The following is a 57,353-nucleotide window of genomic DNA, read 5'->3' on the forward strand; positions in this document are numbered from 1 at the left end:
GAGCCGAGCGTGTCGCGCGAATGCGGCACACAAGCAAAGCTCAAACACCACGCAGATGCGTCTTTGACCTTCTGCTGTGGCCGGCAATCAACGGAGGTGCTGATGCCTGGGGTGCGAAAAGATAAGAGACGGGCGAAGTACTTTTACGACGGGGGCGCGAAGAACGGGGACCGGTATCCCAATACCACTTGTTCGCGATTTGTTCTCTCGAGCTTGCTCGTGGTTCAAATCCTAGCAAGCGCTGCCGTGATCTCATTTGACGTCACGACGGTGATCTGTCACGAGCCGAGCGTGTCGCGCGAATGCGGCACACAAGCAAAGCTCAAACACCACGCAGATGCGTCTTTGACCTTCTGCTGAACCCGTTCAAACAGACTTGAGTGCACCCTTGCTCGAACCCAAGTCTGGGAGAACGTCCACGCCCTACCCTTCGCCTAACAGACTTCTTTCAAAGAAACGTCTCAAGGAAGTATGGCTGAAATCTCGTGACCGCACACCTCGCGCCGGAAGGCCAGGGGTCGATCGCATCAGAGCGGAAACGTTTGCCGCAGACCTAGATGCAAATCTCACTAAGCTCGCGAAACACATCAAATCGGGAACATACAGTCCGATCTCACTACGAGCTACGTTTCTACCAAAACCAGCCTCAACCAAAGAGAGGATGATTTGCATTCCGACTGTTGTTGATAGACTCGTACAGAGGGTAATCACGCAGTACTTGGTCGAGAAGAAAAGATTACCGATTTATAACTCATCTTCCTTTGGGTTTATAAAAGGGCGAGGCACTGCCGCTGCGATAAACGAAGCGAAGCGATTGCGGTCTAACCACTATTGGTGCCTAAAAACCGACATTGAAACTTTTTTCGATAGCATACCGCGACAGAAGCTTAAGGAACGGGTGGCAAAGGCGCTTGGGCGCAGCAGCGTCGTCCCGCTGATCCTAAAGTGCATTGACTGCGACATAAAGCTTGACGAGAAAACGAGACGAAAAATCCGAGAACAAAACATCAGAATTGGCTACGGCCTCCGGCAAGGGATGCCTCTCTCACCAATTTTGGCAAATCTAATTCTTTCAGATTTCGACAAGGAAATAGAACGAGCCAAGATTCCGATGGTACGATACGCAGACGACCTGCTGTTGTTCTTTGGCAGTAAAGAGGAAGCACTTTCCGGCTATCAACGAGTGAAAGACATCCTACAAAAAGTCGATCTAAACATCCCTGAAATTGCCGATCAAAAAAAGACAAAAATCTTTGGCCCGAAAGAAACTGTAGATTTTCTTGGACAAGAGCTTGTCTATCTGAGCTCTACCAATGCCTACGTTGCATGCGTCGGCGGGAAACAAATTTCGAAGATAAGAACTAAGCTTCGGGCGGAATATGCCTACGCTGAACAATCCAAGCAAGGCAATGTGCTGCAAAACAGTTTAGTTGATTTGTGGAGGTCAGTATCTTCTTATCGAGCAATCTATAGTCACGTGCATGACTTTAACAGATTGGATCAAAGCCTTCGTGAAACTGCTCGCTCTATCATTTCAAAAATGTTTGAAGATATTTTTGGTCATAGCGCACTAACCTCCTTAGACAATTATAAAAAGAATTTCTTAGGAATAGGACATCTCAATATCGTCGAAACTGCGAATGAATTGGACCCAAGCTAAGATCTCAAATCCTACGCTTTCTTCCGTCCCTACACCACCGCATTGGTCGGCGTCGGTCTGTCCGTCGTCTGCTGGCCAAACAAACTTCCGACAAGCTCCACCACCGTGCGCGCGGTGAGGCCCTTGTTATCCAGAAACGGATTGAGCTCGACCAGATCGAGCGAGCGCACCAGCCCTGAATCCTGAAGCATCTCCATCACCAGATGCGCCTCGCGATAGGTCGCGCCGCCCGGCACCGTGGTGCCGACGCCGGGCGCCGTCACCGGATCGAGAAAATCCACGTCGAGCGAGACATGCAGCACACCATCCTGCGCCCTCACCCGCTCGATCACCTCGCGCATCAGCACCGCGACGCCGAACTCGTCGATCCTGCGCATGTCCGCGATCCAGACGTCGCGGCGCGCGAGCAGTTCGCGCTCCAGCTTGTCCACCGAGCGCAGGCCGAACAGGTTCAACTGCCCTGACGGGATCGGCGCGCGCGGATCGCCCGCGAGCAATTCGTCGAGGCCGCGCTCGCCGCACAGGAACGCGCCCGACATGCCGTGCATGTTGCCGGTGATCGTCGTCGCCGGCGTGTTGTAATCGGCGTGGGCGTCGAGCCACAGCACGAACAGCTCGCGCCCCTGCTCGCGCCAGTGGCGCGACACGCCGTTGACCGAGCCCATCGACAGCGAATGATCGCCGCCGAGAAAAACAGGGATCGCACCGGACTTCGCCATCGCATAGGCGCGTTCGCTGGTCGCGCGAATCCAGCCCTGGATTTCGCGGTAGTGCTTGGTGTTCGCGGGCTCCGCGCCGTCGATGAAACTGAGTTCGCGGCGCAGCAGGTCGCCGTGGTCCTCCACCGTGAAGCCGAGACTCTCCAGCAGCGGTGCAAGTCCCGCGGTGCGCAGCGCCGCCGGGCCCATCAGCGCGCCCTTCTGCGACGCGCCGACCTCGATCGGCACGCCGAGCAGCGCGATTGTCGTCGGGTAGGCGTTTGAATCAGCGGTCACGAGCAGCCTCGTATCAGCGAAAAGACCGGAGCCTGCGGCCATCTTATCGGGATTCGCGCGCCGCGATACGCAGACGCCGGTCGCGGCACCGGGAACATAACAGCTTCGTGACCGTTGCCTTTTCTTTAGGAGGAGGATTCGATGGCTGACGGTGGAAGTGGTGGAATTGGTTTGCTGGGCGTGATCGTGGGGGCTGCGATCGTTGTCGGCATTGGTTTCTTTTTTCTGCAGGGCGGCATGAAGGGCGGCGGAGCTTCCAAGCCCAGCGTGACCATTACGGCGCCCGCAGCGCCCAGCAAGTAACAAAAAAGCCCCGGATCGCTCCGGGGCTTTTATTTAGATTATCGTTCCGGGCGCGAGCATCGCGAGCGACCCGTGTAGCGCTCAATAGCGGTAGTGATCGCTCTTGAACGGGCCTTCCTGCTTCACGCCGATGTAGTCGGCCTGGTCCTTGCGCAACTCGGTGAGCTTGACGCCGATCTTGGCAAGATGAAGCCGCGCGACCTTCTCGTCCAGCGACTTCGGCAGCACGTAGACTTCCTTCTTGTACTTGCCGTCCTTGTTGTTGGCCCAGAGTTCGATCTGCGCCAGCGTCTGGTTGGTGAACGACGCCGACATCACGAACGACGGATGGCCCATCGCGTTGCCGAGGTTCACGAGGCGGCCTTCCGACAGCATGATGATGCGGTGGCCATCCGGGAACGTGATTTCATCCACCTGCGGCTTGATGTTGTCCCACTTCAGGTTCTTCAGCGAAGCAATCTGGATCTCGTTGTCGAAGTGGCCGATGTTGCAGACGATGGCGCGATCCTTCATCGCGCGCATGTGCTCGATCGTGATGATGTCCTTGTTGCCGGTCGCGGTGACGAAGATGTCGGCCTGCGGGGCCGCGTCTTCCATGGTCACGACTTGGTAGCCTTCCATCGCCGCCTGCAATGCGCAGATCGGATCGATTTCGGACACCATCACGCGGCAGCCGGCCTGGCGCAGCGAGGCCGCCGAACCCTTGCCGACGTCGCCGAAGCCCGCGACCATCGCGACCTTGCCCGACATCATGACGTCGGTGCCGCGGCGAATGCCGTCGACCAGCGACTCTCTACAACCATAAAGGTTGTCGAACTTCGACTTGGTCACCGAGTCGTTGACGTTGATCGCCGGCCACAACAGCTTGCCGGCCTTCTGCATGTCATAGAGACGATGCACGCCCGTGGTGGTTTCTTCCGAAACGCCCTTGATGCTGTCGGCAATCGCCTTGAAGTAGCCCTTGGGCTTTTCCTTGAGCTGCTTCTTGAGCAGCGCGAAGAACACTTCTTCTTCCTCGGAGCCCGGCTTGTCGAGAAACGCGGTGTCGCCCTGCTCGGCGCGCAGGCCGTGATGGACGTACATGGTGGCGTCGCCGCCGTCATCGAGGATCATGTTCGGATGGCCGCCGCCGTGCCAGTCGAACAGCTTGGCGGTGTAGTCCCAGTAATCCTTCAGCGTCTCACCCTTGATGGCGAACACCGGAATGCCGGCGGCCGCGATGGCGGCAGCGGCGTGATCCTGCGTCGAATAGATGTTGCACGACACCCAGCGGATGTCGGCGCCGAGTGCCTTGAGGGTTTCGATCAGCACGCCGGTCTGAATCGTCATGTGCAGGGAGCCTGCGATGCGCGCGCCCTTCAAAGGCTGCTTCGGGCCGTATTCCTCGCGCGTCGCCATCAGGCCGGGCATTTCGGTCTCGGCCAGCGAGAGTTCCTTGCGGCCGAAATCGGCGAGGCCGATGTCTGCGACGATGTAGTCGTTGAAGCCTGCGGGGGCTTTCGCGGTGGCGGTGCTCATGTGGTTTTTCCTGCTCTTCGCCCTCGCCCCGCTCATGCGGGGAGAGGGTTGGGGTGAGGGGCGGACAGTACGTCGGCCTCGATGATCATGTTTAACTGCGAGGGTCGCCCCTCACCCGCCGCAAAAATGCGACGACCTCTCCCCGCTTGCGGGGAGAGGTAAAGGACTTACACCGCGCGCTTGAGTGCGTCGGCGAGGTCGGTCTTTTCCCACGAGAAGCCGCCGTCGGCGTCCGGCGCGCGGCCGAAGTGACCGTAGGCGGACGTGCGGGCATAGATCGGCTTGTTGAGGTCGAGATGCTTGCGGATGCCGCGCGGCGTCAGGTCCATCGATTCCGCGACGGCCTTCTCGATCTTGTCGTCCGAGACTTTGCCGGTGCCGTGGGTGTCGATGTAGATCGACAGCGGGCGCGCGACGCCGATGGCGTAAGCGAGCTGCAGCGTGCAGCGGTCGGCGAGACCGGCCGCGACGACGTTCTTGGCGACATAGCGTGCGGCATAAGCCGCCGAGCGGTCGACCTTGGTGGAGTCCTTGCCGGAGAACGCGCCGCCGCCGTGCGGAGCAGCCCCGCCGTAGGTGTCGACGATGATCTTGCGGCCGGTGAGGCCTGCGTCGCCGTCCGGACCGCCGATGAAGAACTTGCCGGTGGGATTGATGTGCCAGATGGTCTTGCCGTTGATCCAGCCTTCCGGCAGCGCCTTGCGCACATACGGCTCGACGCGCTCGCGCACCTGGTTCGAGGTCATGTCCTCGACGAGATGCTGATGCGACACGACGATCTCGCGGACGCCGACCGGCTTGCCGTTTTCATACTGCACGGTGACCTGGCTCTTGGAGTCCGGGCCGAGTACCTTCTCGACGCCCGAGTGACGGGCTTCCGAGATCAGGCGCAGGATCTTGTGCGCGTAATGGATCGGCGCCGGCATCAACTCCGGGGTTTCGTTGGTGGCGTAACCGAACATGATGCCCTGGTCGCCCGCGCCTTCTTCCTTGTTGGTGCCGGGCTGCAGCGCATCAACGCCCTGCGCGATGTCGGCGGACTGCGGATGCAGCAGGATCTCGATGTCGCAGTTCTTCCAGTGGAAGCCGTCCTGCTCGTAACCGATGTCCTTGATCGCGGCGCGCACGGTCGCTTCGATGTGGTCGTTGGTGACGGTCGACGGACCGCGCGTCTCGCCGGCGATCACGACCTTGTTGGTCGTGGCCAGCGTTTCGCACGCGGCGCGAATGGCCCACGGATCGATTCCGGCCTTCGGGCCTTCACGGAAAAACAGATCGACGATCTCGTCCGAAATCCGGTCGCAAACCTTGTCCGGATGACCCTCAGAAACCGATTCACTCGTGAACAGATAAGACGCGCGCATCAACCAATCCCTTCCAGATGGGCCGCGGTCGGCCCGTTTGAACTTTCAGTTAAACTTTAATCTCGACGCCGTGAGATGACGTAGGATTCATCGTAGAACCAGAGGCCGTTATGCCTGCGCAGCACGTCCCTGGTGGCATCGAGATAACGTCCGCTTTGCGTGACTTCGTCCAGGCGGTCGTCTTCGACCTGAGCGACATACACCGCCGCGTTCCATGCTGCAAAGGCCGTCGAGGTGCCGATCGGCCCCGTGACCTCATTTGGCAGGGCTTCCATATCGTATCGGAAGATCGAGCGGTTATCGGCATAGGCATTAAAGTTAAGATCGCGCCCGGACGATCCCAGCTCGTATTTCACGGCGCGCAGTAGCTCATGGCGGCTGACCGCGAAAGGATTTTCTCCGGGCCAGACCGACTGCACAATCTCCATGCCGGGATCGTGACCGTAGGAGTGAATCCCGATCAGCCGGCCGCCGGCGCGCAGCGCCCGCGCCAGGGGCGCCACGATCTTCTTGGCGCGGAAATTCAGCGACGAACGCGCCCGGTAAGGCTGCGAGGCGATCACCAGATCGAAATTGGCCTCGACCCGCCCGGCCCGCGGAATCATGGCGTCGAGCAGGAACCGGTGGTCCTCGCGGTAAATCACCAGCGCGATGGGACGCTCATAGACCGGCATCCCGGAGCGCGCGCTGACCGCGGCACGCCAGTTTTCTTCCAGAAACGGCTGCAAATCGGCGATTTGCGTCTCGAACTCGCCGGACGAGTTGCCGCGCAGGGCGACTTCGCGCCAGATCATGCCGGCGGCGGCGGTCGGCGACTTCGGCGCCAGCCATGGCGCCTCGGCATAGTTCATGTTGGTCAGGACAAAAACGGTCGCTGGGTGCTCGAACAGCCGGTCCGGCACCTTATTCAAAGTCAGCCTGACGTCTTCGAGACTGATTTCCTTGCCGGCGATGTAGAACGGCATGTTGGGAAACCGGCTGTGCATCGCGCGCATGACCCGCGCCAGCACCGTTCCGTCGCCCACGCCTGCGTCGAAAACACGCAATGCGGGCGGTCGCGGATGGATGCTCCCCAACTCCAGCGCCACCCGGTCGGCGATCACCCGCTTTTCCGAGCAGGTATGGACGAACAGCAGATATTTCTGCCGGTTCTCGAAAAAGCGGAAATTTCCGGTGGGATCGCGCTTCTCGATCGGGGGCTCAGGGATCGTGACGACCGGAACGCCGTCCCCAAGAAAAGCTCTAATCCGCTCCAGCGTGTCGACCGTGATGCGCTTGCCTTCCCGCAGCCGGTACACCAGCTTGCCGTCGTTCACCGCGCGGCGGCCGAACGTCGATTCCGCCATACCGGCCTGTCGGCAGTATTCGGAAATCTGGGCCAGAAGCAGATCGTTTTTCATCAGATCGTTGGGCAGGATGAGGGTGGGCCGAAACTTGTGGGCAGAACATTTTTGCGTTCGGCTTCCTACCACCATCTGCCCACGATGGAAACCGCCATTCCAAAGAATACAGCCTTTAAATTGGCCGCTTCGCGACCCACTCAGGCGAGAATGCGCGTCCACCGTGGATGCGCATTCCCATCTTTTTGAGGCAGGCATCATGCTCGTCAGGTTAGCTGCATCGGCCCTTCTCTCTCTCGCGCTGACGCTGACTGCCGGCGCGGAGCCGGTATCGCTGACGGGCAAATGGCTGGCGGAAGACATCGACGGCGGCGGCGTGATCGACCGGCTGCAAACCACGCTGGAAATCCGCGACGACGGCATCGTCACCGGTATGGGTGGCTGCAACCGCTACGCGGGATCGGCGACGATCAGCGGCAACGCGATCAAATTTCTGCCGATGGCGAGCACGCGCATGGCTTGCACGGCGGCGGTGATGCGGCAGGAATCCCGATTCCACAGCACGCTTGAAAAAGTCACGGCATGGCGCATCGATCAGGCGCAGAGAAAGCTCGTGCTGCTCGACAAGGGCGGATTCGATCTCATGGTTCTCACGTCCATGAAATAGCTGCGCGCCCCGCAGGCGCGTGCAACACTAGCCGGAGATCCGCAGCCCTGCATCGCGTGAAGGCAAGCCGCCCTCGCCGCCATCCGGCTGCGCCGGCTGGGCGAGGTCCAGGCAATACTGCGCGGCCGCGCTGAGGCTCGTCGCAAGCGCATCCGCCTGCACCGTATCCTTCGTGATCGCGATACTTTCCGCCATCCAGTGACAGACAAGGATCTTCGCCCGCGGAATCTTGCGGCGCAGCTTGCGCACGACGTGGCGCGTATAGGCCGGACTTCCATCGTCGAGTGCCGAAACGCAAACCAGCGCGACGCCTTCGCTGTCGATGCGAAAGATTCCGGAGCTTGAGACGTCTTCTTTTTTGGCGACGCGCGCGCCGAGCCCGTGCTTGGAGAGAATTTGCGCGAGAATCAGCGCTGCCGCCTCGTCGAGATCGCTGCGTTCAGCTACGCAAAGCACGGGATGCTCCGCCTGCCATTCGGGCGGCAGCCCTTCCCTGATCAGGAAAGGAAGTTCGGGCATCGGCACGAGGTTCGCATGGATCGCGGCTTCGGCTTCCGCGTCATCGGTGTCGCCGTCGCGCGCGTCGTCGTCCTGGTCTGCGAGATCGTCGATCAGCTCGACAACGCTGTCGCGAATATCGGCGAGGCGCGCGGCCGGCAGGCGGTCGCGCTTCACATCGTTATGCGCGAGCTTCAGACCCTTGAGCGCCACCTCTTCATAATACTCGGACAGCGTGCGCTCCTTCAGAAACTCCTCGGCCTTCTCGACCGCCTCGCCGGGATCGTCGGCGAGCATGCGCTGATAGAAAATCTCCGGCGGCGACAGCGCGGGACGGTCGCCCAGCAGGATGTCGAAAAACTTCAGGCGCTCCACATGGCGGCCGAGCACGACGAGACACACGGTCAGCGGTGTGGCGAGCACAAGTCCGATCGGGCCCCAGAGTGCGGTCCAGAACGTCGCTGAGACCACCACGGCGAAGGGCGAGAGGCCGCTGCTGTGACCGAACAGCATCGGCTCGATGGCATGACCGACCAGCATCTCGGTGATCAGGATAAGCGCGGCGGTCCACGCCAGCATCGACCAGCCCGGATCGACGGCAATCGCCAGCGTGAGCGGAAAGAATGCGGCAACGAACGCGCCGATATACGGCACGAAGCGCATGATGCCTGCGAGAATGCCCCACAGGATCGCGCTCGGCACGCCGATGATCCATAGCCCGAGCGCGATCACCAACCCGAAGGCGGTGTTCAATCCGAGCTGCGACAGGAACAGGCGGCTGAGGCGGCTCGCGGCATCATCGATGGCGGACGTCGTGGCCTGCAAATCGTTCGCTCCTGCAAGCTTGATCAGCCGGTTTCGCAGATCCTCTCTTTGAAACAGAATGAACACCACGAAGATGATGACCACGCCCACTGTTGCAAGCGGATGCAGTAGCGGCGCGATCAGGGAGGATATGCTTTCCAGCGCTGTCGGCGGCGGCGAGCGGACTTCAACGGGAATGGGACGCACCTGATGGTCCGATGAAGGCGGCACGGACGACTCGAGTTGGCCCTCAGGTTTGTTCAATTCGTTGCCGAGACTTTGCAGCACGCTTGCGGCGCGCTCCAGCGGCCCGACCGTCGTGGCGCTCCGAAGCGTCGAAATTTTGGTCCGCATGGTCTGCTGATAACTGGGCAGCTTTTCCGCGAGTTGCGTCACCTGTGACGCGATCAGGCTGCCGAGTGCGAAGATCGCGAGGAACGCCGTCAGGACCACGACGGCCACGGCGGCAACACGTGGAGCCCGCCAACGCTCCAGAAAATCGACCGGCGGAGCCAGAACGAAACTGAGCAGGATCGCAAGCGCGATGGGAACGAAGATTTCTCGCCCGACATACAGGCCGGTGATCACCAGCGCGGCGATGATGGCTGCGGAAACGCCCGGACCGCGTCCGGCCGCCGGTACATCCTGTCGTGCGATCTGATCGATGTTCAAAGGAAGCCTCCCCCTGCGCGCATCGGCGCGCCCCTGACCAGAACGAAGGTCGGGCAAAATCGTTCCGGAACGGCCTTTTCCGTGCAATTCCAGCCGGAAAACCCAGCTTCCGGAATTATTTTCCCGCCATGTCACTTTCCGCACAGGCCGCCTCGTCTTGATGGCGAAGGTGCATGAAGGGTTCGGGAAACCGACGGCTTCACGCATCCGGCATCAACCCCGCAAATCGCGGCATCACACGGAGGCAATCATGAAGATCGTTGTCATCGGAGGCAGTGGCCTTATCGGATCCAAAGTCGTCGCCCAGTTGCGCCAGCGCGGCCATGACGTGCTGGCGGCCTCGCCGTCCACCGGCGTCAATGTCGTGACCGGCGAAGGGCTGGCCGACGCCTTCGCCGGCACGCAGATCGTGATCGACGTCGCGAACTCGCCGTCGTTCGAGACCGCGGCGGCACTCGCTTTCTTTGAAGCATCGGGACGCAATGTGCTCGCGGCGGAAAAAGCCGCCGGCGTGAAGCATCACGTCGCGCTGTCGGTGGTCGGCACCGAGCGCCTGCTGGCGTTCGGATACTTCGGCGCCAAGCTCGGGCAGGAAGGCCTGATCAAGAATTCGGGACAGCCCTACACCATCGTGCGCGCCACACAGTTCTTCGAGTTCGTCGGCGGCATCGCGCAGGAAGCAACACAGGGCAACACCGTCCGTGTTTCACCCGCGCGCTTCCAGCCGATGGCGGCCGAGGATGTGGCTGCCGCGGTCGTGGATGCAGCCCTCGCGGAGCCTGTAAACGGAACGATCGAGGTTGCCGGACCGGAATCCGTCCAGATGGATCAACTGATCCGGAAATTCCTCACCGCCCGGAACGATCCGAAAGAGGTGATCACCGATCCTGCCGCGCGCTATTTCGGCATCACGCTCGACGATCGCTCGCTGACGCCGGACGCCGGCGCACGCATCGGCAAGATCACATTCGACGAATGGCTGCGCCGCCAGCCGGCTGCCGCCGCCGCGTAAGGGATGTCATAAACAGGAGATCGACATGTTGAAGACACTTCTCTGCTCCGCCGCCATCGGACTGTTTCTCGTCGGCGGCGCATCGGGCCACGACGCGGCCGGTAACGAAGCCAAGGTCACGGTGGTTTTCGATCACGCGCTTCCGAATGTGAGGGGCAAGAGCATGAAGGGCGTTCTGGTCGAGTACCAGCCCGGCGGCTCATCCGCCGCGCACACCCATCCGCAATCCGCCTTCATTTACGCGACCGTCCTGAAGGGCGCGATCCGCAGCAAGGTCAACGACGGACCGGAGAAAACCTATCGCGCGGGCGAGAACTTCGCCGAGATGCCGGGCGACCGGCACGCTGTCAGCGCCAACGCAAGCAGCACCGAGCCGGCCAGCCTGCTCGCCGTGTTCGTCGTCGATACCGCCGAGACGAACCTCGTGACGCCTACCAACAAGTGATCCGATCAGCTAATCTCGCAACAATACATAATAAGGAGACTCTCATGCAGCCAAGACTGGAAGCCCCGTTCAAGCTCGCCCCCGAAGCCTACAAGGCGATGTCGGCGCTCGAAGCTGCCATCAAGGCCAGCGGCCTCGAACACAGCCTGATCGAACTGGTGAAGATGCGCGCCTCGCAGATCAACGGCTGCGCCTTCTGCATTCACATGCACTCGACCGACGCACGCAAGGCGGGCGAAACCGAAATGCGGCTCTACATGCTGAACGCCTGGCGCGAGTCCACGTTCTATACGCCGCGCGAACGCGCCGCGCTGGCCTGGACCGAAAGCCTGACGCTGATCGCCGCCACCGGCGCGCCGGACAAGGACTACGACCTCGTGAAGGCCGAGTTCAAAGACGCCGAACAGGTCAACCTCACCATGCTGATCGGCGCAATCAATGCGTGGAACAGGCTGGCGATCGGTTTCCGTTTCGCGCATCCGAAGGAAGGCGGCCGTGCCGCAGCCTGACACCGACACACAAACATTCGAGACGCACCGGCCGCGGCTGGTGCGCCTCGCCTATCGCATGCTGGGCTCCGTGGCCGAGGCGGAGGACGTCGTGCAGGACGCGTGGCTGCGCTGGCAGCAGACCGACCAGTCCAGGGTGGAGTCTTCCATCGCGTTCCTGTCGCGGATCGTCACCCGGCTTTGTCTCGATGTCATGAAGTCCGCGCGCGTGCGCCGCGAATCCTATGTCGGATCGTGGCTGCCGGAGCCGATGATCGAGGAGCCGGACGAGATGGACCAGGACGATCTGACGCTCACGCTGATGCTTGCGCTCGAACGGCTGTCGCCGCTGGAGCGCGCGGCCTTCCTGCTGCACGACGTGTTCGGCGTGCCGCTGGACGAAGTCGCCGTCACGGTCGAACGCGATCCCGCGGCGGTCCGTCAGCTCGCCGCGCGGGCGCGCAAGCATGTCCAGGATGCCCGTCCGCGCTACACCGTCGCGCAGGACGAAGGCAGCCGCATCGCCGAGGCTTTCTTCACGGCCTCACGCAGCGGCGACACCAACGCCCTGCGATCCCTTCTGGCGCAGAACGTGGTGGTCCGGTCGGACGGCGGCGGCAAGGTGCATGCCTTCATCAATCCGATTGCCGGGCTTGAGCGCGTGATTCGCCTCTACGAAGGCCTCTCGCGAAAACTGGGCATCCGGCAGAACGGCTTTTTCCGGCCCATGCAGATCGACGGCCTGCCCGGTTACGTCAGCTATGAACGCGATGATATCTTCCAGACCACGGCCTTCGCCATCGAAGACGGCAAGATCAGCGAGATCTACATCACCCGCAATCCCGAGAAGCTGCGCCATATCGTGGCGGCGCTGAACATCACGGGATCGGAATCGACGCAGCACTAGGCGCCGTTCGCGCGACCCGCCTCAATGTCGTCCCCGCGAAAGCGGGGACCCAGAACCACCGAATGGTGTTCGTTTCGCCGCACTACAGCTTGCGCAGGAAGTATGGGTCCCCGCTTTTGCGGGGACGACATCTGTTGTGTGGCGCGGCTCCCCCGAATCAGTCATCGCACTTCAGGATGACGCTGCGAAACGAGAGTTTCCGCCAAAAGGCAAAACGGTGACGGACTCTGGCGCAAAAGGCGGGATGATGACCGCACGCGGGCGCACCGTCTCCTCGGCAATCGCGCGCGCCGCCCACCAGCAAAACGCGGCGAGCGCATTTTCTTGCGGCCCATCGCATCGGCACATTACAAATTGCATCAAAATGGGACGACAAACTCAGCTTTATCTTTTCAGATGGACAAGACCGCATCGACAGCGATGGCGACAACCTGACGCTTGCGAAGTTCCCGCCCTGTGCAAGTATGGAACTCTCGGGGGTAGCCGAGACGTCTCACTGATTTTTTGTTTAGCGCACAATTTTCTGAACCGGAGGCTGCCTTGAGCGAGTCGCTTCACCCAACCGCGCCCCATCATCTGCCGTCCTTTATCACCGCGCCCGGTGACACGGACATCCTGACGGTGGCCGTCGGCGTCATTCTGCTCGTCTCCGTTCTCTTTGTCGGCAACATCTATCTGCAGATCCATTCGCTGCCGGAGCGGATGGCGCACAAATCGCAGAAGCTGCAGTTCGAAATCGTGGCCGTGCTCTGTCTGCTCGCGCTGTTCACGCACAATCATCTGTTCTGGGTGATCGCGCTGCTGCTTGCCATGGTCGACCTGCCCGATTTCAGCACGCCGCTGCGCAGCATCGCGGGCTCGGTGCAGAAGATGGCCGGCATTCCGCCGGACCCCGATCCGTCCGAACCGATGGAGAGGACGACTCACGACGCGCCTGCGGATGCACCCGCGACAAGCGCCTCCGCCGCCAAGAGCGAGGAGCCGCGTCATGCTTGAGCTGACCCTCTGTTCGCTTCTGACGATTTTTCCGGACTATCTTTACCGGCGTTATGCGCAGGGAAAACGGTTCGGCAAGGAGATCACGCTTTTCTCCGTCTGGTATGAACTGCGCTGGGGCATCACGACCTGCGTGATGCTGACGGTCGCCCTGATCACGGTGATCTTCTATTTCCATCCATCGACCACGAGCGCGACCCTGTACTACAGGACTGTCCCTCTGGTTCCGGAAACAATCGGGCGCGTCGCGGAGGTGAATGTCGACTTCAGCGCGCCGGTGAAGAAGGGCGACGTCATCTTCACGCTCGACAGCGCGAAGCAGGCAGCGGCGCTGGAAACCGCCCGGCGCAAGATCGCGGAGGTCGATGCCACGCTGATCGCTGCGCAATCGGATGTCATCAAGGCCGAGGCCCAGATACAGGAAGCCAAAAGCTCCTATCAGCAGGCATCCGATGAACTCGACGTCAAACGCGATTTGCAGAAGCGCAATCCCGGCATCGTCCCGCAGCGTGACATCGAGAAGCTCGAAGTGGCCCTGACCGGGCGACAGGGCACGCTCGATGCCGTCACGGCCTCGAAACAATCCGCCGTGATCCGCGTGACGACACTTCTGCCCGCCGAGAAAGCCAGCGCGGAAGCCGCATTGGCGCAGGCGCAGGTGGAGTTGGACAAGACCTTCATCCGCGCCGGCGTGAATGGCCGCGTCGAGCAGTTCACGCTGCGCCCGGGCGACGTTGTCAATCCCGTCATGCGGTCCGCCGGCATCCTGATTCCGGACGGCGCGGGACAGAAAGCGCTGGCCGCCGGGTTTGGACAGATCGAAGCGCAGGTCATGAAGGTCGGGATGGTCGCCGAGGCCACATGCATCTCAAAGCCATGGACCGTGATTCCGATGGTGATTACCGGCGTGCAGAACTACATCGCGGCGGGTCAGTTCCGCGGCGGCGAGCAACTCGTCGAAGCGCAGCAGACCGTGAGGCCCGGTTCAATTCTCGTCTTCATGGAGCCGATCTACAAAGGCGGCCTTGAGGGCGTGACGCCCGGCAGCAGTTGCATCGCCAATGCCTATACCAGCAACCACGATGTGATCTCTGCCAAGGAGACCGGCACGGGCAAACGCATCTGGCTCCATGCCGTCGACGCGGTCGGGATCGTTCATGCGATGCTCTTGCGGATTCAGGCGTTGCTGCTTCCGGTCAAGGCGCTGGTGTTGAGCGGGCATTGATGGCGATTCAGCCGCGAGAGCGAGACTATTACAGCGTCGTCCCCGCGAAAGCGGGGACGACATAGAGTGCGGGGCGACTCCAGTTATGGGCCGCGCCTACTTCCCCCACACCTCGTTCGCAATCTCCACCGTGAGACGCAGCTTGGCCCATTGCTCGTCCTCGGTGAGGACATTGCCCTCTTCCGTCGAAGCAAAGCCGCACTGCGGCGACAGCGCGAGCTGATCGAGCGATACGAATTTTGCCGCCTCGCCGATGCGCCGCTTGAGGTCGTCCTTTGTCTCGAGGATTCCCGTCTTCGACGTGATGAGGCCGAGCACCACGATCTTGTTGCCTTTGGGCAGGAAGCGCAGCGGCTCGAACCCGCCCGCGCGTTCGGAATCGTATTCGAGGAAATAGCCGTCATAGTTGACACGCGACAGCAGCGCCTCGGCCACCGGCTCGTAGCCGCCGGATGAAATCCAGGTCGAGCGGAAATTGCCGCGGCAGACATGCGTCGCGATCGTCATGTCGGCGGGACGCTCGGCGATCGCGTAGTTGATAACGCGCGCATAGATGTCCTGAAGACCGTCGGCGTCGTCGCCCCGCGCGCGCAGCTTCGCCAGTTCATCCTGCGAGCAGAGATAGGCCCACACGGTGTCGTCGAATTGCAGATAGCGGCAGCCGGCGTCGTAGAACGCCTTCACCGCGCGGCGATAGGTTTTCGCAAGGTCGACGAAGAAGTCGTCGAGGTTTGGATAGACCTCCTGCGAGATCGCCTTGCGGCCGCCGCGGAAATGCAGCACCGACGGCGACGGAATCGTCATCTTCGGCAGGATTCCGGCGAGATCGCATTTGTCCTTGAGCAGCCTGAAATGTTCGAGCATTGGATGCGCGTCCGGGAAATCGAGCTTTCCGGTGACGCGGATGCTCTCGCCGCGCGTCGTGACCCCGGCGAACTGGATGCCTTCGGTCTGGTAAAGCTCGCAGCCGTCAAGATTTTTGAGAAAATCGAAATGCCACCATGAGCGGCGGAATTCGCCGTCGGTCGCAAGCCGCAGGCCGGATTGCTTCTGCTTCTGCACGATCTTGCCGATTTCGAGATTTTCGACCCGCAGCAATTCCGCCGCCGCGATCTCGCCCTTGGCGAAACGCGCACGCGCGTCCTTGATCCGCTGCGGCCGCAACAGGCTGCCGACGTGATCCGCGCGAAACGGCGGCCTCGATTTCTGCATCATCGTCTCCGGAATCGGTCTTACGGATGGGTGCGCTTACTATCGCAAACCGGACGGCGGAGCGGAACATCTTTTGAGCAGGAACGCTTTGAGAACAGGTCGCGCAGCATCCGGAACGAAGGTGGATCGAGACGGTTGGTTAACGACTGGCTGATGCCAGCGGCGCAGGAGATCGCATCAAATGACCACAAAGACCGAAATCATCCGCATTCCCCATAATACCTACGTCATCGTCGGCGACGGGCGAAAAGCGCTGTTTCTGCGCAACGAGGGCAACGCGACCGGAGTACGACTGAAAACAGAACAGGTGCTGCGCAACGACAATCCGCCGACGCGCGAACAGGGATCGGATCAGCCGGGGCGCTCGTTCGCGAGCGTCGGAAGCAGCCGCAGCTCCGTCGAGCAGACCGACTGGCACGAGATCGGCGAGCAGCGGTTTGCACGCACCATCGCCGATGCGCTCGAAGCGCTGGCGCGCGAGCGGGACATTCCCGGCTTCGTGATCGTCGCGCCGCCGCGCACGCTGGCGGAATTGCGCCGTCTCATCAATTCAACCGTGAAGGGCCGCGTCCTCGCCGAGATCGATAAGGACCTCACCGGCCATCCGGTCGAAGACATCGAGCGGCATCTGTCGGCTGCGTGACCGCACGCCACCGGCAAATAGTTTCCACATGAGGAAACTATTTGTTGCCATCCCCCGCGAGCCTCAAATAGTATAGTTTCCAACATCGGAAACTATACTGCCTGAGGCGGCCATGGCCCTGACACTCTACATCCACCCGCTGGCATCGTTCTGCCACAAGGTCCTCATCGCACTGTACGAGAACGCAACGGCGTTTCGCGCGGAGATGGTCAACTTCGGCGATCCGGCGTCGGCGGCAGCCCTGCTGGAGCGCTGGCCGGTCGGGAAAATTCCGGTCCTCCATGATGACACGGCCGGCCGCACCGTCCCGGAAACCAGCATCATCATCGAATACTTGCAGCAGAACTATCCCGGCCCCGCGCCGCTCCTGCCGCACGATCCCCAGGCGCGATTGCAGACACGGCTATGGGACCGGTTTTTCGATCTCTACGTCAGCACGCCGATGCAGAAGATCGTGACCGATCGCATCCGGCCTGAGGGCTGTAACGATCCGCACGGCGTCGCGGAGGCACATGCCGCACTCGACACCGCTTATGCCATGATCGAGCGGCAGGTGTCCGGCAATCACTGGGCCGCTGGCGAGGAGTTCACGATGGCGGATTGTTCAGCGGCGTCGGCCCTGTTCTTCGCCTCCATCGTGCATCCGTTCGCCGCTGACCAGACCAGCCTTCAGAGCTATCTGGACCGGCTTCTCGCACGGCCATCGATTAGGCGAACGATGAGCGAGGCGCGGCCATTCTTTGAGATGTTTCCCTACCGGGACGTCATGCCTGCGCATTATCTTGCGCTCTGACACAGAGGGAGGCACGCGTGCCGGCTTCGCAACAAATCGATCACATGTTTCACGCCCTCGCCGACCCGTATCGCAGGAGCATGATTGAGCGGCTGAGCCGCGGCCCTGCGTCGGTGAAGCAACTGGCGGACCCGATGCACATGGCGCTGCCGTCCGCGGTCAAGCATCTCAAGGTACTGGAGGACGGCGGTCTCGTGGTTTCAAAAAAGGCCGGGCGCATTCGCACCTACACCATGCGACCGCAGGCGCTCGCCTCCATTGGAAAATGGGTGAAGCAGCGCGAGACCGCGATGAATCAGGCCTTCGACCGGCTGGCGCAGGCGATGGCAGAATTTCCCGAGGACACCAGATGAAACGCAATTCCGTGGATCACGCCACTTTCGTTGTCGAACGCATGCTACCGGGACGTCCGCCGCATGCCTTCCGGTTCTGGTCCGAATTCGATCTCAAGCGCAAATGGACGTCATGTCATCCGGACTGGACCGTGCTTGAAGACAGTTTCGATTTCCGGATCGGCGGATCGGAAGCGGTCCGATGGCGAACCGCCGAGGGCGAGATGCGAGGATTTCGCGCGCACTACTTCGACATCGTGCCGGGCGAGCGGATCATCTACGCCTATGACATGACGCTTGGCACGCGGCGGCTCTCGGCCTCGCTGGCGACTGTCGTGTTCACGGCAGACGGCGCACAAACCAGAATGACGTTCACCGAGCAGGCTGCCGTGCTCGACGCCGACGCCGGGATCGACGCGCGCGCATCCGGCACCGGGAGCGGTTTTGAACGGCTGGCCGCCGTCATGGAACAGGACCAGTCCACCCTGCAGTGATGAAAGGTCAGTCCGTAAACACCACGGTCTTGCGGCCGTTCAGGATCACGCGGTCCTGAAGGTGATAGCGCATGGCGCGGGCCAGCACGCGGCGCTCGATGTCGGCGCCCTTGCGCACCAGATCTTCCGGCGCGTCGCGATGGCTGATGCGCTCGATGTCCTGCTCGATGATCGGGCCTTCGTCGAGATCGCTGGTGACATAGTGCGCGGTCGCGCCGATCAGCTTGACGCCGCGCTCATGCGCCTGATGGTAGGGCTTCGCGCCCTTGAACCCCGGCAGGAACGAGTGGTGGATATTGATGCAGCGCCCGGATAGTTTGCCGGCGAAATCCTCCGACAGCACCTGCATGTAACGCGCCAGCACCACGAGGTCCGTCTTGGTGTCCTGGATGATTTTCCAGACCGCCGCTTCCTGCTCGTCCTTGGTGGCGCGCGTCACCGGCAGATAGTGAAACGGGATGTCGCCGAAATCGAGCCCGCCATAGGTCTCGCGCGGATGGTTGGAGACGATCGCGGTCGGGGTCATCGGCAATTCGCCGGTGCGCCAGCGATAGAGAATATCCACAAGGCAATGATCGAACTTCGACACCATCAGCAGCACGCGCTGGCGCGTGCTGCGGTCGCGCATCTGCCAGACCATGTCGAACGGCTTGGCGATGACGCCGAAGCCGGCCTGAAGCGTGGCGAGATCGGCGGCAGCGGTCGGCGAATCGAACATCACCCGCATGAAGAACCGGCCGGTCTCGATGTCGCTGTATTGCTGCGCGTCGAGAATGTTCTGTCCGTTGGCGAACAGGAAGGTCGAGACCGCCGACACAATGCCGGGGCGGTCCGGACAGGACAGGGTCAGTACGAATTGTTGTGCGGACATGGGGGACTTGATCTGGAGGGTGAATGTGGCCCCTCCTCTAGCATCCATGCGGAACTTTCGCCAATGGCATCGCCGGGTTTCTTCGTCATTGCGAGCGAAGCAATCCATAGCGACAAAAGCTGGATTGCTTCGTCGCAAGTGTTCCTCGCAATAACGGAGGATGCCGAGATCTGCAAAAACGGGCTTTCACCCGAAGGTGCGCAGGCATAAGTTGAAGCCATCCATTCGACTTTGGTCGCGAAAGGCCCACATGGCAGGCAGACTTGATGGCTACCGGATTCTGATTCTGGAAACGCGCGAGGAAGCGCAGTTTTCGCGCCTGCTGTCCGAGCAAGGCGCCGACGTGCTGCAATGTCCGATGTTCACCATCCGCGACGCGCCGGACCCTGCCCCTGTCGAGGCGTGGATCAGGCTCTTTATCAGACAGCCGTTCGACGATCTCGTGCTGATGACCGGCGAAGGCCTGCGCCGCATGATGACGGTGGCGAAGCGCATGGGCGTCGATCAGGATTTCATCGCCGCGATTTCCAAATCCAAACGGTTCGCGCGCGGCCCGAAGCCGGTGCGCGCACTGCGCGAGATCGGCCTCGAGGCGAACGTGCAGACCGAAACGCCGACGTCGGACGGCGTCGCCGCCATGCTGGCGAAGGAGGACCTGAAGGGCCATCGCGTCGGGCTGCAGCTTTATCCCGACAAGGACCACGCAAGGCTGATCGCCGCGATCGCTGCGCTCGGCGCAACCGTCGAGACGGTGCTGCCCTATATTTATGACAGCCAGGCGGCGGACATTCATATCGTCAAAGCCATCGGCGAGATGGCGGCGCGGCGCATTGACGCGATCGCGCTGACAAGCTCCGGACAGGTGCGGCGGCTGATCGACGTGGCGCGCGCGCATGGCTGCGAGGATCAACTGCGCGCAGGACTGGCGCAGACGCCGGTCGCATCGGTCGGCCCGGTGGTATCCGATGAATTAAAAGTGAACGGTCTGACCACGAACATTTATCCCGCCAACGACTCCTTTTTCATGAAGCCGCTGATCAGCGCGATGGCCGCGACATTGAACAAGTCACCTCCGCGGGAGCAGACCCGCACCGCGTGACATCATCATGACGCGCGGGACACCGGGCGCTCCGGTTCCATGGCGCCCCGCGCGACGCAGCAGCATCCGGAAAGCAAACTGAGTTTCCTGGCCGTTGCTCCATCCGCACGTTCGTGATTTGTTTGACCTTTCGGATCGCGCGCCTGCCGCATCGCCGCGATTCACCAAGCAGTACGCTCCAGCAGCAGGTTAAAGTAATGTACAGGCAACCGCGCTTTATCGTTAGCGCACTCGTTTTCCTCGCCCTGATCGCGGCCGCGTATTATTTCCTGCACGGCCGGTCCGGTCAGGTCGCGCAGAAGGCCGCACCTCCGCCGCCGGAAGTGGGCGTGGTCGAGTTGCGCCGCACCGAGGTGCCGCTTGCGCTGACCTATGCCGGACGGGTCGCGGGTTACCGCATTGTCGAGGTGCGACCGCAGATCAGCGGCACCATCCTGAAGCGCGAATATATCGAAGGCTCCAAGGTCAAACAGGGCGACGTGCTGTTCCGCATCGATCCGCGCACCTATCAGGCCTCGCTCGACCGCGCCAATGCGCAACTGGCGCAGGCGGAAGCCACCTCGGTGCAGGCCGAGGAAAACTTCAACCGCATCGACGAACTGGCGAAGCGCCAGGTCGCCACCGCCAAGCAGCTTGAGGACGCCCGCGCCGCCCGCGACCAGTCACGCGCCGCGATTGCAGCGACCAAGGCGGACATCAACACCGCCAAGCTGAATATCGAGTTCACCACCATCACCGCGCCGGTATCCGGCCCGACCAGTCTGGTGTCGCCGCCGGAAGGCTCGCTCGCGCTGGCGCAGCAAACCATCCTGACCACGATCACGCAGCTCGATCCGGCCTACGTCAATTTCTCCACCAGCGAATCGGAGTTCACCGAACTGCGCGATCTCAACCGCGCGCGCGACAAGCCGCTGACCGAGGACGACATCACCGTCACCATCCAGTTCGGCGACGGCACCGCCTATCCGGTGAAGGGCAAGCTCAACGTCTCGTCCTCCACCGTGGATGCGCGCACCGGCACCATCCAGATCCGCTCGATCTTCCCCAATCCAGACGGCGCGCTGCTGCCCAACCAGTTCGTGCGCGTGCTGCTGACGGGCGTCACGGTGCCGGGCGTCTTCGTGATCCCGCAGCAGGCGGTGTCGCAAGGGCCGCAAGGACCTTTCGTCTATGTGATCAATCCGGCCAGCAACGGCGTCATCGTCAAGCCGATCAAGTTCGACCGCGAGACAAAGGAGGGCTGGATCGTCAGGGAAGGACTGAATGAAGGCGACAGGATCATCGTCGATGGCGTCATGAGGGTGCGTCCGGGCGGGCCGGTCAAGCCGGTGCCGTTCGTCGCCAAGAACGACGATCCAAAAACCGACAAGGCCACAAACGACAATGCGAAGAACGGCGGTACGCCGCCGCAGGGCTCCGACAAGTCAGGTCAGGCCAAGTAATGTTCTCGAAATTCTTCATCGACCGGCCGGTCTTCGCCGCGGTCATTTCCATCGTTATCGTGCTGGCGGGATTCATCGCCATGCGCGCGCTGCCGATCGCGCAATATCCCGAGATCGTGCCGCCCGAGGTGCGAGTGTCCGCGACCTATCCCGGCGCGTCGGCGCAGACCATCGCGGAAACCGTGGCAGCACCGCTGGAGCAGCAGATCAACGGCGTCGAGAACATGCTCTACATGCGCTCGACATCGACCGGCTCCGGCACGCTGACCATTTCCATCACCTTCGCAATCGGCACCAATCCCGACCAGAACACCATCAACGTCAGCAATCGCGTCCAGCGCGCCACCCCGCTGCTGCCGTCCGAAGTGCAGCGGCAGGGCGTGGTGGTGCAGAAGCGCTCAGCCTCGATCCTGCAAGTGATCGCGATGGCCTCGCCCAGCCAGCGCTACGACACCATTTTCATCAGCAACTACGCGCTGATCAACGTAATCGACGAACTGCGCCGCACGCCGGGCGTCGGCGACGCCTCGCTGTTCGGCGCATCGGACTATTCGATGCGGATCTGGCTGCGGCCGGACAAGCTCGCGCAGTACAACCTCACGACCAGCGACATCGCCACCGCCATCCGCGAACAGAATGCGCAGTTTCCCGCCGGGCGCTTCGGCGAGGAACCGCAGACCAACCCGCCCTCCTTCACCTATTCCGTGACCACGCAGGGCCGCTTCGCCGATCCGCACGAATTCGAGAACATCATCATACGCTCCGACGAATTCGGCGGGGCGCTGCGCGTCAAGGATGTCGCGCGCGTGGAACTCGGCTCGCTGAACTACGCCTTCTCCGCGACCTATCGCGGCGCGCCGACCGTGCCGATCGGCGTCTACCTTCAGTCCGGCGCCAACGCGCTTGAGGTCGCCAAGAGCGTCAGGGCGACGATGGAGCGGCTGCAAGCGCGCTTTCCGGAGGGGCTCGAATACCAGATCCCGTTCGACACCACGCGGTTCGTCGAAGTGTCGATCGAGGAAGTCATCAAGACCTTCATCGAGGCGATCATTCTCGTCGTGCTGGTTGTGTTCATCTTCCTGCAAAGCTGGCGTGCGACGATCATCCCGGTGATCGCAGTGCCGGTCTCGCTGATCGGCACCTTCGCCGGCATGTACCTCTTGGGATTCTCCATCAACCTGCTGACGCTGTTCGGCATGGTGCTGGCCATCGGCATCGTGGTCGACGACGCCATCGTGGTGCTGGAAAATGTCGAGCGCATCATGCGCACCCAGAAGAAGACGCCGCGCGACGCCGCCATCCAGGCGATGGAGGAAGTCAGCGGCCCGGTGGTCGCCATCGTGCTGACGCTGTGCGCCGTGTTCGTGCCGGTGTCGTTTCTCGGCGGCCTCGCCGGCGAGTTGTACCGGCAATTCGCAGTCACCATCTCGGTGTCCGTGGTGATTTCAGGCATCGTCGCGCTGACGCTGACACCGGCACTGGCCGCACTGCTGCTGGAGCAGCAGCATCACGAACCGGCGAAGCCGTTCCGGATTTTCAACCGCGGCTTCGCATGGCTCACCGAGCGTTATACCGGCATTGTCGATTTCTTCCTCAGACGAACCGCCCTCTCGCTCATCATCGTCGCGTGCATGCTCGGCGCGACCGCGCTGCTGTTCCGGGTGGTGCCCGGCAGTCTCGTTCCGCAGGAGGACCAGGGCTACGTGCTGATGGTGACGCAACTCCCGCCGGCCGCGTCCCTGAGCCGCACGCGCGCGGTCAATGCCGTCGCCGTCGATGCGATCAACAAGATGCCGGCGGTGCGGGGTGTCGTTTCATTTTCCGGATTCGACATTCTCTCCGGCGCGCAAATGACCAGCGCAGGCGTCGCCTTCATCACCCTGAAGGACTGGGCGGAACGTCCCAAGCCGGAGGACGACGCCCGCAATATCGCGCCATCGCTCGCCAGCCTGAGCGGCCTGTTCCGTGACGGCGTGGTGTTCGCGTTCAATCCGCCGCCCATTCAGGGCATCAGCACCACCGGCGGCTTCGAGCTGTACTTGCAGAACCGCTCCGGTGCATCGCTTGAGGCGCTGGCGGAAGCCGCCAACAAGGTGGTGGCCGAAGCCAACAAGCGCCCCGAACTCGCCGGCGTCAGAAACCAGTTCTCCACAACGATCCCGCAATACCGGATCAATGTCGACCGCAACAAGGCCAAGACGCTCGGCGTGCCGATCAACAGCATTTTCGACACGATGCAAAGCGGCGTCGGCAGCCTCTATGTCAACGACTTCACGCTGTTCGGACGAACCTACCGCGTCAGCCTGTCGTCCGAAGCCGATTTCCGGTCCTCGCCCGACGATCTGCGCTTCATCTATGTCCGCTCGGATTCCGGCGCGATGATTCCGCTGAATGCGCTGGTGACGGTGGAGCGCGTGGTCGGACCGGACACGGTGGATCGCTTCAACATTTTCCCGGCGGCTAAAATTCTCGGCAACCCCGCGCCGGGCTATTCCTCCGGCCAGTCGCTGGCGACGATGCAGGAGATCGTCAACAAGACGCTCGGCACCGATTACTCGGTCGGCTGGACCGGCTCGGCGTATCAGGAACTCGCCACCGCCGGCACCGGCTATCAGGGCTTCCTGTTCGGCCTGCTGATGGTGTTCCTCATTCTCGCCGCGCAATACGAACGCTGGTCGCTGCCGCTGGCGGTGCTGACCGCCGTGCCGTTCGCGCTGTTCGGCGCGATCCTCGCAATCTGGGTGCGCGGCATCGAGAACGACATCTATTTCCAGATCGGACTCGTGACGCTGATCGGCCTTGCAGCAAAGAACGCGATTCTGATCGTGGAGTTCGCAGCGCAACGGCATCGCGACGGCCTTTCGATCTACGACGCCGCGCTGGAAGCCGCGCGGTTGCGCTTCCGCCCGATCGTCATGACGTCGCTCGCCTTCATCCTCGGCGTGCTGCCGCTGGCGATTTCCACCGGCGCAGGATCGGCCAGCCGTCACTCCATCGGCACCGGCGTGATCGGCGGCATGATCGCTGCGACCGCGCTCGCGATCATCTTCGTGCCGCTGTTCTTCCGGCTGGTGACGCGCACGGCGGAACGCAAAGTTTTGCAGGGCGAAACGGCAAAGCAGTTGCCGTCGCCAACGGATCATTGACGCTTCATCGGCTTTGCGAACGCGGTGGTCCTTGCTAAGACAACCGCCGCGCACGCACATGAATGTTGTGCGCTGCAAATAAGAAAAGCGGAGCGCTCATGCCGAACTTGCCGCTGTCAGGGTTGCGCGTGGTCGAACTCGGATCGGGCGACACGCTCGGCTATTGCGGCAAGCTGTTCGCGGATTTCGGCGCGGAGGTCATCAAGATCGAACCGCAAGGCGGCGATCCCGGCCGCCGCATTCCGCCGCTGGCCGATGTGGGCTCCGGACAGCGCGAGAGCCTTAACTTCGCATGGCTCAACACCAACAAGAAAAGTATTCTGGCCGATCCGGAGACGCCTGCGGACGCGGACAGAATTCTCGCGCTGCTCGCCACCGCCGACCTGCTGCTCGACGCGCGGCATCCCGACGACGTGAAAGCATCACGGATTTCGCATGATCTCTTGCGCGCGAACGATCCGGGCCTGGCGATCACTGCGCTGTCGTGGTTCGGCGAACATGGCCCCTATCGCAATTATCAAGCCACCGACTCGGTGTGCCGCAGCCTTGCGGGACTGGTGAAACTGGTCGGCGCCGTCGAAGGGCCGCCGGTGTTGCCGCGCGATGGCCAGATCGGCGTGGTCGGCGGACTGACCGCGTTCATTCCGAGTCTCGCAGGCCTGTACGGACACGCGCACGGCGCGCGGCGGTTCGCGGTGAACGATCTCGAAGCACTGCTGCACATCAGCGAGTTCGATACGGGGTTGGCGCTGGAGGCCGGCTTCACGCGCCCGCGCGCCGGTATCAACCGTTTCGGGCGCGGCTATCCGAGCGGAAACTTTCAAACCCGGCACGGCTGGCTCGGCGTCACCGTGGTCACGCCCGCGCAGTGGACGGCGTTCTGCACCCTGCTCGACATGCCGGATCTCGCCGCCGATCCGATCTACAACACAACCATCGGCCGCTTTCATCATGCCGATCAGTTGAAGGCGATCATCACGCCGGCGCTGCTGAAGCGCACCGCGATGGAATGGTTCGAGCGCGGCATCGAATTGCGGCTGCCGCTCGCCATCGTGCCGGACATGGAAGAACTGCTTGCGCAGGAGGTGCATCGCAGCCGCGGCGCGTTCGGTCCCGTAAGCATCGGCGACGCGTCGTTCGAGGGACCGGTATTGCCGCAGCATCTCACGCGCGCGCGGCCGAAAACCAACGGGCGCGCACCGCTCGCCGGCGCGGACGACACAACCGCCCTGCCCGCGCACACGCGAAAAGCAACGCGCGCCGCGACGCCGGCGGATGCGCTGCCGCTGAAAGGCCTGCGCATCATCGACCTCACCATGGGCTGGGCCGGACCGACCGCGACGCGCCAGATGGGCGACCTCGGCGCGGATGTCATTAAAGTGGAGTCCTGCCAGTATCCGGACTGGTTTCGCGGCACCGACACGCGGCCGCCCTATCACGAGGAGCGGACCTACGAGAAGACGTACTGGTTCCAGATGAACAACCGCAACAAGCGCGGCATCACGCTGGACCTCACCTCGGACGCGGGCCTGACGCTGCTGAAGCGGCTGATGCAGGACGCCGATGCCGTGATCGACAATTACGCCGCCGACGTGATGCCGCGTCTCGGCCTCGGCTTTGAGACGCTGTTGAAAATCAATCCGCGCCTTGTGGTGGTGACGATGCCCGCGTTCGGCATGACCGGCAAATGGAGCGGCGTGCGCGCCTATGGCTCGACGCTCGAACAGGCGTCGGGGCTTCCTTCCGTCACCGGCGGTCCGGACGATCCGCCAACTATGCTGCACGCCGCGCTCGGCGATCCGATCGGCGGCCTCAACGGCGCGGCGGCGCTGCTGCTTGGCTTCATGCACCAGCGCAACACCGGCGAAGGCCAGCACATCGATCTCAGCCAGGTCGAATGCATGTTGCCGATGGTCGCGCCCTCGATCCTCGAACAGTCGGCCACCGGCAAAACCAGCCCGCGCATCGGCAACCGCCATCCGCAGCACGTGCCGAACGGCTGCTTCCCGACGCTCGGCATCGATCAATGGATCACGCTTGCGGTGCGAACCGACGACGAGTGGCGCGCGCTGTGCGGCGTCATGCGGCGGGCGGACCTCGCGGCTGACGCCGAACTTGGCACCGTCGAAGGCCGGCGCGCGCACGAGGACCGCATCGAGGTTGCGATCCGGCAATGGCTTGCCGACGTGCGCCCCGACATTGCGATGGTGACGTTGCAAAAGGCCGGCATCGCCGCCGGCATTGCCAAGCTGCCGCAGGATCTCGCTAACGATCCGCATCTGCTGAAAACCGGCCACTGGCAGCCGAGCGACCGGCCGTTCATGGGGCCGCATCTGCTGCCGTCGGTGGCGTATCGCGAAGGCGACAGCGAATTGCCTTACGCCATCACGCATCTCGCACCGACGCTCGGCCAGCACAATCATGAAGTGCTGCGCGAGCTGCTGGGACTGAGCGACGCCGAGATCACCGAACTCGAACGCAGCGAAGTGATCGGCACGGTCGCGATATTGCCGAAGCCGAAAAAGAAAAAGAGCGACGGCAAGACCGCGAGCGCGGCGGGGTAACACAGAATACCGGGTGTGCGTGCATGACCTCTCCCCGCAAGCGGGGCGAGGGAGCGCATTCTGCCCTGACGCAGCCCTGCTAACTTTTGCTCCCCATGAACTGCATCACAACCTCGCGGCTGTGCGGCCGGGTCCTGTGTTCAATCAGATAGATCGCCTGCCAGGTGCCGAGCGCGAGCGCCCCATCGATGACCGGAATTTGCTGGCTGGTGCAGGTCAGCATGGTTTTGATATGCGCCGGCATGTCGTCCGGACCTTCGACCGTATGACGCCAGCCGCCGTCGGCAGGGGCCAACCGCCGCAACGACGTGATCAGGTCCGCCAGCACATCCGGGTCGGCGTTCTCCTGAATGGTCAGCGAGGCCGAGATGTGCCGGATAAACAAACTGACGACGCCGGTCTCACCGCCTGTTTGCTCCAGGAACCGCGCGACCTCGTTCGTGATGTCGATAAAGCCCTCGCCCCTGGTCGGCACGGTGAGCACCGACGTGGCGATGGTTTCAACGCCGGTCGAAAGGATACGGCTCTGTTTCATGATGTCACTGTCGCTCAAAGCCGGGCCATTGTCGCGCCGTCGAATTCGCCGTCATAGTATTTTTTGAGGGCAGCGACAAAGTCAGCATTGTCGGATGCGACCTTTGCAAACAGCGTCATCGACGACCTGAATTTCATGTCGTCGGGCGAGCCGAGAATGCCGGTGATCGTCCTGCCATCGACCGCGGTCACCAGTTGCGTGCATTCGCGCAGCCGTGGCCCGAGCACCGGATGCTCAAGATAGGCCTCGGCCTCAAGACGCGAGCGGATCGCATATTGCTGCGACATTGCACTCGCGCCAAGGCCCGCGATCTGTGGAAAAATGAACCACATCCAGTGGCTCGATTTCCGTCCCGCCCGAAGTTCCGACAGCACGCGCGGATAGACATGCTCTTGCGCGTGGACAAATCGCTGAAGGTCGTAGGTGTCGTTTGTCGTCATGAGCAGCCAACGATGGGGCATGACGCCCGTTCCGCGCCGGATACGTGAGGATATCGCGGAACCTTGACCTCCCGGCAGGGTTTATTCGTTCGATCAAGGAGGTCCCCATGAAGCTCATGTTCGCATTCCTGGTCTCCATCGCCGGTCTGGTCGCGCCCGCCGCCGGGCTCGCCACACCGCTTGTCGGCGCGACCTCGCCTTCATCGACGTCGGCCGATGACAAGGCGTTCTGCATCCGGACGAAGGGCGATATCAGCCGACCCGGCGACTGCATGTTTGCGTCCTACAAGGCGTGCAAGGAATCGGGCGCCGCGGTCTATGCCGAATGCTACCGCAACCCGCGCGCGGCGAACGCCAGGCAGGGCCGCAAAAATCCGGCGTCGTCGCAATAGATCCGGGAGATCTGGTTCAGCAGCCGTTATGGCTGTTCCTTGAGAAACGCCGCATACGCCAGCTTGATGCCATCGTCGAGCGAGGTGCGCGCGCGCCATCCGGTTGCCGCGAGCTTGCCGACATCGAGCAGCTTGCGCGGCGTGCCGTCCGGCTTGGTGCGATCGAAGACGATCTCGCCGGTATAGCCCACGGTTTTCGCCACCACCTTCGCGAACTCGGCGATGGTAATGTCCTCGCCGGTGCCGACATTGATGAGACCGCTCTCGGAATAGGTCTTCATCAAATGGACGGACGCGTCCGCCATGTCGTCCACATAAAGAAACTCGCGGCGCGGCGTCCCGGTGCCCCAGACCACGACCTCGCGCGCGCCGGTCTGCTTCGCCTCGTGAAAGCGCCGGATCAGGGCCGCAACCACATGGCTGTATTCGGGATGGTAGTTGTCGCCGGGGCCATAGAGGTTGGTCGGCATGATGCTGATGAAGTCGCTGCCGTACTGGCTGCGGTACGCCTCCGCCATCTTGACGCCCGCGATCTTGGCAATCGCATACGGCTCGTTGGTCGGCTCCAGCGTGTCCGTCAGCAGCGAATCCTCGCGCAGCGGCTGCGGGGCGAGTTTCGGATAGATGCAGGACGACCCGAGAAACAGCAGCTTTTCGGCGCCGTTGACATGCGCCGCGTGGATCACGTTGGCCGCGATCATCAGGTTGTCGTAGATGAATTCCGCCCGCAGCGTGTTGTTGGCGACAATACCGCCGACCTTCGCGGCGGCGTGGAAAACAACCTGTGGACGGTTCGCGGCGAACCAGCGGTTGGTCGCAGCCTGATCGCCCAAATCTGTTTCGCTGCGCGAAACTGTCAGCACCTCGACGTCCTCGCGGGCAAGACGCCGTACCAGGGCGCTGCCGACCATCCCCCGATGACCGGCGACAAAGACCCGCTTACCTTTCAGATCAAACGGCATGGCGGCCTTTGGAAATCACGCGCTGTCCCCGTCCGCAGATCGCCCCGGATGAATTTCTCGTAATCCGATACGCAAAACGATCCATGCCTGTTCTTTTCGCAATTTCATAGCGTTCGCTGTTGTGGCCGCACATTAAGCATTCCCCCCGGCCGCTCAAGACCGGGCTTGCGAGTCCCGATCCCTTGGCCCACAATCCGCAACTGAATGGCTGGGATGCGTTCAGAACATGCGCAATCCCTCAAAAAAGCCGTCACTAATTCAGGGAGAGAAGAATGCGTAAATCTATTTTTGCTGCCGCTGTGATGCTTCCGCTGTTGGGCGGGGCCGCACTGGCTCAGGAGACCGTCAAAATCGGCTATATCGACCCGCTTTCGGGCGGCGGCGCCAGCGTCGGCGAAATCGGCCTCAAGACGTTCCAGTTTCTCGCCGATGAAGTGAACGCCAAGGGCGGAATTCTCGGCAAGAAGGTCGAGATCGTGCCGCTCGACAACAAGACCAATCCGCAGGAAAGCCTGATCCAGGCGCAGAAGGCGATCGACGCCGGCGTGCGCTACATCACCCAGGGCAACGGCTCTGCGGTTGCCGGCGCGCTCACCGACTTCATCACCAAGTACAACGAGCGCAATCCCGGCAAGGAAGTGCTGTTCTTCAACTACGCCGCGGTCGATCCGGTTCTCACCAACGAAAAGTGCAGCTTCTCGCACTTCCGCTGGGACGCCAACTCCGACATCAAGATGGAAGCCCTCACCAACTACATGAAGGGCGTTCCGGCGATCAAGAAAGTGTACTTGATCAATCAGGACTATTCGTTCGGCGAATCCGTGCGCACCACCGCGCGCGCCATGCTGAAAGCGAAGCGCGCCGACATCGAGATCGTCGGCGACGAGAAGCATCCGCTGCTGAAGGTCACCGACTTCGCGCCCTATATCGCGAAGATCAAGGCCTCCGGCGCGGACAGCGTCATCACCGGCAACTGGGGCCAGGACTTTGCGCTGTTGCTGAAAGCAGCCGCCGACTCCGGTCTGAAGGTCAACTGGTACACCTATTACGCGGGTGGCACGGGTGGCCCGACCGCCATCAAGCAGGCCAACCTGAACGATCAGGTCTTCCAGGTCGCCGAAGGCTATCCGAACATCGAGCATGATGCGTCGAAGGCGTTTGAAAAGGCGCTCCGCGACAAGTACGGCTTCAGCCTGTTCTATCCGCGCGCCGTCAACGAAATGCGGATGTTCGCGCTCGCCGCCGAAAAGGCCAAGTCGCTTGAGCCGGTCAAGGTCGCTGCCGCTCTCGAAGGCATGGACTATGAAGTGTTCAACGGCGGCAAGGGCTTCATGCGCAAGGACGATCACCAGTTCTTCCAGCCGATCTACATCGCGCAGTTCGGCGAACTGAAGAACAAGGAAACGTTCGACGAGGAAAAGACCGGCTGGGGCTGGAAGGGCGTCGCCAAGATCGATGCCGACAAGACCGTTCTGCCGACCACCTGCAAGATGACCCGCCCGTAACGGGCCGCTTTACCATTGCGCTCATCCCGGCTCCGGCCGGGGTGAGCGTGACCTTCATGTATCCGGGGGGAGTGCTGGGGTCGTGCTTGAGCTAATCGTCATATCCACGCTCAACGGCGTGCTGTTCGGCATGCTGCTGTTCCTGATGGCCAGCGGCCTGACAGTGATCTTCAGTATGCTCGGCGTACTGAACTTCGCGCATGCAAGCTTCTACATGCTCGGTGCATTTTTCGGATTCCAGATCAGCCGGTGGTTCGGGTTCTGGCCCGCGCTGCTGATCGCTCCGCTGATCGCCGGCGTGATCGGCGCCGGTGTCGAGCGCTACGGCCTGCGGCAGGTCCACAGGAACGGCCACGTCGCCGAACTGCTGTTCACCTTCGGCCTCGCGTTCGCCATTGAAGAAATCGTGCAGATCATCTGGGGCAAGAGCCCGGTGGATTTCCGCGTGCCGCCCCTGCTCGACTTTCCGGCGTTCACGATCTTCTCGACCAACTATCCCGCCTACAAGATGTTCATGCTGCTGGTCTCGGTCGGCATCTTCCTTGCCCTGCTGGTTGCGCTGAAGAAAACCCGCGTCGGCATGATCGTGCAGGCCGCCCTCACCCATCCGCACATGGTCGGCCATCTCGGCCACAATGTCGGACGCATCTTCATGATGGTGTTCGGCGTCGGCACCGCGCTCGCCGCGGTGGCGGGCGTAATCGCCGGCCCGGCGCTGGTGACGCAATCGAACATGGCCGGTCTGCTCGGACCCATTCTGTTCGTGGTCGTTGTGGTCGGCGGGCTCGGCTCGCTGTCGGGCGCCTTCATCGCCTCGCTGCTGATCGGCCTACTGCAAACCTTTGCGGTGTCGATGAACGGCTCGCTATCCGAGGTGTTCGGCCCGCTCAGCCCGGCCTATGCCTCGACATGGCTGTCCGACATCTGGAATGTCACCGTCGCGCAGGTCGCGCCGATCATGCCTTACGTGCTGCTCGTGCTGATCCTCGCCTTCCGCCCGATGGGCCTTATGGGGACGCGCGACACATGAGCGACATCACCGCACGCGTAGCGCCCCCGCCGCCGACCGCCACCGAGAATCTGAAATTCTACGGGCTCTGGATTGCAGCCGGCCTTGCGCTGCTGATCCTGCCCAAGATTTTCAGTTCCGGCGGCTCACTCACCACGTTCAGCCTGATCGGCATCTCGATCATCTTCGCGCTGTCCTACAACATCCTGCTCGGCCAGACCGGCATGCTGTCGTTCGGCCACGCCGTCTATTACGGCCTCGGCGGCTTCCTCGTGATCCACGCCATCAATATCATCGGCGGCAACAAGTGGCCGATCCCGCTGGCCATCGTGCCGCTGATCGGCGGCCTGACCGGGCTTGTGTTTGCGATCCTGCTCGGCTGGGTATCGACACAAAGAAGCGGCACGGCCTTCGCGATGATCTCGCTGGGCGTCGCCGAACTCGTCGCGTCGTCAGCGCTGATCCTGCGGACATTCTTCGGCGGCGAAGCCGGCATCTCCGCGAACCGCACCAAGCTGCTGAGCGTGTTCGGCTGGAACTTCGGCCCGCAGATCCAGATCTACTATCTGGTCGCGGCGTGGACGCTGATCAGCATGATCGCGATGTACGCGCTGACCCGCACCCCGCTCGGCCGCATGTCCAACGCCGTGCGCGACAATCCCGAGCGCGTGCAGTTCGTCGGCTACGATCCGCATGTGGTGCGTTACCTCGCGTTCTGCTTCTCGGGTTTCTTCGCGGGCATCGCCGGCTCGCTGGCCGCCATCAACTTCGAGATCGCGAACTCCGCCTACCTCGGCGCGGTGCAATCCGGCACCGTGCTGTTCGCCGCCTATATCGGCGGCATCGGGTTCTTCATCGGCCCGATCGTCGGCGCGGTCTTTGTCACGATCCTGTCGCTCGGCCTGAGCGACGTGACCACCGTGTGGCAGCTTTACTTCGGCCTGTTCTTCATCGCGGTCGTGATGTTCGCGCCCGGCGGCATCACCGGGCTCCTGATGATGCATCGTCCCCTGATCCGGGGCGGTACGCTGGGCAAGGTTCTGCCGTCCTATGTCGTGGCGCTGATCCCCACCTTGGCGATGATGGTCGGGCTGATGCTCGCCATCGAGTCCGTCGTTCACTACACGATGCATTCGATGGAGGACCCGAACGTCAGGGCGTTCGGCATTCCTTTCAATGCAGCAAGCCCGGTAACGTGGATTGCTGCGCTGGTCCTGGTCGTCGGTGGTTTCATCATTGCGCGCATGACGTGGAAGCGGGTCGCCGTGGCCTGGGACGAAGCGCTGACCGCAGCGCGCGCGAAGGAGCTGGGGGCATGATGTCCGATGTGAAGCCCGACGCCATCGAAATCCGCGACGTCCAGAAGAGTTTCGGCATCACCAAGGTGATCCGCGACCTCAACCTGAAGGTCGCGCAGGGCGAACGCCATGCGCTGATCGGCCCGAACGGCGCCGGCAAGTCGACCACGTTCAACCTCATCAGCGGCTATATGGCGCCGACCAGCGGCGAGGTGCTGATGCGCGGCGAGAAAATCTCGGGCCTGCCGCCCTATCAGATCAACCGCCGCGGCCTGTCGCGCTCGTTTCAGGTCACCAACGTGTTCGCCAACATGACGGTGTGGGAGAACCTGCGCTGCGCCGTGCTGTGGGCGACGGGACACAAATACGCGTTCTGGAAAAGCGTCGACAAGCTGCCGGAGGTGCGCGAGCGCACCGCGCAGATCCTGGAGGACATCGGCCTGACCTCGCGGCGCGACGTCCCCGCCGGCCTTCTGACCTACGCCGAACAGCGCGCGCTTGAAATCGGCATCACCACCGCGGGCGGCGCCGACGTCATCCTGCTGGATGAACCGACCGCCGGCATGAGCCACGCCGAGACGGAGCGCGCGGTCGAACTGATCCGCCGCCTTACCGTCGGCAAGACGCTGCTGATCGTCGAGCACGACATGAGCGTGGTGTTCGGCCTCGCCGACCGTATCTCGGTTCTTGTGTACGGAAATATCATCGCCTCCGGAAAGCCCGAAGAAATTCGCAACAGTCCGAAGGTCAAGGAAGCCTATCTGGGCGAGGAAGCTGCCTGATGCTGGACGTTCAGGATCTGCACGCCTACTACGGCAAAAGCCACATCCTTCAGGGTGTCGATATGACCATCGGCGCCGGCGAGGTCGTCAGCCTGCTCGGACGCAACGGCGTCGGGCGCTCGACCACCGTGAAGGCGATCATGGGCGAGGTGCCGCCGCACGGCACCATCAATTTCAAGGGCCAGAACATCGCCGGCCTGCCGAGCTACAAGATCGCGCATCTCGGCCTCGGCTACGTTCCGGAGCATCGCGACATCTTCCCCGGCCTGACCGTGCGGCAGAACCTGCTGCTCGGCGTCAAGGACCCCCGGCATCCCGGCAAGTGGAAGCTGGACGACATGCTGGAGATGTTTCCGAACCTGAAAGCACGCGCCGACACGGCGGCCGGCGTGCTGTCGGGCGGCGAAAAGCAGATGCTGACCATCTGCCGCACGCTGATGGGAAATCCCGAACTGGTCATGATCGACGAGCCGACCGAGGGCCTCGCGCCTCTGATCGTGCAGCAGGTCGGCGATCTCATCGCCGAGATTGCCCGGCGAGGCGTCTCGATCCTGTTGGTCGAGCAGAAGCTGTCGATCGCGATGCGCATCTCGCACAGGGTCTACGTCATGGGCCACGGCCGCATCGTGTTCGAGGGCACGCCCGCCGACCTCAAGGCCAACGACGCCATCCGCAAGGAATGGCTGGAGGTGTGATATCGTCCGTTCTGTGATGTCCGGATGACATCGCAGACCCGTCGGATAACACATGCGGACCGAACAAAACGTTCTGCGCCTGTCGATAGTTGTCACCCTGGTTCTGGCCGGGCTGGGAATTCTGTTCGGTCTTCTGTCAGGGTCCTACGCGATTGTTTTCGATGGCGTCTACGCGCTGATCGACGCTGTCATGACGATCCTCGCCCTGCTCGTCGCCAATCTGATCGCGGCATCGACGCGCGAAGGCGGCTCCAAATCCAGACTGATCGCACAGTTCACCATGGGCTTCTGGCATCTGGAGCCGATGGTTCTCGGACTGAACGGCATTCTGCTGATGGGTGCCGCGATCTATGCATTGATCAACGCAATTGGCAGCCTGCTGACGGGAGGGCGCGAACTCGCCTTCGACCAGGCGATCATCTACGCCGTGGTGATAACGCTTGCCGCCATCGGCATGGCGATCTTCGACGCAAGAGCCAACCGGACCATTAAATCCAACTTCGTGGCGCTGGACGCAAAGGCCTGGATGATGTCCGCGGGGCTGACAGCCGCCCTGCTCGTTGCCTTCATCTTCGGCTATATGATTCAGGGCACCAGCCTGAAATGGATGTCGCCCTACATCGATCCGGCCGCGCTGGCGATCGTCTGCCTGATTGTGATTCCGATTCCGATCGGCACCGTGCGTCAGGCGCTTGCCGACGCGCTCTTGGTCACGCCGCCCGATCTCATGCAGCACGTCGAGGCCATCGCCCAGCAAATCGTGCTGCGCTATCAATTCCTGTCCTACCGGGCCTATGTCGCGCGCGTCGGCCGCGGACGGCAGATCGAGCTTTACTTCATCGTCCCCGCCGGCTTGCCGCCCAAGCGGCTTGAGGAATGGGACAAGATCCGCGACGAGATCGGCGAGGCCATCGGCAACGACACGCCCGACCGCTGGCTGTCCATTGTCTTTACGACCGATCAGGAATGGGCGGAGTGAAACGCGCCTGAAAGAATGCGTGGTGAGACAGCTCCGCCTATTCTCCGTATCCGCGCAATTTTTCCAGGTCGATCACCGTCACGCCGCCGTATTCGACACGCAGCAGGCCTTCCTGCTCCAATGTCTTGAGGCACTGATTGGCGTTCTGCCGGGAGATGCCGGAGATGGCGCCGAGTTCTTCCTGCGTGATGTCCAGGTGGCGCGTATGATCCGGATACAGGATCGGATTGAACAGCGACGCGATTGAGCGCGCGAGGCGCGCCTTCGCATCCAGCATCCGGCCGTATTCGACGAGACCCATGAACTGGCCGAGCCGCTCGTTCAGCAGACCCACCAGGAACCGGTTGAACCCGACGCTGTTCTCGAACAGCCAGAAGAACGTCGCGCGGTCCATCAGCGCGAGGCGCGTGTCGCGCAACGCCACGGCATCGTAGCGGCGGGCTTCGTTCTTGAGCACGGTTCCCTCGCCGAACCATGCGCCGTTGGTCATGCCGGTGAAGCTCACGGCCTTGCCGTCGCGTGAGCCGGTGCCGATCCGGACCAGCCCCGTGACAACGCCCATCCAGTATTCGAAGTGGTCGCCGCGCATGCAGATGAATTCGTTCGTGCTGAACGACTTCTCCGTCACACCGGCGCGCGCGACTTCGATCTCCCGCTCGTTCAGGCCGCGCGACCAGACCGCAATGCGCTTCAGATATTCCGCGGAAACCATGCTGTCTCGACTGCCCCTCGCATCGCGCAATGTTGCGGCGCGGCAAATGTCCTTTGGTATACCGCGCACTTGTGGAAATTGCCCAACGAATTGTCAGGCGCAAGACATTTTGATGTCGCGCTTTGCCGTAAGGACGGCTGCGACACATCCGTCGTGTGGCGCAAAACATCAATAGTAGAATGGCTTACCCGGACCGCCCGTTGTAGGATCGGTGCCGTGGTAGCGAACCATAGATAAAGAGCGCGCCAAGCGCCGTATCTGGGAGGAACTGAGTGTCGTACGCGTTGGAGGTACGGGGAGTCTCACTGCGGTTTGGCGGCGTCCGCGCGCTGACCGATGTGAGCTTCGGCGTCAACGAAGGCGAGTTGTTCTCGATCATCGGCCCCAACGGCGCCGGCAAGACCTCGATCGTCAACTGCGTATCCGGCCGCTACACCCCGACCGAGGGACAGCTTTTCTATCAGGGCCGCGACATCACCGGCCTCAAGCCCAATGCCCGCGCGGCACTCGGCATCGGCCGCACATTCCAGAATCTCGCGCTGTTCCACCACATGACCGTGCTCGACAACATCATGGTCGGCCGGCATCACCTCCTGAAAAACAATTTCATCACCGGCTCGCTGTACTGGCTGACCGGCGCGCGGCGCGAGGAACTCGAGCACCGCCGCAAGGTCGAGGAGATCATCGACTTCCTCGATCTCCAGTCGGTGCGCAAGGCGACCGCCGGCACCCTCTCCTACGGCCTGCGCAAGCGCGTCGAACTCGCGCGCGCCATGGCGCTCGAACCCAAACTCATTCTTCTCGATGAGCCGATGGCCGGCATGAACTTCGAGGAGAAGGAAGACATGGCCCGCTACATCGTCGATCTCAACGAAGAGTACGGGATGACGGTGATGATGATCGAGCACGACATGGGGGTGGTGATGGACATTTCCCATCGCGTCACCGTGCTGGATTTCGGCCGCAAGATCGCGGAAGGCCTGCCCGCCGACGTGCTGGACGATCCGCATGTGCGCAAGGCCTATCTCGGCGAGGAGGACGAGGTGCTCGATGCCCTCGACGACACGCTCCCGGTTGCGGAGGCCGCGTCATGATGGATTACACAGGCCGCGTCGCGCAGGCCGACACCTATCCGAAAATGCTGCGGCTGAACGCCAGGGACAACGGCAAAGACATCGCGCTGCGCGAAAAGGATTTCGGTCTCTGGCGCGTCTTCACCTGGGACGACTACCAGAACCGCGTCCGTGATTTCACGCTGGGCATGGTTGAGCTTGGGATCAAGCGCGGCGATGTCATCGGCATCATCGGCGACAACCGGCCGGACTGGGTCGCCGCTGAAATCGCGGCCCACGCCATCGGCGGCATGTCGCTCGGCATGTACCGTGAATCGCTTCCCGAAGAAGTGCTGTACCTTTTGACCTACGGCGAAACCAAGATCGTGTTCGCCGAGGACGAGGAACAGGTCGACAAGCTGCTCGAACTCGGCGACCGCGCGCCGCATCTCAAACACATCGTCTATTCCGATCCGCGCGGCATGCGCAAATACAGCGACCCGCGCCTGATCGAGGCCGACGTGCTGGCGAAGATGGGACGCGACCGCGCCGCCCGCGAGCCGCAGTTTTACGACCAGCTCGTGGACGCGACGAAGAGCGACGACGTCGCCATTCTCTGCACCACATCGGGCACCACGTCGAACCCCAAGCTCGCGATGCTGACCGCCGGCAGCGTGCTGCGCCACTGCGCGACTTATCTCTCGTTCGATCCCAAAGGTCCGGACGACGAATACGTTTCGGTGCTGCCGCTGCCCTGGATCATGGAGCAGGTCTACGCGCTCGGCAAAGGGCTGCTGAGCCGGATGAAGGTGAACTTCGTCGAACAGTCCGACACCATGATGAACGACTTCCGCGAGATCGCGCCGACATTCGTGCTGTTCGCGCCGCGGATCTGGGAAGCCATCGCCGCCGACGTCCGCGCCCGCGTGATGGACGCCTCGGCGATGAAACAGACCCTGTATGAAACCGGCATGAAGGCCGGGCTCTCGGCGCTTGACGCGGGCAAGAAGTCTGTGGTCGCGGAAACGCTGGTGTTCCGCGCGCTGCGCGACCGTCTCGGGTTTACGCGGCTGCGCTCGGCAGCGACCGGCGGCGCAGCACTTGGTCCGGACACGTTCAAGTTTTTCCGCGCCATGGGCGTGCCGCTGCGCACGCTCTACGGCCAGACCGAAACGCTCGGCGCGTTCACCCTGCATCCGGCCGATGCCGTCGATCCCGACACCACCGGCGTGCCGATGGGCGAAACCATCGAGATCCAGATCGTGGACCCCGACGTCAACGGCGTCGGCGAGATCGTCGTGCGTCATCCGAACATGTTCACCGGCTACTACAAAAACGAAGCCGCGACCGCCGTCGACATGCGCGACGGCTGGATGCATTCCGGCGATGCGGGCTACTTCAACAAGGCCAAGCAGCTTGTGGTGATCGACCGTATCAAGGACCTGGCGCAGACCGCGCGCGGCGACCGCTTCTCGCCGCAATACATCGAGAACAAGCTGAAATTCTCGCCCTACGTCGCCGAGGCCGTGGTGCTGGGCGACGGACGTGATTACCTCGCGGCGATGATCTGCATCCGCTTCTCGATCGTCTCGAAGTGGGCGGAGAAGAACCGGATTTCCTTCACCACCTACACCGACCTCGCCTCGCGCCCCGAGACCTATGAACTGCTGCGCAAGGAAGTCGAAGCCGTCAACGCCTCGCTGCCGCCCGCGCAGCGCATTTCCAAGTTCCTGCTGCTGTACAAGGAACTCGATGCCGACGACGGCGAACTGACGCGCACGCGAAAAGTCCGCCGCACCGTCATCAATGAGAAGTACGCCGACATCATCAATGCCATCTACGGCGACAGGCCCGACATCGACATCGATACCGTGATCCGCTTCCAGGACGGCACCACCCAGCGCATCCGCTGCACGCTGCCGGTGATCGACCTCGGCACGCGCCACAAGACGGCGGAGGCCGCAGAGTGAACACCCAGCTTCTCATCCAGCTCCTGATCAACGGCCTCGTCGTCGGCACGCTTTATGGCGTCGTCGCGATGTCGTTCGTGCTGATCTACAAGGCCACGCAGGTGGTCAACTTCGCGCAGGGCGAACTGCTGCTGATCGGCGCATGGGTGTGCTGGTTCCTGCTGACAAAGTATCAGGTGCCGTTCTGGATCGGTATGCCGATCACGCTCGTCTTCATGTTCATCTTCGGCATCCTGATCCAGCTCATCATCCTGCGCCCGATGATCGGCGAGCCGATCATTTCCGTCATCATGGTGACGATCGCGCTGTCCACGGTGTTCTCGGCGCTGATGAAATGGATGTTCGGCGTCAACCTTCAGCCGTTCCCGAAAATCTTCAACACCCAGCTCGTCAATATCTTCGGGATGCAGGTGCAGACCGTCTACATCCTCAGCCTCGCGGTGTCGGTGGCGATGATGGGCGGCATGGCGTGGTTCTTCAAGGTTTCCAAGTACGGCCTCGCCATGCGCGCGACCGCATTCAACCAGCAGGTCGCCCAATCGCTCGGGATCTCCGTGAAGAGCGTGTTCGCGATGGCGTGGGCGATTTCCGCAACGGTGTCGGCAGTGGCCGGCGTCGTCGTCGCGGTGGTCAACGGCGTGTCGGCGGGCCTCGCCGCCTACGGCATCAAGGTGTTCCCGGCAGCGATCCTCGGCGGCCTCGACAGCGTCGGCGGCGCGGTGCTCGGCGGCATCATCATCGGGCTGCTTGAGAATCTCGCGCACTTTGTCGACAGCGAATACCTGCACTGGGGCAACCTGTTCGAGATCGCGCCATTCTACGCGCTCATCATCATCCTCATGATCAAGCCTTACGGCCTGTTCGGCACCAAAGACATCGAGCGGATCTGATCATGGCTGGCCACACCCTTCTCCCCGCAGGCGATTACCGCACCACTTACGCGGCGGACACCACTGTGTTTCCGACCACGACCAGCCGCAACGCGATGATCGTCGGTATCGTGCTGATTTGTTTCGCGCCTTATGTGCTGAACGAATACGCGCTGAGCCTGCTGATCCAGATCGGCATTTTCGGCATCGCCGCGCTCGGCCTCAACATCGTGGTCGGCTTCACCGGCCAGATTTCCATAGGCCACGCGGCGTTCTTCGGCTTCGGCGCGTTTACCTCCGCCTATGTGTCGAGCAAGCTGCACGTTCCGGTGTTCTTCGCCATTCCGCTTTCCGGTCTCGTCACCGCGCTCGTCGGCCTGATCTTCGGCCTGCCCGCCGCGCGGCTGAAAGGACTTTATCTGGCCATCGCCACGCTGGCCGCGCAGTTCATCCTGCTCGACTTCTTCTCGCGCGCCGAATGGTTCACCGGCGGCAGCGTGCCCGCGCACGCGGACGCCTTCTCGATCTTCGGCAAGACGCTGCGCGGCGACCGGCAATATTTCTACGTGGTGCTGGCCTACGTGATCGTCTGCTATCTGTTCGTCACCAACCTGATGCGGACGCGCGACGGACGCGCGCTGGTCGCGGTGCGCGATCACTATCTCTCCGCCGAGATCATGGGCATCAATCTCACCAAATACCGCACGCTGTCGTTCGGCCTCGCGGCATTCTTCGCCGGCGTCGGCGGCGCGCTTTACGCGCATTACAATCAGGTGGTCTCCAACGAAGGCTTCGGCATCGACCGCTCCATCATCTTCCTCGCCATGATCATCATCGGCGGCATCGGATCGATCATGGGCACCCTGCTCGGCACCGCGTTCATGGTCCTGCTGCCGGAATCGATGGAATGGATCAGCGCAGCACTCAGCGGCAGCTCGATCGATCAAGCCCTCGGCCTCAAGAACAACATCGCTTTCTTGCGCGAGATGGCCATCGGCGTCATCATTATCGTCTTTCTGATTTTTGAGCCGGACGGGCTTGCCCACCGGTGGCGGCAAATCAAGGCTTACTGGAAACTCTACCCGTTCTCGCATTGAGGTCGGAACGGGACAAAACAAGAAGACCTCGCAAGAAATCTCAAGAGGAAACCGGAGGACTACGCTTATGACCATGACGAAATTATTGAGTACGGCGTCGCTCGCCCTGCTGCTCGGCAGTACGGCCGGCGTCGCTCAGGCGCAAGTCTCGCTCGGCCATCTGGCCGATTATTCCGGCGCGACGTCCGACGTCGGCACGCCGTTCGGCCAGGGCGTCGCGGACACGTTCGCCTACGTCAACAAGAACGGCGGCATCGACGGCAAGCCGGTGAAGGTCGACACCGTCGACTACGGCTATCAGGTGCCGCGCGCCATCGCGCAGTACAAGAAATGGTCCGGCTCCGACAAGGTCGCCGCCATTCTCGGATGGGGCACCGCCGATACCGAAGCCCTCACCGGCTTCCTGTCGGAAGACAAGATTCCGGACATCTCGGGCTCCTACGCAGCGGCGCTTTCGGACCCGACCGGCGCCGGCGGCAAGGGCAAGCCCGCGCCTTACAACTTCTTCTACGGCCCGAGCTACTCGGACGCGCTGCGCGGCATGTTGACGTGGGCCGCGGACGACTGGAAGTCCAAGGGCAAGTCCGGCAAGCCGAAATACGTTCACATGGGTGCGAACCATCCGTATCCGAACGCGCCGAAGGCAGCCGGTGAGGCGCTCGCCGCCGAACTCGGCTTCGAGGTGCTTCCGGCGATTGTGTTCGCCCTCACCCCCGGCGACTACAGCGCGCAGTGTCTCACGCTGAAGAGTTCGGGCGCGAACTACGCCTATCTCGGCAACACCGCCGGCTCCAACATCTCGGTGCTGAACGCGTGTAAGGCCGCGGGTACCGACGTCCAGTTCATGGGCAACGTCTGGGGCATGGACGAGAACGCCGCGAAGGCCGCCGGCACCGCCGCCGATGGCGTGGTGTTCCCGCTGCGCACCGCTGTGGCATGGGGCGGCAACGCACCCGGCATGAAGATGGTCCAGGAGATCTCCAAGATGTCCGACGCGGCCGGCACGGCTTACCGTCCGGTGCACTACGTCGCGGGCGTCTGCACCGCGCTGTACATGAAGGAAGCCGTCGAATGGGCCGCCAAGAACGGCGGCGCGGTCGGCGAGAACGTCAAGAAGGGCTTCTACCAGAAGAAGGATTGGGTGCCGGCCGGTATGGAAGGCGTCTGCAATCCCTCGACCTGGACCGACAAGGATCACCGTCCGACGCTCAAGGTCGACATCTACCGGATGAAGGTCTCCGGCGCGACCGATGCGTCCGTCGCTGATCTCGTCAAGGCGGGCACGGTCAAGCTCGAGAAGGTGAAGACCGTCGATCTGCCGCGCAAGAACGAATGGCTCGGCTGGTAACACCCTGCTCCCTCTCCCCGCTTTGCGGGGAGAGGGTTGGGGTGAGGGGCACACAACTCCCGGTTCGGAGCATCGCCCCTCACCCGAACCCTTCGCTAGGCTCAGGCTTCGACCTCTCCCCGTAAACAGGGAGAGGTTCAGAAAACCCAGGACGACCACCGTGCAAACAGCCGCTGAACAAGATGCCCGACCGGCCGCCGCAGCAACTGCCGCGCCGCTGCTCGCCGTGCGCAATATCGAGGTGGTTTACGACAACGTCATCCTCGTGCTGCGCGGCCTGAGCATGGACGTGCCGAAGGGCGCAATCGTCGCGCTGCTGGGCGCCAACGGCGCGGGCAAGTCGACCACGCTGAAGGCGATCTCCGGCCTGCTCAAGACCGAGGACGGTGAAGTCACCCGCGGCGAAATCGTATTCGACGGCGAGCGCATCGACGGCATCGATCCCGACAAGATCGTGCGTCGCGGCATCTTTCAGGTGATGGAAGGCCGCCGCATTATCTCGGACATGACGTCGCTGGAAAATCTGCGGCTCGGCGCCTTTACGCGCAGCGACAAGAATGTCGATGACGACATCGACATGGTCTACAAGTATTTCCCGCGCCTCAAGGAGCGCACCGGCCTCGCCGGGTATCTCTCCGGCGGCGAACAGCAGATGCTGGCGATCGGCCGCGCCATGATGGCGCGCCCGAAAGTGATCCTGATGGACGAGCCGTCGATGGGTCTGTCGCCGCTGCTGGTCAAGGAAGTTTTCGGCATCATCAAGCAGATCAACCGTGACCTCGGTGTCACCATCCTGCTCGTCGAGCAGAATGCGCGCGCAGCGCTGTCGGTGGCGAGCCATGGTTACATCATGGAGCAAGGCAAGGTTGTGCTCGACGGCACCGCCGCCGAACTGCGCGACAACGAAGACGTCAAGGAATTCTATCTCGGCGGCGCGGGCGATCAGCGCAAGAGCTTCAAGAACCTCAAGAGCTTCAAACGCCGCAAGCGCTGGCTGTAACGTCATTGCGAGCGCGGCGAAGCAATCCACGGATGGCCGACACCGAGTCGCGATGAGAATTGAAGCAGAGACTGGATTGCTTCGGCGCTTCGCTCCTCGCAATGACGAATAAATGGACCGTCAATGACTAGCCACTTCGACGCCCTCGAAACACGCTCGCCGCAGGAGCGCGACACCGAACTGTTCATGCGGTTGCCGGACCTGCTGCGCGCAGCCGCGAAGGCTCCGGCCTATGCCGAGCGTCTCAAGGGTATCGACCTCGCGACCATCACGGACCGCGCGGCGCTGGCGACATTGCCGGTGCTGCGCAAATCGGAATTGCCTGCCTTGCACAAGGCAACGCCGCCGTTCGGCGGCTTCGTCCATGCGCATACCGGATCGTTCGGGCGGCTGTTCACCTCGCCCGGCCCCATCTTCGAGCCCGAGTCCGTCAGCCTCGATGCGTGGCGCGGCGCGCGCGCGCTGTACGCCGCCGGCTTCCGCCCCGGCGATGTCGTGCTCAACACCTTCAGCTACCACCTGACGCCGGGCGGCTTCATCTTCGACGGCGCGGCCCGCGCGCTCGGATGCGCGGTGATTCCCGCCGGCCCTGGCAATACCGAACAGCAGTTCGAACTGATCGAGGCCTATCGCCCCGCCGCCTATACCGGCACGCCGGATTTTCTCAAGATCCTGCTCGACGCTGCCGACAAGGCGGGCCGCGACGCATCCTCGATCAAGCGCGCGCTTGTGTCAGGCGCTGCGTTTCCAAAATCACTTCAAGACGAAATGAAAGCGCGCGGTATCGACGCCTATCAGATGTTCGGCACCGCCGACCTCGGCGTCGTGGCCTATGAGACCTCCGCGCGCGAAGGCCTTGTGGTCAACGAAAACATCATCGTCGAAATCGTCAGGCCCGGAACCGGCGAACCGGTCGCGGACGGCGATGTCGGCGAGATCGTGGTCACGACGCTGGACCCGCATCATCCGTGGGTTCGCCTGGCGCTCGGCGATCTCAGCGCGGTCCTTGCCGGACAAAGCCCCTGCGGCCGGACCAACATGCGCATCAAGGGCTGGATGGGCCGCGCCGATCAAACCGCGAAGGTCAAGGGCATGTTCGTTCGTCCCGAGCAGATCGCCGAAGTCGGCAAACGGCACCCCGAACTGGGGCGGCTTCGCCTCATTGTCACCCGCGACAACGAGGCCGATGTGATGACGCTGTCGGCGGAAACCGCAACCCCCGGCGATGCATTGCGGGATGCGGTTGCGTCCACCCTGCGTGCCGTGACAAAGCTGCAGGGCAATGTCACTCTGGTCGCCCCGGGCGCGCTGCCGAACGACGGCAAGGCGATCTCGGACGAACGCAAAAACGATTAGCGGGCCCCCACCCACCGGCGGTCCCGAAGCAAGAAACAAGGGAATACGCCGAAATGGGCCAGGGAATTTTCGAGGGTCTCAAGGTCATCGACTGTGCGAGCTTCATCGCCGCGCCGTCGTCCGCCACCGCGCTGTCCGATTTCGGGGCCGACGTCATCAAGATCGAGCCGCCGGGCGCGGGCGATCCGGTCCGCAACCTGCCCAACCTGCCGGGATACCCGATCAGCCCGCACAACTATGCGTGGATGCTGGAAGGCCGCAACAAGAAGAGCCTCGCGCTCGATCTCTCCAAGCCCGAGGGCCAGGCCGTGCTGCGCAAGCTCGCCGCCGAGTGCGACGTGTTCATCACCAACTTTCCACCGCCTGTGCGCAAGAAGCTCGGCGTCACCTGGAAGGATCTCGCTCCGCTCAACGACCGGCTGATCTATGCGTCGTTCACCGGCTACGGCGAGACCGGCGCGGAAGCCGACAAGCCGGGCTTCGACAGCAACGCGTGGTGGGCGCGTTCCGGCCTGATGGACCTCGTGCGCGAAACCGACGAATCCACGCCCGCACGCTCGATGCCCGGCATGGGCGACCATCCCTGCGCGATGTCTTTGTTCGCCGGTATCGTCACCGCGCTGTACCAGCGCGAGCGCACCGGCAAGGGTACACAAGTGATGTCGAACCTCATGGTCAACGGCATCTGGTCCAACGGCATCTATGCGCAGGCCGCACTCTGCGGCGCGACCTTCCAGAAGCGTCCGCCGCGCGACCGCGCACTCAATGCCGTCACCTGCCATTACAAATGCGCCGACGACCGCTGGATCATCCTGTCGCTTCTCAACGAGGAGAAGCAGTTTCCCGTCTTCACCAAGGTGATCGAGCGCGAAGACCTGCTGGCCGATCCTCGGTTCGAGACCAAGGTGGCGCGTCACAAGCATGCGCCGGAACTGATCGCGATTCTCGACAAGGTGTTCGCGACCAAGCCCCTCGCCTACTGGCGCAAGGCTCTTGACGGCAACGGCTTGATCTTCGGCGTGGTCGGCATTCCGACTGACATTCCAGACGACGAACAGATGCGTGTGACGGAGGCCGTCGTACCGTTTGCTGACAGCGAGTTGCGCACCATCAACACGCCGATCTTCATCGAAGGCGCAAAGAAAGTGCAGCCGCGCATGGCGCCGAATGTCGGGCAGAACAGCGACGAGGTGCTGAGTGCTGCGGGCTTCACGGCGGCGGAGATCGCCAAGATGCGCGCCGCAGGGATTGTGGCGTAACAACGCAACGGGTCATTTCGGAAAACAGAACCCGGTGCGCGATGCAGTCGCGCCGGGGAGCGGCTGACACGTCAGTCCCTCCGCGCAGGTCCATGACGCAAAGCTCTTGTCCGGTGCAGCATCGGCGGCCGGCGCGGCACACACCGCACCCCAGCCGTTGACGTAGGTGGTGCCGGCCAGTTCATGCGAACGGCGCGGCTGCGGACGCGCAGAAAATCCGCGCGAGAAGTCCGGCGTACGGCCGTCGCGAAACGCCGCGAGAATGTCGCGGCGGCGCTCCTGATCGCCGAAGAAATGCGGCGACGCGGCCGCCACGACGCTGGCCGATGGCCGCCCCGGACGCTCAAGACCCGTGACATGAAAGCCGCCGACCGCGCGGGTGCGGTGACATCCGGCGCAGGTCATGTCGTCGAGACGGCGCGCGAAGCCTGCCGGCGACAGGGTGTTCTGGAGCGGCGCGTTCGCCGAGACTCGCGCCAGCGCGGCTACGATGTCGTCGTCCGCGAACAGATCGCGCGCCGCGCTATCGACATCGACATGCGACGGCGTTTGGTTGATTGCGCTCATGGCCAGAAAACGATCCGGCAGCACGACCGTGCCGCGATCGAAGTCTGCAAGGTGCGCGGGATCGAGCAGCCATGCTCTGAAGTCAGCGGCGAGTGTCGCATCCGAACGAATCCGCGCAACGTCGATCTGGTTTTCCAGCGGCGACTCGTTGAAGCGCGCAGCTTGCGGATCGTAACGGAACACCTTCATCAGATAATCCGCCCTGCCTTCGAAATCATTCGCATCGGCCGACGCCCGCGCGACCTGAACGTTGATCTCGATGCGGTCGATGGCCTCGCGCGCGATCCATTCCAGCGCGCCGCCACTGGCCGTCAGGGTTGCACCTGCATCCGCAGGAAGCGGATCACCCAATGCCAGCCATCGTTTCGCCAGTTCGCCACAGGTCAGCCCGCCTGCATTGGCGGGCCTCGCCTTCATGATGAGGCTCAGCGTCATCGGCAGCCGCGACGGAGGCCTGTCCTTGTTCGTGGACTCGTGGTTCGTAATGGGGCGATAGACCAGACGTATTTCACCGCATTCGCCGGGCGACACATAGGCGCGGTCCATCCGGTTGACGACGCCGACGAGTTCAAAGCGCGTGTCCGGTGCATTGAGCGCGTCGCGGTCGAACAGATTGACCTTGTCGGTCCCATCCTTGTGCGCAACGACATAGCTGTTGAAGTCGCGGTCGGTCGCGGCCTGAACGGTCGCCATCGACGGCAGCGCGAACAGGCCTGCGCTCGAACTGCCGGCGTCCGCGCCGAGAAGCCGCGCGAGAGATAACCTTGCACCGTCGAGCGCGCGCAAAATCTCGGGATCGGTGATCGCAGCGCCGCGCTCCATTGTGCCCGCATGGCTCTGCGTGGCCGCGAGAACCACCGGCAGGCAAAGCAATATCCAGAGGGCCGCGCGAATTCGCATGCGACCCTTCTGCGACGCCGTTCGCCCCTTGCCAAGTCAAAGGATGGAGAGGGGTGGCGCTGCGGCATTTTGGTTGGACGGCCCCGCCCCCGAACCGGTTCAACGGAGAATCCCTCCGGAATGCCAAGGCGTTGGCTGCGAATCGGTTGGCGGTGGAAAATTTCATCGCCCGGCGGGACTCACGCTGAACTATTGGCTAGCATCGCCGTTGGTGACTGCCGGGCACGCAGACAGGAAACGCACCATGACCACGGTCAAAGCAGTATCTGCGGCTGTTTCATTTGCGGAGCAAATGCAACACGCCCGCGAACTCGTCGTGGAGGGCCACCGGCTGCTTCACGTGGCCAACCGCGATCTCAAGGCCGGACGAAGCGTGGTGCGGCGCACGCAGCAGCTGCTTTCCGAAACCGAAAGTGTCTTCCGCGCCAAGCGCCGCCTTCAGGCCAGCACGGGATCGATCGGGCTTGCCGGCACGCCGCCCGCCTCAACGGCTTCGCCTGCCGCCAGGCAAAGGTCTTCCCTGTAACGGCCCGCGACGATCTGAACGCCGACAGGCACGCGCCCGACCAGCCCCGTCGAGACGGTGAGCCCCGGCATTCCGATGAACGGCAGCGCGATCTGTGGCATCTGCGCCCGAAGCACCCGGTGCAACGAGGCCTCGCCTTTCAGATCGAGTTGCCATTCGAACGGCAGTTCTCCGCAAGGCGGCATCACGATCACCGCGGAGGTCTCGAAAAACATTTCCCAAGCACGCACCAGCGTCGCGCGCCGGGTCAGCAGCCTCGAGAACGTAGCAAGATCGAGCGCCCGCGCGACCTTCTCCTGATCGCGAAGAATGGCCAGCGCTCCGGGATCGCCCTCGCGCTCGGCGGCATCCCGCAGGGCGTCATAGCCATCCGACAGCCAGAGTTTCATTTGCAGATCGGCCGCCTCGGCGAAGGGCGGAATGTCGGTGATCTCGTCGACGATCCAGCCCGCCCGCTCCAGCCGCTTGCCGGCGTCGGCAACGGCATCGCTGACCGTCTTCGCGGTCTCCAGACCATCCGGACGCAGGCAGATCGCCGCGCGTTTCTCGCGCGCCGGCCCTTCCAGCGGCGCGGGCACCCACCACGGATCGCGCGGATCGCGCCTCGACATCGCGTGAAACGCCAGCCGCACGTCCCCGACAGTGCGCGCGATCGGACCCGAGACAGCCGTGATCTGTGGACCGATGGGGCGCTCCGGCGATGACGCATTAAAGGCCGGGATGCGGCCAACGGTCGGCCGCAGGCCATGCACCCCGCAGGCATATGCCGGGTAGCGGATCGAGCCTGCGATGTCGGTGCCGTGGGCGATGTGGCCGATGCCGGCCGTGACGGCCGCCGCAGCACCACCGGATGAGCCGCCCGGCGTGATCGATGGATCGCGCGGGTTTTTCGTGTCGCCGTGCAACAAATTCGTCGTGAACCACCGGGCAGAAAAGGCCGGCGCGTTGGTGCGTCCGACGATGACCGCGCCTGCCTTGAGCAGATTGTCCACCACCGGGCTGTTGGTCTGCGCCACCAGGTCACGCTGCAACTTCAGCCCGTTCGTGGTAGCGAATCCGGCCTGATCGACGTTGACCTTGGTCGTAACGGGAACACCGCCGAGCGCGCCGGGATCTTCGCCCCTGGCGATCATGGCGTCGATAGCGTCCGCCTGCGCCAGCGTCTCCTCGGGCCGGTGAGCGACGACCGCGTTGATCGCGGGATTGACCGCGTTCAATCGATCGAGAGCGGCCGATGCGGCTTCTCTGGCCGAGAGTTTTCGAGACCGGATGTGCGACGCAAGTTCAGTAGCCGGGAGTCGCCAGATGTCGTTCATTGCAAATCCTGTCGCGAGTCATATCCAGATGCCGTTGCCGTCCCGGCTTCACGGCCACTATAGTAGCGGCGAAACGCTGGCACTCAATGGCTACACCTTGATTTCAGTATTCCGGGACCGCTGCGTCCCAGCCCTCAGATTTTATTTTAAACCGTCAGGATTTCGAACAATGAAACCGATCATCATGTCCGCCATCGCAGCGATCTTTCTGGGTGCAACCGGCCCGGCCTTCGCCGCCGAACCCGGCGACAAGGTCAATATCTCCATCGAGAAGTGGCGCAAGCCCGGCTCCAACAATATCGGGACCGCCGACATCACCGTCACCAACGACAATGATTTCGCGGTGAAGGACATTCGCGTGAAGTGCGATTACATGTCCAAGACCGGCGGCCGCAAGATCGAGACCGATCAGCGGCTGGCGCTGACCGTCAAGCCGAAGACGACGAAGCTGTTCAAGAAGACCAAGTTTCCCTTCATCGATCAGGAAGCCGCGACAGGCTCGTGCAAAGTCACCGGCGCGACGCAGGGTTAAGCCCGCGCCGGACTTGGTTTGCGCCGGAACATGTCGAAGACCTTGTCGATCACCGGCCAGAACAGCAGCACGATGGCGAGCGTCGTGATGGTGCCGACGAGGCCGTTCGACCAGAACACCTTCACGGTGCCGCCCGACCCGATCATGGCGAGACGGAATGCGTCCTCGGCGCGGCTGCCGAGCACCAGCGCCAGCGTGAACGGCGCCAGCGGAATGCCGATCTTCTTGAAAACGTAGCCGACCACGCCGAACAGCAGCATCAGCCAGATGTCGAACATCGCGTTCTGGATGGCGTAAGCGCCGATGGCGCAGGACACCACGATCATCGGCGCGATGGCCGCGAACGGCACGCGCAGGATCGACGCGAAAATGGGCACGGTCGTCAATACCAATATGAGGCCGACGACGTTGCCGAGATACATCGACGCGATCAGGCCCCAGACGAAATCCTTGTGCTCCACGAACAGCAGCGGGCCGGGATTGAGCCCCCACACCATCAGGCCGCCGAGCAGGATCGCCGCGGTGCCGGAGCCGGGAATGCCGAGCGCCAGCATCGGCAGCAGCGCCGCCGTGCCCGAGGCATGGGCGGCGGTTTCCGGCGCGAACACGCCCTCGATGCGGCCCTTGCCGAACGACTCCTTGTCCTTGGAAAAACGCTTGGCGAGATTGTAACCCATGAACGACGCCGCGATCGCGCCGCCCGGCGTGATGCCGAGCCAGCAGCCGATCACCGACGAGCGCAGCAGCGTCGCCCAATACTTCGGCAAGCTCTTCCAGACATCGATAACCGTGCGCAGGCTGATGCGCGCCGCATGGCCGCGCAGCGCAAGCCGCTCCTCCATCGTCAGCAATATCTCGCTGATGCCGAACAGGCCGATCACCGCGACGAGGAAGTTGACGCCGCGCAGCAGATCGGTCGAACCGAAGGTCATGCGCAATTGACCCGACACGGTGTCGAGACCGACGCCGGCCAGCAGCAGGCCGAGCGCCATGGAGATGATGGTCTTGTGCTTGGCCTCGCGGCCGAGCCCCACGAACGAACAGAAGGTCAGCAGATAGACCGCGAAGAATTCAGGTGGCCCGAATTTGAGCGCGAAACCGGCGATGCTTGGCGCGAGAAACGTGATCAGCATCACCGCGACCAGCGAGCCGATGAACGACGAGGTGAACGCGGCGGTCAGTGCTTCCGCGGCCTGGCCGTTCTGCGCCATCGGATAACCGTCGAACGTGGTCGCGACCGACCATGCCTCGCCCGGAATATTGAACAGGATCGAGGTGATCGCGCCGCCGAACAGCGCGCCCCAGTAAATGCAGGACAGCATGACGATGGCCGACGTCGGGTCCATCGTGAAGGTCAGCGGCAGCAGGATCGCCACGCCGTTGGGGCCGCCGAGCCCCGGCAGCACGCCGACGAAGATGCCGAGCACGAGCCCGACCATCATCAGCGCGAGAATCTTCCAGGTGAAGAGAACCGCGAAGCCGTGAAACAACAGGCCGAGTGCTTCCATGATCGTGTCCTACCGGCCTGTTGCTTAGCGTCCGAAGACCGCTTCGAGCGGTCCCTTCGGCATGATGACGTCGAACGCGATGTCGAAGACCCCGAACATGATCGCGACGAAAATGAAGGCGGTCAGCAGCGACTTCCACCACGCGATCTTGCCGATGATCGCCATGAAGCCTGCAATGAGAAGGAAGCTGGCGACATAAAGCCCGAGCCATTGCATCGCCAGACAAAACAGCAGCGTCGGCACGAACACCTGCATGACCCGCCGCAACTGCGCGCGGGTGACGAAGGTGTCCAGTCCCTCGGCGCGCCTCATCACAAGTCCGGCGAGGCCGTAAAGGGCTGCGCCGCCGAGAATGATGGAGAGATAGAACGGGAAATAGCCGGCCTGCGGGCCGGTCGAATCCCACGACGCGCCGGTGCGCCAGTTGTCCCAGCCGAGTAGCAGGGCCAGCGCGAACAGCAACACCATGACCACCGCTTCGACGGTGCGGGTGTTGGTGACGGCGGGCGAATTTTCATCCGGCGCTGTCGGATCCTCGACGACGATTTCAATGTCTTGGGCCATGTCGGGAATCCGCGGCGATCTTGAGAGAGATGAGTAAAATCTGACGCCGCCGCTTGGACAGCGGCGCCAGATCCCCGATGGACGAGGTTAGTTTGCGACGAAACCCGCTTCAGTCATGAGTGACTTGTTCAGGGCATCGTCCTCTTCAAGGAACTTGAGCATCTCTTTTCCGGTCATGAAGACCGGTTTCAGAGCCTGCTTCTCCATGTAGTCCTTGTATTCCGGCGTCTGGGTAATCTTCTTCGACAGATCGACATAGAATTCGGTCTGTTCCGGCGTCGCCTTGCCGGGCAGGAACAGTGCACGCAGCATCAGATACTGCATGTCGAGTCCCTCTTCCTTGCAGGTCGGGATGTCGTTCCACGACTGCGTCTCGGTGACCTTGGTCTTGTACGAGATGCGCTCCTTGTCGAACACGCAGAGCGCACGCACCTGACCGGCGCGCCACACTTCGAGGTTCTCGGACGGATTGTTGACGTTGGCTTCGGTGTGGTTGCCGACGAGCTGGGTCGCCGCTTCGCCGCCCGACTTGTAAGGCAGATAGGAGAACTTCGCGCCGGTCTTCTTTTCCATGAACACCGTCAGCACGTGGTCCTCACGCTTGGAGCCGGTGCCGCCCATCTTGAACGGCGTGCTCGACGCCTTGGCGGCGGCGATGAAATCCTTCACGGATTTCGCGCCTGCCGCATTGTCCCACAGCACGAACTGGTCCATCGCAACCACCGACACCGGCGTGAGGTCGCGCCAGTTGAACGGGATTTTCGCCGACAGCGGCAGCATGTAGATCAGCGAATAGGCGATCAGCACCTTGTTCGGATCGCCCTCGCTGCCCTTCATGTACATCAGCGCTTCCGCGCCGGATGCGCCGCCCTTCAGCGAGACGATGACGGGCTGCTTCATCAGGTTATTTTTCTGGATCGCGGCCTGCATCATGCGCGCCATCTGGTCGGATGCGCCGCCGGCGCCGGCGGCGACGACGATTTCGACAGGCTTGGCCGGTTCCCACGCAACAGCCGGCGCACTGGCCGCCATCATCGCAAGCACGCTTGTGGCCTTGATGAGAGTCTTCATGCGGTCTTCTCCCTGTAACTTTCTGAATCCGGGCGTTGCCGGACCTTGGTTTGTGCTTCCGCTATGCTGCGGATTTGAATTCAGTGCGGGCAGCGGCCTTACGCCACCGCCGTCTTGGCAAGTGCCGGCGACGCATCGCGCCCCGTCAAAACCTCCATCGCCGCCATCACGCCGCCCTTGCGGTGCGGCACCTTGGCCAGACCGAGCGCCATCTCGACGCCGGCCAGCGTGCCCATCAGCATGAGGTCGTTGAAATGTCCGAGATGCCCGATGCGGAACACCTTGCCCTTGACCTTGCTGAGACCCGAACCCAGCGACATGTCGAAATTCTCCAGCGTCACCTTGCGGAACTGGTCGGCGTCGTGGCCTTCCGGCATCAGCACGGCCGTGGTGATCGGGGAATATTCCAGCGGCTCGAGGCAAAGATTTTCAAGACCCCATGCCGACACCGCCGCGCGCGTCGCCGCCGAATAGCGCTTGTGGCGGGCGAACACGTTGTCCAGCCCCTCCTCCAGCAGCATCGCGACCGCTTCCTTGAGGCCGTACAGCAGGTTGGTCGCAGGCGTGTAGGACCACGAGCCGGTCTTGTTGGCATTGAGGATCTCGTGCCAGTCCCAATAGGACCGGATCGACGTGGCGGTTTTGGACGCGGCCAGCGCCTTTTCGGAGATCGCGTTGAAGCCGAGCCCCGGCGGCAGCATCAGCCCCTTCTGCGAACAGCAGACGGTGACGTCGACGCCCCAGCCGTCGTGATCGTATTCGATCGAGCCGAGACCCGAGATGGAATCCACCATCAGCAGCGCCGGATGCTTGACGCGGTCCATCGCCTTGCGAACCTCGTGGATGCGGCTGGCGACGCCGGTGGAGGTTTCGCTGTGCACCACCATCACGGCCTTGATAAGATGCTGCTTGTCCTTCGCAAGCCGCGCTTCGACCTCGGCCGCGCTGACGCCATGACGCCAGTCGCCGGGCACGAACTCGACCTCGATCTTCATGCGCTCGGCGAGCGCGCGCCACAGCGTCGCAAAGTGCCCGGTTTCGACCATCAGCACCTTGTCGCCCGGCGACAGCGTGTTGACGATGGCAGCTTCCCACGCGCCGGTGCCCGACGAGGGATAGATCACCACCGGGTTTTTGGTCTTGAAGATCTTCTTGGCGCCTTCGATCACCTCGAAGCCAAGCTGCGCAAATTCCGGCCCGCGATGATCGATGGTCGGCATGTCCATCGCCCGCAGCACGCGGTCGGGCACGTTGGTCGGTCCAGGAATCTGGAGGAAGTGCCGTCCAGTGTGGACAGAGGCATTGGACATCGTTGGCGCTCCCAAAACTCTTTTTGAATGCAACATTTGTGCATTGCGAGATTTTCTTGAAGAAGATTGTATTCAGATAATTCTTTTTCACAACCGAAATATCCGATACCTCTAAAGGAGTTGGGAATAACGCGGCAGCCTTCTCTGTATTTGCTGGATTTATTTGCTCGATCCCGCAGACTGACGCGCCGGCACAAGGTCGGGAGGCCTGAGATTTTGAATAATCTTTTGAGAGCCAATTCGCTGGAAGTCGTCGCGGCCGCGCCGTCGTCGCTGCACAGCGACCTGCTCAGCCAGATTCGCGACTTCATCGTTGAGGGGCATCTTGAGCCCGGCAGCCGCATTCCCGAGCGTGAACTGTGCGAACGGTTCGACGTGTCGCGCACGCCGCTGCGCGAGGCGCTCAAGGTTCTGGCCTCCGAAGGCCTGATCGAGCTGCTGCCCAATCGCGGCGCGCGCGTCCGCCAGTTTTCCGAAACCGACATCCGCAACCTGTTCGAGTTGCTCGCGGGTTTCGACTTCGTCGCGGGCAAGGCGGCGTGCGAGAAAATCTCCGACGCCGACATCGCCGCCATCGAACAGATGCATCTGGAGATGTACACGCACTATCTGCGGCAGGAAGTAGCGGATTATTTCCGCCTCAACCAGAAAATTCACCAGGCCATCGTCGATGCCGCCGCCAATCCGTTTCTGTCGTCGAGCTACGCCACTGCGAACGCCATCGTGAAGCGGCTGCGCTATTCAGCCAATCTCGTGCGCCGTGACCGCCTGAGCGACGCCATGCGCGAGCATGAAGCCATCGTCGATGCGCTGCGCCGCCGCGACGGCGATCAGATGAGCCGGCTGATGTTCGATCACATGCGCAAGAAGTGCGACGCCGTCTGCGAGTATCTGCTTGAGAACCAGCCGACCGAAAATCCCCCGGCGGACGTCGCGCCGCTGCGCGGCGAAGAGAGTTGAAGTCTCTGCTCGTCATTGCGAGCGAAGCGAAGCAATCCACCTCTTTTGGACCGAGAAAGACTGGATTGCTTCGTCGCAAACGCTCCTCGCAATGACGGCGTGTAATTGATTGGCCTCCGCGCGTACGAGAGTTAGGGCATCTGGAACAAATGGCTCATCAGAAAGCCGCGACCGGAAAGACCACGGCGCAGGACAGCGCCCTCGCCGCGCGCCTGACGCGCGAGATCGACGGCGATGTACTGTTCAATCCGTTCGACCTCGGGCGCTACGCCACCGACGCGTCGTTCTACCAGATCAAGCCGTTCGGCGTGGTCGTGCCCCGCACCGTGGACGATGCGCTGCGCGCCATGGCGATTGCGCGCGATGACGGACGCGTCGTCACGCCGCGCGGCGGCGGCACCTCGCAATGCGGCCAGACGGTCAATGACGGCATCGTCATCGATGTCTCGAAGCATCTGAACAAGCTCATCTCGCTCGATGTCGAGAAGCGCACCTGCGTGGTCGAACCCGGCATCGTGCTCGACGATCTCAACCGGCAGCTTAAAAAGTACGGCCTGTGGTTTCCGGTGGACGTCTCGACCGCGTCGCGCGCCACTATCGGCGGCATGGCGGGCAACAATTCCTGCGGCGGGCGTTCGCTGCGCTACGGCACCATGCGCGACAACACCATTGCGATGGACGCGGCGCTGGCCGACGGCACGCTGCTGCATTTCGGCGAGGTGCCGCGCGACATGGCGCGGCAGAATACCGAGATGCCGGGCCGCGACCTGTTTCGCGACATGCTGGCGATCGGCGAGCGCGAAGCGAACGAGATCGCGGCACGGTTTCCGCACGTGCAGCGCCGCGTCGGCGGCTACAATCTCGACGCGCTGACGCCGCAGCCGGTCAACAACATGGCGCACCTTCTGGTGGGCTCCGAAGGCACCCTCGCCTTCACCACGCGCGTCGAACTCAAGCTGTGGCCGCTGCTCGGCCCAAAAGTATTCGGCGTCTGCCATTTCGGCAGCTTCTACGAGGCGATGGACGCAGCCCAGCATCTGGTGAAGCTGAAGCCCATCGCGGTGGAACTGGTGGACCGCACCATGATCGCGCTCGGCCGCGATATCGCGATGTTCAGGCCGATCATCGAATCCGTGGTGAAAGGCGATCCGGATGCGCTGCTGATCGTCGAGTTCGCGGAAGCCGATCAGGCCGCGAACCTGCACAAGCTGCAGCAACTCGGCGACGTGATGGCCGGTCTCGGATTCGGCTGGGACAAGCTCAAGCAGCGCTGGGGCGGCGTGGTCGACGTCGCCGATCCCGCGATGCAGGCCGCGATCTCGGACTTCCGCACCTCCGGCCTCAACATC

54 protein-coding genes (1 of these 54 cut by a window edge) are annotated in these 57,353 nt (G+C 62.5%); 37 read left to right on the top strand and 17 right to left on the bottom strand.

Going from position 1 to position 57,353, the window contains the following annotated elements; translation table 11 throughout:
- Together AC07UB_RS15360 and AC07UB_RS15365 are read left to right on the top strand one after the other, a co-directional pair.
- A partial coding sequence (locus AC07UB_RS15360; protein WP_494655273.1) for a hypothetical protein occupies positions 1-360 on the top strand: 360 nt, incomplete at its 5' end.
- A gap of 28 nt (positions 361-388) precedes the next feature.
- Positions 389-1,660: a reverse transcriptase domain-containing protein gene (locus AC07UB_RS15365; RefSeq protein ID WP_494655274.1), complete on the top strand. Its 1,272-nt coding sequence runs from the start codon at positions 389-391 to the stop codon at positions 1,658-1,660.
- A gap of 29 nt (positions 1,661-1,689) precedes the next feature.
- Here AC07UB_RS15365 and rocF read toward each other — a convergent pair whose 3' ends face one another.
- A complete protein-coding gene (gene rocF, locus AC07UB_RS15370) occupies positions 1,690-2,655 on the bottom strand; it encodes an arginase (RefSeq protein WP_494654604.1) in 966 nt (321 codons plus the stop codon).
- Positions 2,656-2,796: 141 nt separating this feature from the next.
- On the opposite strand from rocF, the gene AC07UB_RS15375 reads away from it, so the two are divergent.
- Positions 2,797-2,958 (top strand): hypothetical protein, encoded by a 162-nt coding sequence (locus tag AC07UB_RS15375; protein ID WP_492790327.1) that lies wholly within the window; start codon positions 2,797-2,799, stop codon positions 2,956-2,958.
- A gap of 81 nt (positions 2,959-3,039) precedes the next feature.
- On the opposite strand, the gene ahcY is transcribed toward AC07UB_RS15375, so the two are convergent.
- From ahcY to AC07UB_RS15390, 3 genes are all read right to left on the bottom strand, one after another.
- Positions 3,040-4,476, bottom strand: a complete 1,437-nt coding sequence (gene ahcY, locus AC07UB_RS15380; protein WP_492790328.1) for an adenosylhomocysteinase — start codon at positions 4,474-4,476, stop codon at positions 3,040-3,042.
- A gap of 167 nt (positions 4,477-4,643) precedes the next feature.
- On the bottom strand, positions 4,644-5,840 hold the full coding sequence (gene metK, locus AC07UB_RS15385; RefSeq protein WP_492790329.1) for a methionine adenosyltransferase: 1,197 nt from the start codon (positions 5,838-5,840) through the stop codon (positions 4,644-4,646).
- A 56-nt stretch (positions 5,841-5,896) separates the two neighbouring features.
- The gene (locus AC07UB_RS15390; RefSeq protein WP_492790330.1) at positions 5,897-7,240 is read right to left on the bottom strand and encodes a hypothetical protein; all 1,344 of its coding nucleotides are present in this window, start codon (positions 7,238-7,240) and stop codon (positions 5,897-5,899) included.
- Positions 7,241-7,439: 199 nt separating this feature from the next.
- On the opposite strand from AC07UB_RS15390, the gene AC07UB_RS15395 reads away from it, so the two are divergent.
- Positions 7,440-7,847, top strand: coding sequence for an META domain-containing protein (locus tag AC07UB_RS15395; protein WP_492790331.1), 408 nt, complete (start codon positions 7,440-7,442; stop codon positions 7,845-7,847).
- Positions 7,848-7,874: 27 nt separating this feature from the next.
- Here AC07UB_RS15395 and AC07UB_RS15400 read toward each other — a convergent pair whose 3' ends face one another.
- Positions 7,875-9,821, bottom strand: a complete 1,947-nt coding sequence (locus tag AC07UB_RS15400) for an AI-2E family transporter (protein WP_494654601.1) — start codon at positions 9,819-9,821, stop codon at positions 7,875-7,877.
- Between the two features lie 250 nt (positions 9,822-10,071).
- On the opposite strand from AC07UB_RS15400, the gene AC07UB_RS15405 reads away from it, so the two are divergent.
- From AC07UB_RS15405 to AC07UB_RS15430, 6 genes are all read left to right on the top strand, one after another.
- A complete protein-coding gene (locus tag AC07UB_RS15405) occupies positions 10,072-10,833 on the top strand; it encodes an SDR family oxidoreductase (RefSeq protein WP_494654599.1) in 762 nt (253 codons plus the stop codon).
- Positions 10,834-10,858: 25 nt separating this feature from the next.
- A complete protein-coding gene (locus AC07UB_RS15410) occupies positions 10,859-11,278 on the top strand; it encodes a cupin domain-containing protein (protein WP_494654597.1) in 420 nt (139 codons plus the stop codon).
- 44 nt (positions 11,279-11,322) lie between these two features.
- On the top strand, positions 11,323-11,787 hold the full coding sequence (locus tag AC07UB_RS15415; protein WP_492790334.1) for a carboxymuconolactone decarboxylase family protein: 465 nt from the start codon (positions 11,323-11,325) through the stop codon (positions 11,785-11,787).
- Positions 11,774-12,673, top strand: a complete 900-nt coding sequence (locus tag AC07UB_RS15420) for a sigma-70 family RNA polymerase sigma factor (protein WP_494654595.1) — start codon at positions 11,774-11,776, stop codon at positions 12,671-12,673. The genes AC07UB_RS15415 and AC07UB_RS15420 overlap by 14 nt, the downstream gene beginning before the upstream one ends.
- Before the next feature lie 540 nt (positions 12,674-13,213).
- Positions 13,214-13,669 (top strand): hypothetical protein, encoded by a 456-nt coding sequence (locus AC07UB_RS15425; RefSeq protein WP_494654593.1) that lies wholly within the window; start codon positions 13,214-13,216, stop codon positions 13,667-13,669.
- Positions 13,662-14,894: an HlyD family secretion protein gene (locus tag AC07UB_RS15430; RefSeq protein ID WP_494654592.1), complete on the top strand. Its 1,233-nt coding sequence runs from the start codon at positions 13,662-13,664 to the stop codon at positions 14,892-14,894. The genes AC07UB_RS15425 and AC07UB_RS15430 overlap by 8 nt, the downstream gene beginning before the upstream one ends.
- 96 nt (positions 14,895-14,990) lie before the next feature.
- On the opposite strand, the gene AC07UB_RS15435 is transcribed toward AC07UB_RS15430, so the two are convergent.
- A complete protein-coding gene (locus tag AC07UB_RS15435; RefSeq protein ID WP_494654784.1) occupies positions 14,991-16,106 on the bottom strand; it encodes a cobalamin-independent methionine synthase II family protein in 1,116 nt (371 codons plus the stop codon).
- A 181-nt stretch (positions 16,107-16,287) separates the two neighbouring features.
- On the opposite strand from AC07UB_RS15435, the gene AC07UB_RS15440 reads away from it, so the two are divergent.
- From AC07UB_RS15440 to AC07UB_RS15455, 4 genes are all read left to right on the top strand, one after another.
- A complete protein-coding gene (locus tag AC07UB_RS15440; RefSeq protein WP_492790338.1) occupies positions 16,288-16,749 on the top strand; it encodes a baeRF12 domain-containing protein in 462 nt (153 codons plus the stop codon).
- A 112-nt stretch (positions 16,750-16,861) separates the two neighbouring features.
- A complete protein-coding gene (locus tag AC07UB_RS15445) occupies positions 16,862-17,542 on the top strand; it encodes a glutathione S-transferase family protein (RefSeq protein WP_494654590.1) in 681 nt (226 codons plus the stop codon).
- Positions 17,543-17,559: 17 nt separating this feature from the next.
- Positions 17,560-17,895 carry an ArsR/SmtB family transcription factor gene (locus tag AC07UB_RS15450; RefSeq protein WP_494654588.1) on the top strand — a complete coding sequence of 112 codons (336 nt, stop codon included), beginning with the start codon at positions 17,560-17,562 and terminating at the stop codon, positions 17,893-17,895.
- Positions 17,892-18,368 carry an SRPBCC family protein gene (locus AC07UB_RS15455; protein ID WP_494654586.1) on the top strand — a complete coding sequence of 159 codons (477 nt, stop codon included), beginning with the start codon at positions 17,892-17,894 and terminating at the stop codon, positions 18,366-18,368. The genes AC07UB_RS15450 and AC07UB_RS15455 overlap by 4 nt, the downstream gene beginning before the upstream one ends.
- A 7-nt stretch (positions 18,369-18,375) precedes the next feature.
- Here the strand turns inward: AC07UB_RS15455 and purU are convergent, their stop codons facing one another.
- Positions 18,376-19,239 (bottom strand): formyltetrahydrofolate deformylase, encoded by an 864-nt coding sequence (gene purU, locus AC07UB_RS15460; RefSeq protein WP_494654584.1) that lies wholly within the window; start codon positions 19,237-19,239, stop codon positions 18,376-18,378.
- 63 nt (positions 19,240-19,302) lie between these two features.
- On the opposite strand from purU, the gene AC07UB_RS15465 reads away from it, so the two are divergent.
- From AC07UB_RS15465 to AC07UB_RS15485, 5 genes are all read left to right on the top strand, one after another.
- Positions 19,303-19,449, top strand: a complete 147-nt coding sequence (locus AC07UB_RS15465) for a hypothetical protein (protein ID WP_494654582.1) — start codon at positions 19,303-19,305, stop codon at positions 19,447-19,449.
- 40 nt (positions 19,450-19,489) lie between these two features.
- Positions 19,490-20,338 carry a uroporphyrinogen-III synthase gene (locus AC07UB_RS15470; protein ID WP_494654580.1) on the top strand — a complete coding sequence of 283 codons (849 nt, stop codon included), beginning with the start codon at positions 19,490-19,492 and terminating at the stop codon, positions 20,336-20,338.
- 197 nt (positions 20,339-20,535) lie between these two features.
- A complete protein-coding gene (locus AC07UB_RS15475) occupies positions 20,536-21,780 on the top strand; it encodes an efflux RND transporter periplasmic adaptor subunit (protein ID WP_494654578.1) in 1,245 nt (414 codons plus the stop codon).
- Positions 21,780-24,926 carry an efflux RND transporter permease subunit gene (locus tag AC07UB_RS15480; protein ID WP_494654576.1) on the top strand — a complete coding sequence of 1,049 codons (3,147 nt, stop codon included), beginning with the start codon at positions 21,780-21,782 and terminating at the stop codon, positions 24,924-24,926. Before AC07UB_RS15475 ends, AC07UB_RS15480 begins: the two co-directional genes overlap by 1 nt.
- A gap of 98 nt (positions 24,927-25,024) precedes the next feature.
- Complete coding sequence (locus AC07UB_RS15485; protein WP_494654574.1) at positions 25,025-27,490, top strand: CaiB/BaiF CoA-transferase family protein; 2,466 nt, start codon at positions 25,025-25,027, stop codon at positions 27,488-27,490.
- 79 nt (positions 27,491-27,569) lie between these two features.
- Here AC07UB_RS15485 and AC07UB_RS15490 read toward each other — a convergent pair whose 3' ends face one another.
- Positions 27,570-28,025: a secondary thiamine-phosphate synthase enzyme YjbQ gene (locus tag AC07UB_RS15490; RefSeq protein WP_494654572.1), complete on the bottom strand. Its 456-nt coding sequence runs from the start codon at positions 28,023-28,025 to the stop codon at positions 27,570-27,572.
- Between the two features lie 14 nt (positions 28,026-28,039).
- Positions 28,040-28,486: a DUF1810 domain-containing protein gene (locus AC07UB_RS15495; protein WP_494654570.1), complete on the bottom strand. Its 447-nt coding sequence runs from the start codon at positions 28,484-28,486 to the stop codon at positions 28,040-28,042.
- Positions 28,487-28,572: 86 nt separating this feature from the next.
- On the opposite strand from AC07UB_RS15495, the gene AC07UB_RS15500 reads away from it, so the two are divergent.
- Positions 28,573-28,857, top strand: a complete 285-nt coding sequence (locus AC07UB_RS15500) for a DUF3551 domain-containing protein (RefSeq protein WP_494654568.1) — start codon at positions 28,573-28,575, stop codon at positions 28,855-28,857.
- 26 nt (positions 28,858-28,883) lie between these two features.
- Here the strand turns inward: AC07UB_RS15500 and fcl are convergent, their stop codons facing one another.
- Positions 28,884-29,819 (bottom strand): GDP-L-fucose synthase, encoded by a 936-nt coding sequence (fcl, locus tag AC07UB_RS15505; RefSeq protein WP_492790350.1) that lies wholly within the window; start codon positions 29,817-29,819, stop codon positions 28,884-28,886.
- Between the two features lie 272 nt (positions 29,820-30,091).
- Here fcl and AC07UB_RS15510 point away from each other — a divergent pair, with 272 nt between their 5' ends.
- From AC07UB_RS15510 to AC07UB_RS15535, 6 genes are all read left to right on the top strand, one after another.
- Positions 30,092-31,324 (top strand): branched-chain amino acid ABC transporter substrate-binding protein, encoded by a 1,233-nt coding sequence (locus tag AC07UB_RS15510; protein ID WP_494654565.1) that lies wholly within the window; start codon positions 30,092-30,094, stop codon positions 31,322-31,324.
- An 82-nt stretch (positions 31,325-31,406) separates the two neighbouring features.
- Complete coding sequence (locus AC07UB_RS15515; protein WP_492790352.1) at positions 31,407-32,354, top strand: branched-chain amino acid ABC transporter permease; 948 nt, start codon at positions 31,407-31,409, stop codon at positions 32,352-32,354.
- Positions 32,351-33,652 (top strand): branched-chain amino acid ABC transporter permease, encoded by a 1,302-nt coding sequence (locus AC07UB_RS15520; protein WP_492790353.1) that lies wholly within the window; start codon positions 32,351-32,353, stop codon positions 33,650-33,652. The genes AC07UB_RS15515 and AC07UB_RS15520 overlap by 4 nt, the downstream gene beginning before the upstream one ends.
- Entirely contained in the window at positions 33,649-34,413 is a 765-nt protein-coding gene (locus AC07UB_RS15525; protein WP_492790354.1) for an ABC transporter ATP-binding protein, read from the top strand. Before AC07UB_RS15520 ends, AC07UB_RS15525 begins: the two co-directional genes overlap by 4 nt.
- Positions 34,413-35,108: an ABC transporter ATP-binding protein gene (locus AC07UB_RS15530; RefSeq protein WP_492790355.1), complete on the top strand. Its 696-nt coding sequence runs from the start codon at positions 34,413-34,415 to the stop codon at positions 35,106-35,108. Before AC07UB_RS15525 ends, AC07UB_RS15530 begins: the two co-directional genes overlap by 1 nt.
- Positions 35,109-35,160: 52 nt before the next feature.
- Positions 35,161-36,087, top strand: a complete 927-nt coding sequence (locus AC07UB_RS15535) for a cation diffusion facilitator family transporter (RefSeq protein ID WP_492790356.1) — start codon at positions 35,161-35,163, stop codon at positions 36,085-36,087.
- Between the two features lie 37 nt (positions 36,088-36,124).
- Here AC07UB_RS15535 and AC07UB_RS15540 read toward each other — a convergent pair whose 3' ends face one another.
- Positions 36,125-36,799 (bottom strand): Crp/Fnr family transcriptional regulator, encoded by a 675-nt coding sequence (locus AC07UB_RS15540; protein ID WP_492790357.1) that lies wholly within the window; start codon positions 36,797-36,799, stop codon positions 36,125-36,127.
- 272 nt (positions 36,800-37,071) lie between these two features.
- On the opposite strand from AC07UB_RS15540, the gene AC07UB_RS15545 reads away from it, so the two are divergent.
- From AC07UB_RS15545 to AC07UB_RS15580, 8 genes are all read left to right on the top strand, one after another.
- Positions 37,072-37,893, top strand: a complete 822-nt coding sequence (locus AC07UB_RS15545; RefSeq protein WP_492790358.1) for an ABC transporter ATP-binding protein — start codon at positions 37,072-37,074, stop codon at positions 37,891-37,893.
- Positions 37,890-39,821, top strand: coding sequence for a long-chain fatty acid--CoA ligase (locus AC07UB_RS15550; RefSeq protein WP_492790359.1), 1,932 nt, complete (start codon positions 37,890-37,892; stop codon positions 39,819-39,821). The genes AC07UB_RS15545 and AC07UB_RS15550 overlap by 4 nt, the downstream gene beginning before the upstream one ends.
- Positions 39,818-40,711, top strand: a complete 894-nt coding sequence (locus AC07UB_RS15555) for a branched-chain amino acid ABC transporter permease (protein WP_492790360.1) — start codon at positions 39,818-39,820, stop codon at positions 40,709-40,711. Before AC07UB_RS15550 ends, AC07UB_RS15555 begins: the two co-directional genes overlap by 4 nt.
- Positions 40,712-40,713: 2 nt before the next feature.
- Positions 40,714-41,787, top strand: coding sequence for a branched-chain amino acid ABC transporter permease (locus tag AC07UB_RS15560; RefSeq protein ID WP_492790361.1), 1,074 nt, complete (start codon positions 40,714-40,716; stop codon positions 41,785-41,787).
- Between the two features lie 67 nt (positions 41,788-41,854).
- On the top strand, positions 41,855-43,135 hold the full coding sequence (locus tag AC07UB_RS15565) for an ABC transporter substrate-binding protein (RefSeq protein ID WP_492790362.1): 1,281 nt from the start codon (positions 41,855-41,857) through the stop codon (positions 43,133-43,135).
- Between the two features lie 160 nt (positions 43,136-43,295).
- Positions 43,296-44,135: an ABC transporter ATP-binding protein gene (locus AC07UB_RS15570; RefSeq protein WP_492790363.1), complete on the top strand. Its 840-nt coding sequence runs from the start codon at positions 43,296-43,298 to the stop codon at positions 44,133-44,135.
- A gap of 123 nt (positions 44,136-44,258) precedes the next feature.
- Positions 44,259-45,491, top strand: coding sequence for a phenylacetate--CoA ligase family protein (locus AC07UB_RS15575; protein ID WP_494654559.1), 1,233 nt, complete (start codon positions 44,259-44,261; stop codon positions 45,489-45,491).
- A gap of 53 nt (positions 45,492-45,544) precedes the next feature.
- On the top strand, positions 45,545-46,750 hold the full coding sequence (locus AC07UB_RS15580) for a CaiB/BaiF CoA transferase family protein (RefSeq protein ID WP_494654557.1): 1,206 nt from the start codon (positions 45,545-45,547) through the stop codon (positions 46,748-46,750).
- A 12-nt stretch (positions 46,751-46,762) separates the two neighbouring features.
- Here AC07UB_RS15580 and AC07UB_RS15585 read toward each other — a convergent pair whose 3' ends face one another.
- Both AC07UB_RS15585 and AC07UB_RS15590 read right to left on the bottom strand, forming a co-directional pair.
- Positions 46,763-48,217 carry a hypothetical protein gene (locus tag AC07UB_RS15585; protein ID WP_494654555.1) on the bottom strand — a complete coding sequence of 485 codons (1,455 nt, stop codon included), beginning with the start codon at positions 48,215-48,217 and terminating at the stop codon, positions 46,763-46,765.
- 438 nt (positions 48,218-48,655) lie between these two features.
- Positions 48,656-50,059 carry an amidase family protein gene (locus AC07UB_RS15590; protein ID WP_494654553.1) on the bottom strand — a complete coding sequence of 468 codons (1,404 nt, stop codon included), beginning with the start codon at positions 50,057-50,059 and terminating at the stop codon, positions 48,656-48,658.
- A 169-nt stretch (positions 50,060-50,228) separates the two neighbouring features.
- Between AC07UB_RS15590 and AC07UB_RS15595 the strand changes: the two genes are divergently transcribed.
- Positions 50,229-50,591, top strand: a complete 363-nt coding sequence (locus tag AC07UB_RS15595; protein ID WP_494654551.1) for a hypothetical protein — start codon at positions 50,229-50,231, stop codon at positions 50,589-50,591.
- Here AC07UB_RS15595 and AC07UB_RS15600 read toward each other — a convergent pair.
- The 4 genes from AC07UB_RS15600 to AC07UB_RS15615 form a co-directional block, all read right to left on the bottom strand.
- On the bottom strand, positions 50,588-52,099 hold the full coding sequence (locus AC07UB_RS15600; RefSeq protein WP_492790369.1) for a tripartite tricarboxylate transporter permease: 1,512 nt from the start codon (positions 52,097-52,099) through the stop codon (positions 50,588-50,590). The two genes, AC07UB_RS15595 and AC07UB_RS15600, sit on opposite strands and share 4 nt — an antisense overlap.
- 24 nt (positions 52,100-52,123) lie before the next feature.
- Complete coding sequence (locus AC07UB_RS15605; protein WP_492790370.1) at positions 52,124-52,663, bottom strand: tripartite tricarboxylate transporter TctB family protein; 540 nt, start codon at positions 52,661-52,663, stop codon at positions 52,124-52,126.
- A gap of 87 nt (positions 52,664-52,750) precedes the next feature.
- Positions 52,751-53,734, bottom strand: coding sequence for a Bug family tripartite tricarboxylate transporter substrate binding protein (locus AC07UB_RS15610; protein WP_492790371.1), 984 nt, complete (start codon positions 53,732-53,734; stop codon positions 52,751-52,753).
- 98 nt (positions 53,735-53,832) lie between these two features.
- The gene (locus AC07UB_RS15615) at positions 53,833-55,044 is read right to left on the bottom strand and encodes a pyridoxal-phosphate-dependent aminotransferase family protein (protein WP_494654548.1); all 1,212 of its coding nucleotides are present in this window, start codon (positions 55,042-55,044) and stop codon (positions 53,833-53,835) included.
- Between the two features lie 216 nt (positions 55,045-55,260).
- Between AC07UB_RS15615 and AC07UB_RS15620 the strand changes: the two genes are divergently transcribed.
- Complete coding sequence (locus AC07UB_RS15620; RefSeq protein WP_494654546.1) at positions 55,261-56,004, top strand: GntR family transcriptional regulator; 744 nt, start codon at positions 55,261-55,263, stop codon at positions 56,002-56,004.
- Positions 56,005-56,153: 149 nt separating this feature from the next.
- Positions 56,154-57,353 carry the 5' end (the start) of an FAD-binding and (Fe-S)-binding domain-containing protein gene (locus tag AC07UB_RS15625; protein ID WP_494654544.1) on the top strand. Its footprint extends 1,800 nt past the window's final position, so only the first 1,200 of its 3,000 coding nucleotides appear in the window; the start codon lies at positions 56,154-56,156; the stop codon falls past the right edge of the window.

The sequence above is a fragment of the Afipia sp. GW821-FHT04G03 genome, assembly GCF_059419985.1.

Excerpts from the sequence above, each read along its gene's own strand:
- AC07UB_RS15375 (WP_492790327.1), top strand. The coding sequence starts at position 2,797 with ATGGCTGACGGTGGAAGTGGTGGAATTGGTTTGCTGGGCGTGATCGTG.
- ahcY (WP_492790328.1), bottom strand. The coding sequence starts at position 4,476 with ATGAGCACCGCCACCGCGAAAGCCCCCGCAGGCTTCAACGACTACATC.
- metK (WP_492790329.1), bottom strand. The coding sequence starts at position 5,840 with ATGCGCGCGTCTTATCTGTTCACGAGTGAATCGGTTTCTGAGGGTCAT.
- AC07UB_RS15390 (WP_492790330.1), bottom strand. The coding sequence starts at position 7,240 with ATGAAAAACGATCTGCTTCTGGCCCAGATTTCCGAATACTGCCGACAG.
- AC07UB_RS15395 (WP_492790331.1), top strand. The coding sequence starts at position 7,440 with ATGCTCGTCAGGTTAGCTGCATCGGCCCTTCTCTCTCTCGCGCTGACG.
- AC07UB_RS15405 (WP_494654599.1), top strand. The coding sequence starts at position 10,072 with ATGAAGATCGTTGTCATCGGAGGCAGTGGCCTTATCGGATCCAAAGTC.
- AC07UB_RS15410 (WP_494654597.1), top strand. The coding sequence starts at position 10,859 with ATGTTGAAGACACTTCTCTGCTCCGCCGCCATCGGACTGTTTCTCGTC.
- AC07UB_RS15415 (WP_492790334.1), top strand. The coding sequence starts at position 11,323 with ATGCAGCCAAGACTGGAAGCCCCGTTCAAGCTCGCCCCCGAAGCCTAC.
- AC07UB_RS15430 (WP_494654592.1), top strand. The coding sequence starts at position 13,662 with ATGCTTGAGCTGACCCTCTGTTCGCTTCTGACGATTTTTCCGGACTAT.
- AC07UB_RS15435 (WP_494654784.1), bottom strand. The coding sequence starts at position 16,106 with ATGCAGAAATCGAGGCCGCCGTTTCGCGCGGATCACGTCGGCAGCCTG.
- AC07UB_RS15440 (WP_492790338.1), top strand. The coding sequence starts at position 16,288 with ATGACCACAAAGACCGAAATCATCCGCATTCCCCATAATACCTACGTC.
- AC07UB_RS15445 (WP_494654590.1), top strand. The coding sequence starts at position 16,862 with ATGGCCCTGACACTCTACATCCACCCGCTGGCATCGTTCTGCCACAAG.
- AC07UB_RS15455 (WP_494654586.1), top strand. The coding sequence starts at position 17,892 with ATGAAACGCAATTCCGTGGATCACGCCACTTTCGTTGTCGAACGCATG.
- purU (WP_494654584.1), bottom strand. The coding sequence starts at position 19,239 with ATGTCCGCACAACAATTCGTACTGACCCTGTCCTGTCCGGACCGCCCC.
- AC07UB_RS15465 (WP_494654582.1), top strand. The coding sequence starts at position 19,303 with ATGGCATCGCCGGGTTTCTTCGTCATTGCGAGCGAAGCAATCCATAGC.
- AC07UB_RS15470 (WP_494654580.1), top strand. The coding sequence starts at position 19,490 with ATGGCAGGCAGACTTGATGGCTACCGGATTCTGATTCTGGAAACGCGC.
- AC07UB_RS15475 (WP_494654578.1), top strand. The coding sequence starts at position 20,536 with ATGTACAGGCAACCGCGCTTTATCGTTAGCGCACTCGTTTTCCTCGCC.
- AC07UB_RS15480 (WP_494654576.1), top strand. The coding sequence starts at position 21,780 with ATGTTCTCGAAATTCTTCATCGACCGGCCGGTCTTCGCCGCGGTCATT.
- AC07UB_RS15485 (WP_494654574.1), top strand. The coding sequence starts at position 25,025 with ATGCCGAACTTGCCGCTGTCAGGGTTGCGCGTGGTCGAACTCGGATCG.
- AC07UB_RS15490 (WP_494654572.1), bottom strand. The coding sequence starts at position 28,025 with ATGAAACAGAGCCGTATCCTTTCGACCGGCGTTGAAACCATCGCCACG.
- AC07UB_RS15495 (WP_494654570.1), bottom strand. The coding sequence starts at position 28,486 with ATGCCCCATCGTTGGCTGCTCATGACGACAAACGACACCTACGACCTT.
- AC07UB_RS15500 (WP_494654568.1), top strand. The coding sequence starts at position 28,573 with ATGAAGCTCATGTTCGCATTCCTGGTCTCCATCGCCGGTCTGGTCGCG.
- fcl (WP_492790350.1), bottom strand. The coding sequence starts at position 29,819 with ATGCCGTTTGATCTGAAAGGTAAGCGGGTCTTTGTCGCCGGTCATCGG.
- AC07UB_RS15510 (WP_494654565.1), top strand. The coding sequence starts at position 30,092 with ATGCGTAAATCTATTTTTGCTGCCGCTGTGATGCTTCCGCTGTTGGGC.
- AC07UB_RS15520 (WP_492790353.1), top strand. The coding sequence starts at position 32,351 with ATGAGCGACATCACCGCACGCGTAGCGCCCCCGCCGCCGACCGCCACC.
- AC07UB_RS15525 (WP_492790354.1), top strand. The coding sequence starts at position 33,649 with ATGATGTCCGATGTGAAGCCCGACGCCATCGAAATCCGCGACGTCCAG.
- AC07UB_RS15530 (WP_492790355.1), top strand. The coding sequence starts at position 34,413 with ATGCTGGACGTTCAGGATCTGCACGCCTACTACGGCAAAAGCCACATC.
- AC07UB_RS15535 (WP_492790356.1), top strand. The coding sequence starts at position 35,161 with ATGCGGACCGAACAAAACGTTCTGCGCCTGTCGATAGTTGTCACCCTG.
- AC07UB_RS15540 (WP_492790357.1), bottom strand. The coding sequence starts at position 36,799 with ATGGTTTCCGCGGAATATCTGAAGCGCATTGCGGTCTGGTCGCGCGGC.
- AC07UB_RS15550 (WP_492790359.1), top strand. The coding sequence starts at position 37,890 with ATGATGGATTACACAGGCCGCGTCGCGCAGGCCGACACCTATCCGAAA.
- AC07UB_RS15560 (WP_492790361.1), top strand. The coding sequence starts at position 40,714 with ATGGCTGGCCACACCCTTCTCCCCGCAGGCGATTACCGCACCACTTAC.
- AC07UB_RS15565 (WP_492790362.1), top strand. The coding sequence starts at position 41,855 with ATGACCATGACGAAATTATTGAGTACGGCGTCGCTCGCCCTGCTGCTC.
- AC07UB_RS15575 (WP_494654559.1), top strand. The coding sequence starts at position 44,259 with ATGACTAGCCACTTCGACGCCCTCGAAACACGCTCGCCGCAGGAGCGC.
- AC07UB_RS15580 (WP_494654557.1), top strand. The coding sequence starts at position 45,545 with ATGGGCCAGGGAATTTTCGAGGGTCTCAAGGTCATCGACTGTGCGAGC.
- AC07UB_RS15585 (WP_494654555.1), bottom strand. The coding sequence starts at position 48,217 with ATGCGAATTCGCGCGGCCCTCTGGATATTGCTTTGCCTGCCGGTGGTT.
- AC07UB_RS15590 (WP_494654553.1), bottom strand. The coding sequence starts at position 50,059 with ATGAACGACATCTGGCGACTCCCGGCTACTGAACTTGCGTCGCACATC.
- AC07UB_RS15595 (WP_494654551.1), top strand. The coding sequence starts at position 50,229 with ATGAAACCGATCATCATGTCCGCCATCGCAGCGATCTTTCTGGGTGCA.
- AC07UB_RS15600 (WP_492790369.1), bottom strand. The coding sequence starts at position 52,099 with ATGGAAGCACTCGGCCTGTTGTTTCACGGCTTCGCGGTTCTCTTCACC.
- AC07UB_RS15605 (WP_492790370.1), bottom strand. The coding sequence starts at position 52,663 with ATGGCCCAAGACATTGAAATCGTCGTCGAGGATCCGACAGCGCCGGAT.
- AC07UB_RS15610 (WP_492790371.1), bottom strand. The coding sequence starts at position 53,734 with ATGAAGACTCTCATCAAGGCCACAAGCGTGCTTGCGATGATGGCGGCC.
- AC07UB_RS15615 (WP_494654548.1), bottom strand. The coding sequence starts at position 55,044 with ATGTCCAATGCCTCTGTCCACACTGGACGGCACTTCCTCCAGATTCCT.